At 61.7% G+C, this 57259-nt stretch carries 55 protein-coding genes and 3 tRNA genes (1 of these 58 running past the window's edge); 31 read left to right on the top strand and 27 right to left on the bottom strand.

The window, feature by feature from the left end; translation table 11 throughout:
- The 3 genes in view from BW940_RS01150 to BW940_RS01140 are tightly spaced (each overlapping or abutting the next) and all read left to right on the top strand, a layout consistent with a single transcriptional unit that may run on beyond the window.
- Positions 1-303, top strand: partial view of a cytochrome c oxidase subunit II gene (locus BW940_RS01150; RefSeq protein ID WP_076607341.1) — the end only. It extends 498 nt beyond the left edge of the window; only the last 303 of its 801 coding nucleotides appear in the window; the start codon falls outside the window, past its left edge; it ends in the stop codon at positions 301-303.
- Complete coding sequence (locus BW940_RS01145) at positions 296-2083, top strand: b(o/a)3-type cytochrome-c oxidase subunit 1 (RefSeq protein ID WP_076607340.1); 1788 nt, start codon at positions 296-298, stop codon at positions 2081-2083. Before BW940_RS01150 ends, BW940_RS01145 begins: the two co-directional genes overlap by 8 nt.
- Positions 2083-2304 carry a CbaC protein gene (locus BW940_RS01140; protein WP_076607339.1) on the top strand — a complete coding sequence of 74 codons (222 nt, stop codon included), beginning with the start codon at positions 2083-2085 and terminating at the stop codon, positions 2302-2304. The genes BW940_RS01145 and BW940_RS01140 overlap by 1 nt, the downstream gene beginning before the upstream one ends.
- Before the next feature lie 105 nt (positions 2305-2409).
- Here BW940_RS01140 and BW940_RS01135 read toward each other — a convergent pair whose 3' ends face one another.
- Entirely contained in the window at positions 2410-2856 is a 447-nt protein-coding gene (locus tag BW940_RS01135) for a DUF488 family protein, N3 subclade (RefSeq protein WP_235847758.1), read from the bottom strand.
- A 59-nt stretch (positions 2857-2915) separates the two neighbouring features.
- Between BW940_RS01135 and BW940_RS01130 the strand changes: the two genes are divergently transcribed.
- Positions 2916-3740 carry a nucleoside phosphorylase gene (locus BW940_RS01130; protein WP_076607337.1) on the top strand — a complete coding sequence of 275 codons (825 nt, stop codon included), beginning with the start codon at positions 2916-2918 and terminating at the stop codon, positions 3738-3740.
- 50 nt (positions 3741-3790) lie between these two features.
- On the opposite strand, the gene BW940_RS01125 is transcribed toward BW940_RS01130, so the two are convergent.
- From BW940_RS01125 to BW940_RS01115, 3 genes are all read right to left on the bottom strand, one after another.
- On the bottom strand, positions 3791-4555 hold the full coding sequence (locus BW940_RS01125) for a mechanosensitive ion channel domain-containing protein (RefSeq protein WP_076607336.1): 765 nt from the start codon (positions 4553-4555) through the stop codon (positions 3791-3793).
- Position 4556: 1 nt separating this feature from the next.
- Entirely contained in the window at positions 4557-5369 is an 813-nt protein-coding gene (gene dacZ, locus BW940_RS01120; protein ID WP_076607335.1) for a diadenylate cyclase DacZ, read from the bottom strand.
- A gap of 318 nt (positions 5370-5687) precedes the next feature.
- A tRNA-Leu gene (locus BW940_RS01115) sits at positions 5688-5772 on the bottom strand.
- A 478-nt stretch (positions 5773-6250) separates the two neighbouring features.
- Between BW940_RS01115 and BW940_RS01110 the strand changes: the two genes are divergently transcribed.
- Entirely contained in the window at positions 6251-6559 is a 309-nt protein-coding gene (locus tag BW940_RS01110) for a transcription initiation factor IIB family protein (protein WP_076607334.1), read from the top strand.
- 111 nt (positions 6560-6670) lie between these two features.
- On the opposite strand, the gene BW940_RS01105 is transcribed toward BW940_RS01110, so the two are convergent.
- A complete protein-coding gene (locus BW940_RS01105) occupies positions 6671-7156 on the bottom strand; it encodes a phosphopantetheine adenylyltransferase (RefSeq protein WP_076607333.1) in 486 nt (161 codons plus the stop codon).
- Between the two features lie 150 nt (positions 7157-7306).
- On the opposite strand from BW940_RS01105, the gene BW940_RS01100 reads away from it, so the two are divergent.
- Entirely contained in the window at positions 7307-9562 is a 2256-nt protein-coding gene (locus BW940_RS01100; protein ID WP_076607332.1) for an NADP-dependent malic enzyme, read from the top strand.
- Positions 9563-9567: 5 nt separating this feature from the next.
- On the opposite strand, the gene BW940_RS01095 is transcribed toward BW940_RS01100, so the two are convergent.
- Both BW940_RS01095 and BW940_RS21420 read right to left on the bottom strand, forming a co-directional pair.
- The gene (locus tag BW940_RS01095) at positions 9568-11067 is read right to left on the bottom strand and encodes a glycosyl hydrolase family 28-related protein (protein WP_076607331.1); all 1500 of its coding nucleotides are present in this window, start codon (positions 11065-11067) and stop codon (positions 9568-9570) included.
- 2 nt (positions 11068-11069) lie between these two features.
- Positions 11070-11216: a hypothetical protein gene (locus tag BW940_RS21420; protein ID WP_159440148.1), complete on the bottom strand. Its 147-nt coding sequence runs from the start codon at positions 11214-11216 to the stop codon at positions 11070-11072.
- A gap of 132 nt (positions 11217-11348) precedes the next feature.
- Here BW940_RS21420 and BW940_RS01090 point away from each other — a divergent pair, with 132 nt between their 5' ends.
- Both BW940_RS01090 and BW940_RS01085 read left to right on the top strand, forming a co-directional pair.
- Positions 11349-12770: an outer membrane protein assembly factor BamB family protein gene (locus tag BW940_RS01090; RefSeq protein WP_076607330.1), complete on the top strand. Its 1422-nt coding sequence runs from the start codon at positions 11349-11351 to the stop codon at positions 12768-12770.
- An 86-nt stretch (positions 12771-12856) separates the two neighbouring features.
- Positions 12857-13228, top strand: coding sequence for a 30S ribosomal protein S8e (locus tag BW940_RS01085; protein ID WP_076607329.1), 372 nt, complete (start codon positions 12857-12859; stop codon positions 13226-13228).
- Positions 13229-13336: 108 nt separating this feature from the next.
- On the opposite strand, the gene BW940_RS01080 is transcribed toward BW940_RS01085, so the two are convergent.
- On the bottom strand, positions 13337-14332 hold the full coding sequence (locus BW940_RS01080; RefSeq protein WP_076607328.1) for a phosphate signaling complex PhoU family protein: 996 nt from the start codon (positions 14330-14332) through the stop codon (positions 13337-13339).
- Positions 14333-14662: 330 nt separating this feature from the next.
- On the opposite strand from BW940_RS01080, the gene BW940_RS01075 reads away from it, so the two are divergent.
- The 7 genes from BW940_RS01075 (at position 14663) to phoU (ending at position 22062) form a co-directional block, all read left to right on the top strand.
- Complete coding sequence (locus tag BW940_RS01075; protein ID WP_076607327.1) at positions 14663-16390, top strand: sensor histidine kinase; 1728 nt, start codon at positions 14663-14665, stop codon at positions 16388-16390.
- 109 nt (positions 16391-16499) lie between these two features.
- Positions 16500-17363, top strand: coding sequence for a phosphate ABC transporter ATP-binding protein PstB (gene pstB / locus BW940_RS01070; RefSeq protein WP_076607326.1), 864 nt, complete (start codon positions 16500-16502; stop codon positions 17361-17363).
- Between the two features lie 242 nt (positions 17364-17605).
- Positions 17606-18580: a PstS family phosphate ABC transporter substrate-binding protein gene (locus tag BW940_RS01065; RefSeq protein WP_076607325.1), complete on the top strand. Its 975-nt coding sequence runs from the start codon at positions 17606-17608 to the stop codon at positions 18578-18580.
- Complete coding sequence (gene pstC, locus BW940_RS01060; RefSeq protein WP_076607324.1) at positions 18577-19500, top strand: phosphate ABC transporter permease subunit PstC; 924 nt, start codon at positions 18577-18579, stop codon at positions 19498-19500. The genes BW940_RS01065 and pstC overlap by 4 nt, the downstream gene beginning before the upstream one ends.
- Positions 19500-20381 (top strand): phosphate ABC transporter permease PstA, encoded by an 882-nt coding sequence (pstA, locus tag BW940_RS01055; protein ID WP_076607323.1) that lies wholly within the window; start codon positions 19500-19502, stop codon positions 20379-20381. The genes pstC and pstA overlap by 1 nt, the downstream gene beginning before the upstream one ends.
- A gap of 2 nt (positions 20382-20383) precedes the next feature.
- On the top strand, positions 20384-21262 hold the full coding sequence (gene pstB / locus BW940_RS01050) for a phosphate ABC transporter ATP-binding protein PstB (RefSeq protein ID WP_076607322.1): 879 nt from the start codon (positions 20384-20386) through the stop codon (positions 21260-21262).
- A gap of 128 nt (positions 21263-21390) precedes the next feature.
- Positions 21391-22062, top strand: a complete 672-nt coding sequence (gene phoU, locus BW940_RS01045) for a phosphate signaling complex protein PhoU (protein WP_076607321.1) — start codon at positions 21391-21393, stop codon at positions 22060-22062.
- A 75-nt stretch (positions 22063-22137) separates the two neighbouring features.
- Here phoU and BW940_RS01040 read toward each other — a convergent pair whose 3' ends face one another.
- A complete protein-coding gene (locus BW940_RS01040) occupies positions 22138-22992 on the bottom strand; it encodes a polymer-forming cytoskeletal protein (RefSeq protein ID WP_076607320.1) in 855 nt (284 codons plus the stop codon).
- Between the two features lie 125 nt (positions 22993-23117).
- Between BW940_RS01040 and BW940_RS01035 the strand changes: the two genes are divergently transcribed.
- The 4 genes from BW940_RS01035 (at position 23118) to BW940_RS01020 (ending at position 25644) form a co-directional block, all read left to right on the top strand.
- Positions 23118-23315 carry a DUF5800 family protein gene (locus BW940_RS01035; RefSeq protein WP_076607319.1) on the top strand — a complete coding sequence of 66 codons (198 nt, stop codon included), beginning with the start codon at positions 23118-23120 and terminating at the stop codon, positions 23313-23315.
- 119 nt (positions 23316-23434) lie between these two features.
- Positions 23435-23519, top strand: a tRNA-Ser gene (locus tag BW940_RS01030).
- Positions 23520-23774: 255 nt separating this feature from the next.
- Positions 23775-25379 carry a 4Fe-4S ferredoxin N-terminal domain-containing protein gene (locus tag BW940_RS01025; protein WP_076607318.1) on the top strand — a complete coding sequence of 535 codons (1605 nt, stop codon included), beginning with the start codon at positions 23775-23777 and terminating at the stop codon, positions 25377-25379.
- Positions 25380-25446: 67 nt separating this feature from the next.
- Positions 25447-25644 carry a hypothetical protein gene (locus tag BW940_RS01020; protein WP_076607317.1) on the top strand — a complete coding sequence of 66 codons (198 nt, stop codon included), beginning with the start codon at positions 25447-25449 and terminating at the stop codon, positions 25642-25644.
- A 93-nt stretch (positions 25645-25737) separates the two neighbouring features.
- On the opposite strand, the gene BW940_RS01015 is transcribed toward BW940_RS01020, so the two are convergent.
- Positions 25738-27270, bottom strand: coding sequence for a (R)-citramalate synthase (locus tag BW940_RS01015; protein ID WP_076607697.1), 1533 nt, complete (start codon positions 27268-27270; stop codon positions 25738-25740).
- Positions 27271-27518: 248 nt separating this feature from the next.
- Here BW940_RS01015 and hpt point away from each other — a divergent pair, with 248 nt between their 5' ends.
- Positions 27519-28079, top strand: a complete 561-nt coding sequence (gene hpt / locus BW940_RS01010) for a hypoxanthine/guanine phosphoribosyltransferase (RefSeq protein WP_076607316.1) — start codon at positions 27519-27521, stop codon at positions 28077-28079.
- Positions 28080-28084: 5 nt separating this feature from the next.
- On the opposite strand, the gene BW940_RS01005 is transcribed toward hpt, so the two are convergent.
- Positions 28085-28477 (bottom strand): DUF192 domain-containing protein, encoded by a 393-nt coding sequence (locus tag BW940_RS01005; protein ID WP_076607315.1) that lies wholly within the window; start codon positions 28475-28477, stop codon positions 28085-28087.
- Positions 28478-28612: 135 nt separating this feature from the next.
- Here BW940_RS01005 and BW940_RS01000 point away from each other — a divergent pair, with 135 nt between their 5' ends.
- Together BW940_RS01000 and BW940_RS00995 are read left to right on the top strand one after the other, a co-directional pair.
- Positions 28613-29410 carry a DUF7344 domain-containing protein gene (locus BW940_RS01000; RefSeq protein ID WP_143823847.1) on the top strand — a complete coding sequence of 266 codons (798 nt, stop codon included), beginning with the start codon at positions 28613-28615 and terminating at the stop codon, positions 29408-29410.
- Between the two features lie 179 nt (positions 29411-29589).
- Positions 29590-30132, top strand: a complete 543-nt coding sequence (locus BW940_RS00995; protein ID WP_076607313.1) for a DUF7097 family protein — start codon at positions 29590-29592, stop codon at positions 30130-30132.
- A 39-nt stretch (positions 30133-30171) separates the two neighbouring features.
- Here BW940_RS00995 and ppc read toward each other — a convergent pair whose 3' ends face one another.
- Together ppc and BW940_RS00985 are read right to left on the bottom strand one after the other, a co-directional pair.
- Positions 30172-32880, bottom strand: coding sequence for a phosphoenolpyruvate carboxylase (gene ppc / locus BW940_RS00990; protein WP_076607312.1), 2709 nt, complete (start codon positions 32878-32880; stop codon positions 30172-30174).
- A 371-nt stretch (positions 32881-33251) separates the two neighbouring features.
- Positions 33252-33536, bottom strand: a complete 285-nt coding sequence (locus tag BW940_RS00985; RefSeq protein ID WP_076607311.1) for a transcriptional regulator — start codon at positions 33534-33536, stop codon at positions 33252-33254.
- Between the two features lie 118 nt (positions 33537-33654).
- Between BW940_RS00985 and BW940_RS00980 the strand changes: the two genes are divergently transcribed.
- The 4 genes from BW940_RS00980 (at position 33655) to BW940_RS00965 (ending at position 39382) form a co-directional block, all read left to right on the top strand.
- Complete coding sequence (locus BW940_RS00980; protein ID WP_076607310.1) at positions 33655-34347, top strand: LiaF transmembrane domain-containing protein; 693 nt, start codon at positions 33655-33657, stop codon at positions 34345-34347.
- A gap of 450 nt (positions 34348-34797) precedes the next feature.
- Complete coding sequence (locus BW940_RS00975; RefSeq protein ID WP_076607309.1) at positions 34798-36321, top strand: amidase; 1524 nt, start codon at positions 34798-34800, stop codon at positions 36319-36321.
- A gap of 60 nt (positions 36322-36381) precedes the next feature.
- On the top strand, positions 36382-37890 hold the full coding sequence (locus tag BW940_RS00970; RefSeq protein WP_173834829.1) for an amidase: 1509 nt from the start codon (positions 36382-36384) through the stop codon (positions 37888-37890).
- Positions 37891-37975: 85 nt separating this feature from the next.
- Complete coding sequence (locus tag BW940_RS00965) at positions 37976-39382, top strand: carotenoid oxygenase family protein (RefSeq protein WP_143823846.1); 1407 nt, start codon at positions 37976-37978, stop codon at positions 39380-39382.
- A gap of 200 nt (positions 39383-39582) precedes the next feature.
- Here BW940_RS00965 and BW940_RS00960 read toward each other — a convergent pair.
- Positions 39583-39657 (bottom strand) — tRNA-Glu (locus BW940_RS00960).
- Positions 39658-39760: 103 nt separating this feature from the next.
- Positions 39761-41020 (bottom strand): helix-turn-helix transcriptional regulator, encoded by a 1260-nt coding sequence (locus BW940_RS00955; protein ID WP_076607307.1) that lies wholly within the window; start codon positions 41018-41020, stop codon positions 39761-39763.
- 155 nt (positions 41021-41175) lie between these two features.
- Here BW940_RS00955 and BW940_RS00950 point away from each other — a divergent pair, with 155 nt between their 5' ends.
- The gene (locus BW940_RS00950) at positions 41176-41754 is read left to right on the top strand and encodes an MBL fold metallo-hydrolase (protein WP_076607306.1); all 579 of its coding nucleotides are present in this window, start codon (positions 41176-41178) and stop codon (positions 41752-41754) included.
- 63 nt (positions 41755-41817) lie between these two features.
- Here BW940_RS00950 and BW940_RS00945 read toward each other — a convergent pair whose 3' ends face one another.
- The 11 genes from BW940_RS00945 to rpl7ae form a co-directional block, all read right to left on the bottom strand.
- Positions 41818-42864, bottom strand: a complete 1047-nt coding sequence (locus BW940_RS00945; RefSeq protein ID WP_076607305.1) for an ABC transporter ATP-binding protein — start codon at positions 42862-42864, stop codon at positions 41818-41820.
- Positions 42861-44756 (bottom strand): ABC transporter permease, encoded by a 1896-nt coding sequence (locus BW940_RS00940; RefSeq protein ID WP_076607304.1) that lies wholly within the window; start codon positions 44754-44756, stop codon positions 42861-42863. The genes BW940_RS00945 and BW940_RS00940 overlap by 4 nt, the downstream gene beginning before the upstream one ends.
- A gap of 15 nt (positions 44757-44771) precedes the next feature.
- A complete protein-coding gene (locus tag BW940_RS00935) occupies positions 44772-45857 on the bottom strand; it encodes a thiamine ABC transporter substrate-binding protein (RefSeq protein WP_076607303.1) in 1086 nt (361 codons plus the stop codon).
- 120 nt (positions 45858-45977) lie between these two features.
- Positions 45978-46814, bottom strand: a complete 837-nt coding sequence (locus BW940_RS00930) for an ATPase (RefSeq protein WP_076607302.1) — start codon at positions 46812-46814, stop codon at positions 45978-45980.
- On the bottom strand, positions 46811-47077 hold the full coding sequence (locus BW940_RS00925) for a DUF5827 family protein (protein ID WP_076607301.1): 267 nt from the start codon (positions 47075-47077) through the stop codon (positions 46811-46813). Before BW940_RS00925 ends, BW940_RS00930 begins: the two co-directional genes overlap by 4 nt.
- A gap of 207 nt (positions 47078-47284) precedes the next feature.
- Positions 47285-47887 carry a superoxide dismutase gene (sod, locus tag BW940_RS00920; protein ID WP_076607300.1) on the bottom strand — a complete coding sequence of 201 codons (603 nt, stop codon included), beginning with the start codon at positions 47885-47887 and terminating at the stop codon, positions 47285-47287.
- Positions 47888-48070: 183 nt separating this feature from the next.
- The gene (locus BW940_RS00915; protein ID WP_076607299.1) at positions 48071-48478 is read right to left on the bottom strand and encodes a DUF7344 domain-containing protein; all 408 of its coding nucleotides are present in this window, start codon (positions 48476-48478) and stop codon (positions 48071-48073) included.
- Positions 48479-48832: 354 nt separating this feature from the next.
- Positions 48833-49297, bottom strand: a complete 465-nt coding sequence (ndk, locus tag BW940_RS00910; protein ID WP_076607298.1) for a nucleoside-diphosphate kinase — start codon at positions 49295-49297, stop codon at positions 48833-48835.
- On the bottom strand, positions 49294-49647 hold the full coding sequence (locus BW940_RS00905; RefSeq protein WP_076607297.1) for a 50S ribosomal protein L24e: 354 nt from the start codon (positions 49645-49647) through the stop codon (positions 49294-49296). The genes ndk and BW940_RS00905 overlap by 4 nt, the downstream gene beginning before the upstream one ends.
- Positions 49647-49871: a 30S ribosomal protein S28e gene (locus tag BW940_RS00900; protein ID WP_008159535.1), complete on the bottom strand. Its 225-nt coding sequence runs from the start codon at positions 49869-49871 to the stop codon at positions 49647-49649. Before BW940_RS00900 ends, BW940_RS00905 begins: the two co-directional genes overlap by 1 nt.
- 11 nt (positions 49872-49882) lie before the next feature.
- Complete coding sequence (rpl7ae, locus tag BW940_RS00895; RefSeq protein WP_006064298.1) at positions 49883-50245, bottom strand: 50S ribosomal protein L7Ae; 363 nt, start codon at positions 50243-50245, stop codon at positions 49883-49885.
- A gap of 247 nt (positions 50246-50492) precedes the next feature.
- Here rpl7ae and tmcA point away from each other — a divergent pair, with 247 nt between their 5' ends.
- From tmcA to BW940_RS00880, 3 genes are all read left to right on the top strand, one after another.
- Positions 50493-52778, top strand: a complete 2286-nt coding sequence (gene tmcA, locus BW940_RS00890; protein WP_076607296.1) for a tRNA(Met) cytidine acetyltransferase TmcA — start codon at positions 50493-50495, stop codon at positions 52776-52778.
- A 47-nt stretch (positions 52779-52825) separates the two neighbouring features.
- A complete protein-coding gene (locus BW940_RS00885) occupies positions 52826-53311 on the top strand; it encodes a DUF456 domain-containing protein (protein ID WP_076607295.1) in 486 nt (161 codons plus the stop codon).
- 95 nt (positions 53312-53406) lie between these two features.
- Complete coding sequence (locus BW940_RS00880; RefSeq protein WP_076607294.1) at positions 53407-53592, top strand: FmdB family zinc ribbon protein; 186 nt, start codon at positions 53407-53409, stop codon at positions 53590-53592.
- Positions 53593-53634: 42 nt separating this feature from the next.
- Here BW940_RS00880 and BW940_RS00875 read toward each other — a convergent pair whose 3' ends face one another.
- A complete protein-coding gene (locus BW940_RS00875; RefSeq protein WP_076607293.1) occupies positions 53635-55365 on the bottom strand; it encodes a glutamate--tRNA ligase in 1731 nt (576 codons plus the stop codon).
- Between the two features lie 676 nt (positions 55366-56041).
- Between BW940_RS00875 and BW940_RS00870 the strand changes: the two genes are divergently transcribed.
- Positions 56042-57238, top strand: a complete 1197-nt coding sequence (locus BW940_RS00870; RefSeq protein ID WP_076607292.1) for a Cdc6/Cdc18 family protein — start codon at positions 56042-56044, stop codon at positions 57236-57238.
- The last annotated feature ends 21 nt before the right edge of the window (positions 57239-57259 follow it).

Raw genomic sequence — 57259 nt, 5'->3', positions numbered from 1 at the left:
GAGAGCGACGACGAGGTCGAACTCGGCAACGAGACGACGTTCAACGTCGCAGTCGAAAACGGCATGCTCGACGACCTCGAGACGACAGTCACGTTCGAGATCGGCAACGAGACAACCGAAGAGGAGATCACCGTCTCCGGTGAGAGCACCGAAGAGACGACGTTTACTGTCGACTCGACGGAGCTTGGGGAGGGAGACCACGACTGGACAGTCACGGTCGACGACTACGAGGAAAGCGGGACGCTGACCGTGGTCGAAGACCTCGAAGAAGAAGAAGAAAACGGAGGCAACAACGATGAGTAACGCGTATATCGACAAGTTCCCTGCGGAAGCGAAAGTAGTCAAAGCGGCGTTCTATAGTTCCTTCCTCGCGCTCGCGCTCGGGGGCGTGTTTGGGGTTATCCAGACACTTCATCGAACGGATATTTATCGGTTTATTGACTCGGCGGATTACTACACCGTCCTCACGGCCCACGGTGTGTTCATGGTGATTACGTTCACGATTTTCTTCCTCGTGGGCGTGTTCACTTGGGCAGTAACGACCAGTCTCGACAGGGGTGTCGAGGATATCCGGTTCACCTGGAGCTGGGTTGGACTAATGACGATCGGGACGGTGATGGCGGGTGTGGCTATTCTCGCCGGTTTCGTCGATTCGATCGATATCAGTGCCTCGGTGCTGTTTACGTTCTACGCACCGCTGCAGGCCCATCCGCTGTTCTATCTGGGTCTGGTCCTGTTCGTCGTCGGCACCTGGGTCGCCGGCGCCGACTGGTTCCGGTCGTGGTGGGCGTGGAAGAAAGAAAATCCTGACGCGCGGATTCCGCTCCCGACGTTTATGGTGTTGACGACGATGATCATGTGGTATATCGCCACGATGGGCGTCGCCACGTCGATCCTCGTCTTCTTGCTGCCGTGGTCGCTTGGCTGGATCGAGACCGTCAACCCGCTGCTCACCAGAACGCTGTTCTGGTTCTTCGGTCACCCAGTCGTCTACTTCTGGCTGATGCCAGCGTACCTGCTGTGGTACACGATGCTCCCGAAATTCGCCGGCGGCAAACTGTTCAGTGACCCGCTGGCCCGCGTCGGGTTCGTCCTGTTCCTGTTGCTGTCGACGCCAGTCGGGATCCACCACCAGTATCTCGACCCCGGCATCGCAGAAGGGTTCAAGTTTATTGCGATGACGAACACGATGTTCCTGTTGTTACCGAGCTTTTTGACGGCGTTTACCGTCGTCGCCAGCATAGAACACGGTGCCCGCCAGCGCGGCGGCACGGGCTACTTCAGCTGGCTTAAATCCCTTCCGTGGCGTGACCCCGTCTTCGCCGGCATGGCACTTGCAGGCCTGCTGTTTGCGGCTGCCGGCTTCTCAGGGATGGTCAACGCCGGGATGAACATCAACTACCTCGTCCACAACTCCCTGTGGGTCGTCGGTCACTTCCACCTCACCGTCGGCACTGCCGTCGCGCTGACGTTTATGGCCGTCTCCTACTGGTTCATCCCACAGGTGACGGGCAAGGAACTCTGGAACCGCTCCGTTGCGCTGATCCAGGTCGTTCTCTGGTTCATCGGGATGACGTTCATGACGAACTCGATGCACCGCGCCGGACTGATCGGCATGCCACGCCGGACGGCCGAACCACAGTACACCGGCTTCGAGTTCGAAACTGCTGTCGGCTCTGTCGGTGAACTCAACGCCCAGATCGCGCTGGGTGGGGTGTTGCTCACCCTCTCGCTGGTGTTGTTCTTCGCCAACATCATCGGCACGGCATTCGGCAGTCGCAGCGACAACCTGCCAGACAATGGGTACGCCGAGGCGCTGTCCGGCTCCGACGATGCCCCGCGCGTGCTCGACAACCTCAAACTCTGGACCGCGATCGCAGTCGTGCTCGTGATCATCGCGTACTCGCTCCCACTGATGAGCATCGTCGACCGTGGCGGACTCTTTGGCCCCGATATCACCGCGTTCCCGGCTAACCTCGAGTCGGTTCGGTTCCTTGCGTTTGCCGTCGAACACCTCGGAACTGCCGCACTCGAGTCGGCTGGAACGCTTGCATGGAACACGCTGCCGGAGGTGATCAGATAATGCGAATCTCGAAAGCGGGGCTACTGGTTGTACTGGCGTTTCTCGCCCCGGTTCTCGTCGAGTTACGGACGGTACTCGCCTGGGTAAACATCGAGTTGAGCGTCCTCGAAACAGCTATTATCGGCGGGATCATCATCGCCGTCATCCTCGTCTGGGCGTTCCTGCCCGAAAACGGCGACGAGGAGGGAGCCGAACGGGACGTCTCGAACTCGGAACTGTAGCCCACTCGAAACCACAGAACCCGTCGTCTCCGGGAGTTCTCGAGTGAATCTCCGGGTGCCGAATATGGGTTCGAACGCGCTGATAACGAGACGCCCGCTCGTTCGTTATACCGACATCGCTCGTTCGAGTCGCGCTCGCAGAATCGTTCGATGACACCGCTTTTTCTCGGTGTTTTCATCGCAGACGAGCGCGAGTGATTCGCCGCTCTCGAGGCGCTCGCGCAGGTTTGCGATTGCAGCCTGTGTGTCAGCCGAGTGCTCGAGGCACTCACGATATCGCTGTTCGAACTCGACCTGATCCCACGCGGCGTTGTGTGCGCCTTCCGCACAGAGGCCACGCATCTTCAGGTCGGCTTCGGCTGCATGCATCGCCTCGAGTAGGTCTGCAGGTGGCCCCAGTTCGGGGACGTTCTCGTCGACGGCTGCGTGAAACCACGGATCCGGGTTTCGGACGACACCGATGAGCGTCGCATCGTCGAGACCGGGAGCGAGGTCGTGTTGAATCGCCGTGACGGAGGCGTCCGTAAGCGCCCCGTCGATATCGCAATCCATACCGAGGGTACGATTGTCCCACATTTATATACGGTGCCGGCTCGAATCGCCGCTACTCGATGACGGGCGACAGCGAAAACCCGAACGCCGACGTACAGTACCACCTCGAGGTCGGCCCCGATGACGTCGCAGAGACAGTCCTCCTCCCGGGCAACCCCGACCGGCTCGAGAAGATCGTAGCACACTGGGACGACCACGAGATCGAAGCCCACCACCGCGAGTATCGCACGGCGACGGGAACGTACGAGGGAACGCCGATCTCCGTGACGTCGACCGGTATCGGCAGTCCGTCGGCGGCGATCGCTGTCGAGGAACTCGCCCGTGTGGGCTGTGAGACGTTTATCCGCGTTGGCTCCTGTGGAGCGATCCAGCCAGAGATGGCCGTCGGCGATCTAGTTATTACGACCGGGGCGGTTCGACAGGAGGGGACCAGTAAGGAGTACGTCAGAGAAGACTACCCCGCCACAGCCGATCACGAGGTCGTCAGCGCGCTCATCGCCGCGGCCGAACGACTCGGCTACGACTACCACACCGGGATCACGATGAGCGCCGATTCGTTCTACGCCGGCCAGGGCCGACCCGGCTTTGCGGGCTTCGAAGCCGCCGGCTCGGAAGACCTTATCGACCAACTCAAAGCCGCAAACGTCACAAACATCGAAATGGAGGCGAGTTCGATTTTGACGCTTGCAACCGTCTACGGGCTCCGTGCGGGTGCCGTCTGCACCGTGTATGCCAACCGGGAAACCGGTGAGTTCCGCACTGAAGGGGAGTCACACGCCGCCGAAACTGCAACGCTTGCGACACACCTCCTCGCGAAAATGGACGCCGTCAAGCGCGACGCCGGCGCGGATCGCTGGCACGCCGGCCTCTCGCTCGAGGACTAACGCTTCTTCCGAGTCCAACGGACTCGCTTGCTCGAGGCATTGATCCCTGGTTAGTCTCGAATTCGGACGATTCCGTTCTCGAACACTTTCCGGTTCGGCACAATATACTCCTCGGAGTCGTCCTCGATTTTCGTGACGAACAGATCGACCTCCTGGACGATTCCCGTCTGGTCGTCGATCCGAATCCGGTCACCGATCCCGTAGGGCTGGTTGAGCAACAGGTAGACTCCGGCCGCACTCGAGACGAGGAACTCCTTGAACGCAACAGTACCGACGACGATGATACCGAGGGCGTACACCGCCAGCAAGATCAACAGCGCCAGAACGTGAACACCGATCTGGCCCAGCGCAATAATAAATGCCACGTACAGCACGGAGTATTTGACCAGTTTCGGGAGGATCGAGACTTCGGGCAGTTTGACGCCACGGAGATACTCGCCGACGACCAGTTCCGACTTATCGGCGATAATAAAGCCGAGAATCAACACGAGGACGGCAATAAACACCTGCGGAACGAACTCCGTCACCCGCAGCCAGAACGCGTCGGTATCCAACAACTGTGCGATATGAATCGCCGTCAGGACGGCGATCCCATAAATGAACCACGAACTCAGGCGTGCGACGATTTTGACCGTGGAGGTGCCGATCGACTGGGCGGTCCGTTCGAACGGCGTTCCCTCGACGGCCTCGGGCACCCCGGACGCGGACAAGAGCTCTTCGTTGAGCCGTCCGACCAGATAGCCGACGACGAGTCCGAGTGCCAACACCGCGGCAGCGATGACGGCCGGCTCGTCGATGAGGGTCTGCCAGTCCATCTCAGTACGCCTCCGGATCGACCTCCAGGATGAGCTCGCCGGCCTTGAACGCACGGACGAGCCCATCGCTTTCGGACAACACGATCGTAATCGCGTTCGTATCCCGCGTGATCGCACCGCCGGCCATATGTCGTGCCCCCAATCCTTTCGGGATGTCGACCCCCTCCGCGGACGGCTCGAGGTAGCGATACGCCGAGACGATCTTCCCCGCATCGGAGATGATAAAGGCCCCGTCGAGTCGCGAGAACTCCTTGAGCATGACGTTCACGATCGGATCGCCGACGTGAACGTGGGACTTCTCGAAGGGGTTGTACGACAGCGGTCGGGACTTGTTCATCACCTTGCCCGCGTCACCGACAACGAACAGCGCACCGACCGGCTTCCCCTTCTGGCCTTTCTTCCCGAGTTCGACCGCCAGCTCGAGGACGGCTTTGATGACTTCCGGCTCCGCGCGGGATTTGACGAAGAGGTCGTAGATGCCCGTCCGGGTTTCGACATCTGCACGGACACGCGAAACGGTATCGATTCCGTCACTGAACACGCTCGTCGCACAGGCCAGTTCGTCGCCGTCCTCGATCAGATCCTGCTCTAAAGCCCCCTCGAGTCCGAATCGGATGCGTTCTCTAATATCGTCGAACGCAAGGGGGAGCTCGACGAACGTTTCCGCACCCACGGCGTTTTCCGTCCCGATGACAATCAGGTCGAGATCCTCGAGATCCGCACAGCGCTCGTAGTACGAGCCACTTGGGGAAAAGAGGACGACTGCATCGACACTCCGAACGAGATCCCCGAACACGTCGTCTAGCCCAGCCATTAATCATACAAGCTGTGCCCGCGCGAATAAGCGTTGTGGAGCGTCTGACACGCGTCTGCTATCCGTTGGCCGGCTGAGGACAGTGTGTCGTCAGGATCGGATTCGAACCGACCAAGACGATCACTCTCGCTTTGCTCGAGTGCTGTGACGTGCATGGTCCGACTCCTCATCGCGATGCTTCTCCTCGCGTAATTGCTTGGAGAAGCATGCGCGGGACCGGATTTGAACCGCGAGGACTTCGCTTCGCTCGTCCTCTGGGCCGCGAATCCGCTCCTGCTCCTTTACTCGTTTTCTCGCCCCGCTCAAAAACTCGTTCAGTGCGCGGGACCGGATTCGAACCGGCGGACCCCTACGGGACAGCGTCCTAAGCGCTGCGCCGTTGGCCTGGCTTGGCTACCCGCGCTCGTATCCTGATTTTCACGAACCGAGTAAGTACCTGTCGGTCCGCGTCAGCATTGTTTCACTGGCTCCTCGGGAGACCAATCCGGCGGCACAATAAACGTGACGTGCTCCGAATCGCGAAGCTGATGTAACTCCGCTGCTTGTTCAGCCAGCGACCGATCTCGATACGGCATCTCGAGGCCGCAGCCGGTACAGACGAGTTTGCAGGTGGGTTCTTTCATGGACGGACAACCGTACACCGAAACGGATGACGGGCGTCGCTTCTACCGTTGGATGGAGACTGCTTTAGTAGTCGTATCCTAGTGAAGCTGACAGTGAACAGCTGATTTGGCTAGTCGTTTGTATCGAAACGTTGCCCTGCCGTAGTACCGTGTTGGACAGTACGGTCTTCGCTATCACCACCGTCGTATATTCAAACTGATACACTTATGAGACAGTCAACCCGTGGCTTTATTCGCGCCGCGAGGATATCCTTGTGTATGCACAGCGCACGGGATCGTATCGAGTACGAACAGTGGCTCGAGGAACTCGAGGCCGTCGCCGATCGCCTCGAGTTATCGACCGACGCGCGGTCGTGTGCGATGGATCTCTTTCTCGCGGACGTGCCCGAGGACGACCGCTCGAAACGGGCCGTTCTCGCGGCGAGTATCTACGCCGGGTCGCTCGTCGCCGGCGACGGCCGAACCCAGGGGACAGTCGCCGATGCGGCCGACGTCTCGCGGCTCTCGATTCAGTCGCGCTGGAAGGACCTACTCGAGCAAGCCGGTCTCGAGCCACCACGGTGGTAGGACTGACTGTTTTAGTCGGTTTCTCAGTGAAGTGGTAACTTATCCCATAGTAATCGTATGATACGGGGCCGAAATCGAGTGTAACAGTCCGTCGCCTGTCGTCTTCGTCCGTTACGGCGCGTTGTCCGTCTCGTCGCCCTCGAGAACAGTTCCGTGTTCGTCGATCTTGCCGCGAACGATCCGCGTACTCGAGATGATATCGCCGTCCTCGGCGAGTTTGTGGGGAACGACGACGACATCGAGTGGGTCGTATCCCCGTTCGCGCCTGATCTCGTTGATCCGTTTGCCACCGTCTCGAGTCTCCGGAGAGACGACCAGATAGTCGAACTGTGGCTCGGTCGCGATTCCTGTCGGCTCCTCGAGTCGACGAATCTCGAACTCGCGGTCCTGTGCAGCGGCGAGTGGCTCGAGTTCGGTCTCGAGCCGTTGCGTTCGTTCGTCGAACGATCGAACACGTCGTTCGACGTGTCGTGTCTTCGGTGCGAGGTCGTCACTTGTCAATCCTACAGTCACGTCCCCGAGTTCGAACGCCCGTTCGAACAGCCGGCGATGGCCATCGTGGACGGGGTCGAACGTCCCACCAAGCGCGACGTCCATACCCCACCACACTGTCGCGGTGCGTATAAAACGGTCGCATTTGAGGACTCTCTCATCATCGCGATTGCACCCTCACACCATCTGGACATTCGACAATTGACGAAACTCACCTTCGCATTGTTTTTAGTAGTTCCCCGCAGTGTCCCCGGTATGGGATTAGACGAGGATTCATTGGAGTACCACCGAACCGATCCACCTGGAAAGATCGAGATTTCGACCACGAAACCGACGAATACGCAGCGCGATCTCTCGCTTGCGTACTCGCCGGGCGTCGCCGCGCCGTGTCTAGAAATAGACGAGGACGAGGCCGATGCCTACACCTACACAGCCAAGGGCAATCTCGTCGGTGTCGTCTCGAACGGTTCTGCCGTGCTCGGTCTTGGTGACATCGGTGCACAGGCGTCGAAACCCGTCATGGAAGGCAAAGGCGTCCTCTTCAAACGCTTTGCCGATATCGACGTCTTCGATATCGAACTCGACGAGGCAGACCCCGAGAAGATTGTCGAAGCCGTCACGATGATGGAGCCGACCTTCGGCGGCGTCAATCTCGAGGACATCAAAGCCCCCGAGTGTTTCACCGTCGAGGAACGCCTGCGCGAGGAACTCGACATCCCGGTGTTCCACGACGACCAACACGGCACCGCGATCATCTCCGGGGCTGCACTGCTCAACGCCGCTGACGTCGCCGGCAAAGACCTCGGGGACCTCGAGGTTACGTTCTCGGGTGCAGGGGCGAGTGCCATCGCGACGGCGCGGTTTTATGTCTCGCTTGGCATCCAGAAAGAGAATATCACGATGTGTGACTCCTCGGGGATCATCACCGAAAAGCGCGCAAACGCGGGCGACATCAACGAGTACAAACAGCAGTTCGCCCGTGATATCCCCGGAGGCAGCCTCGCGGACGCGATGGCGGGTGCAGACGTTTTCGTCGGCCTCTCGGCTGGCGGCATCGTCTCCCAGGAGATGGTCGCGTCGATGGCGGATAACCCGATCATCTTCGCGATGGCCAACCCCGATCCCGAAATCGGCTACAAGGAGGCCAAAGCGGCCCGCGATGACGACGTCATCATGGCGACCGGCCGCTCGGACTACCCGAACCAGGTCAACAACGTCCTCGGCTTCCCCTTCATCTTCCGTGGCGCACTCGACGTGCGTGCCACCGAAATCAACGAGGAGATGAAAGTCGCCTGTGCCGAGGCGCTCGCCGACCTCGCGCGCCAGGACGTCCCCGACGCCGTTGTCAAGGCCTACGGCGACGAGCCGCTGCAGTACGGTCCCAACTACATCATCCCGAAACCGGTCGACCCCCGCGTGCTCTTCCGCGTCGCCCCATCGATCGCCGAAGCCGCGATGGAGTCCGGCGCTGCACGAACGGAGATCGACCTCGAGGCCTACGAAGAGGAACTCGAGGCTCGCCTCGGGAAATCCCGCGAGATGATGCGCGTGGTGTTGAACAAGGCAAAGAGCGACCCCAAGACGGTCGCGCTCGCGGAGGGTGAAAACGAGAAGATGATCCGGGCGGCCTACCAGATCCAGGAGCAGGGAGTTGCCCTGCCGATCCTCATCGGCGACGAGAGCGAGATTCGACAGACGTCGGCGAATCTCGGCCTCGATTTCGATCCACAGGTCGCGGATCCATCCGTCGGCGACTACGAGAGCTACGCCGACCGCCTGCACGAACTGCGCGCGCGAAAGGGTGTCACGCGGACCGAAGCGGGTGAACTCATCGAACGCGATTCGAACTACTTCGGCAGCGTGATGGTCGAACAGGGCGACGCCGACGCGCTCCTGACCGGCCTTTCCCATCACTACCCCTCGGCACTGCGCCCGCCGCTGCAGGTGATTGGGACCGCCGAAGACGTCGATTACGCCGCCGGCGTCTACATGCTCACGTTCAAAAACCGTGTGTTCTTCGTGGCCGACGCGACGGTCAACCAGGACCCCGACGAGGAGGTGCTGGCGGAAGTTACCAGACAGACGGGCAAGCTCGCTCGACGGTTCAACGTCGAACCACGCGCCGCCTTGCTGTCGTACTCGAACTTCGGCAGCGTCGACAACGAGGGCACTCGCAAGCCCCGAAAAGCTGCGACCATGCTGCAAGACGACCCCGAGATCGACTTCCCCGTCGACGGCGAGATGCAAGCCGACACCGCCGTCGTCGAGGACATCCTCGAGGGTACCTACGGCTTCTCCGAACTCGAGGAGCCCGCGAACGTGCTCGTCTTCCCGAACCTCGAGTCGGGCAACATCGGCTACAAGCTGCTCCAGCGCCTCGGCGGCGCGGACGCCATCGGCCCGATGCTCGTCGGAATGGACGAGCCAGTCCACGTCCTCCAGCGGGGCGACGAAGTCAAAGATATCGTCAACCTGGCTGGTGTGGCCGTCGTCGACGCCCAAAAAGAGTAACCTGATTACGAAGACGTCCACTCCCGCAGCGCCCCGTCGACGACGACTTCGCGTCCCACGTTCGTGAACGAGACGCCGCCGTAGGCGACGCTGCAGCCGGGTCCCGAGTAGATGCCGGCATCGCCACAGTCCGCTGCGCGGGCGGTCGTCAGCGTCGCGTCGACGTTCTCCCGGAACCGGAACGCCTGACTGTCAGCGCCCGTAGCGGTGACGGTACTCAGCTTCAGGTCATCCATATCGTCGAAGAGGATCGAGTTCGTGAACTCGCCGTCGACGATGGTGTTTGCGATCTCGGTGCCGTCGAATCCGCCCACGTAGATTCCCGATCCAGCGGCCAGCCCTCTGTTGTCGGTTCTGATGGTGACGTTGTTGATCGTCAGCTCTCGCCGGCCGCCTTTGATCTGGCCGAGCGAGATACCTCTCGCGTTCTCGATACACGAAACGGAGTCGATCGTCAGATCGGCGATCTCGTCGCCGGTATCGCCCCTGATCGCCGCGGACAGGCAGCCGGTGATGTAGCCGTCGCTGATCGTGATCGACTCGTTTCCGTTCCGGTGTATGTGGACGCCGTAGTCGGGGCCGTTCCCCGGATCGATCTCGAAGTTCTCGAGGGTACAGTTTCGCGTCGGGGCCCCGTCGCTCCCGGCCAGCAGCTCGTCGGTTCCGTTCCAGACGCTGTTCGACACGATCTCCGACGTCTGGTTATCGAACTGGATCGGTGCGTCCGACCCGGCTTCGCCGCCTCGAGTCGCCCAGTAGCCGTCGATGACGACGTTTTTGGACGACACGACGTCGATGTGATGATAGTAGATCTGGTCGCCGTAGATGTTTTCGAGCCGGACGTTCTCGGCGTGGGCGGGCATGATCCCGTTCGACGCCGGCGAATCGATGCGGACGTTGCAGACTCCCCAGTTCGATGCGCCACCGTATCCGACCGTGTCGTAGCCCCTGTTGGACAGGAGTGCTCGCCCTTCCCCGCCGTCAGGGCGCGTTCCTTCGAAGACCGTCGCGCGACCCGCACCACGCACGATCGTATCGTCGCCGATCAGCGGTGTCCGCTCGAGGAGATACCGGCCGGGCGGAAAGTAGACGATCCCACCGCCGGCCGACTCGACTTTTGCGAGGAGTTCGTGGACGTCTTGGCCGACCTCGGTCTCGCCGTCGCCCTCGATCCCGTGGGCCTCGACGTTCCAGACCGGGGTCTCCGCGGTACGTGCGTGGACGAGTTGTGCCGCGTCGAAGTGACTCGTCCCCGGCACCGGCTGGTCCGAACACCCTTGCCCGCCGAAATAGACCCAGTCCTCGGTCGAGACGTCCCAGCGCCAGGTAATCCCCTGATCGGTCGCGTGGTACAGTTCGTCGTCGTACTCGCCCGACGCCGGCCGGTCGGCGATCGGTCCCCGAACGATCGCGTGCTCGTCGACGGCTTCGACCGTGTCGGTGTGGTCCCACGCTTCGCCGTCCTCGAACGTGCCCAGTCCGAGTCGCGGTGTTCGGTCGCCCACGATTACTCGCCTCCGGATCCGTATTCGCGCCCGTAGGCGGTTCCGTAGCCCGACGTCGAGGCATCGCTTTCTGTACAGCCTGCCAGCAGGAGGGAGGTGCCCGAGACCGCGACGAGAACGTCCCGTCGGCGGAGGTCTGAATCTGTCATATTATCGGACTGTCGTACCGTCGTATAAGCGTGTTGCCTCGAACGCGATAGCGGGCCTCACCGTCGTTGCATTCGTGACGACTGCGAAAACATTGGGTTTTTGCGAGTCTCACTCGAGACGTCTAGAAACCAATGCGATTTCCGAACCGAGACGCGGTATCCGAGCGCGGGTCCGACCGGTCCGCTGGCCTCTCGCGTCGCCGATTGCTCGGTGCGAGCGCCGCGGCCACGACGGCGGGACTCGGCGGCTGTGTCGAATTGCCGAGAGCGGACGTCGACAGTGTTGCCCCGGTCACCACGACCTGCACCGATGTGGACCCGGCCGACTCCGTCTCCGAGTACGCAACCCATCCCGACGACGACGTGTCGCTGTTCCGGCGTGGGCTGCGTCGGCTCGGCTACTACCCCGACGAAGTCGTCCCGGCGTCGGTGCGCGTCGACTGGTCGTTCCCGATCAACCGTGTCGGCCATACCGCGGCCAAAGCCAGTCCCGTGCCGACGCCCGATGGGGAGACGATCGTTTTCGCGGGCGACGATGGCCGAGTCTACGCGCGTGCGCCAACGGGCGAGCAACGCTGGTCGGTCCAGACCGACGCGACGGGCCTTGGATTTCACGGCTCGGCAGCGATCGTCGACGGCACCGCCTACATCGGCGGCTACGACGGCGACCTCTACGCACTCGATATCGAGACCGGCAACATGGTCTGGCGGACCCGCTCGGCCGATCTCGAGGGAACACTCGCGATCGGCTCGAGTCCAGCCTACTACGACGAGACGCTGTACGTCATCGCCGAGTACGGCTCGCCATCCTCCGGGGCGCTGTGGGCGATCGATCCCGAGACCGGCGAGCCGATCTGGAGCGACGACCGCGTGTGGGGCCAGGCCCATCCGTCGCCGACGATCGACCTCGAGGCGGGCCGAATCCTCGCCGGCTCGAACGACGGCGTTGTCTACTGCTGGACGTTTCCCTCCCTCGAGTTCGCGTGGTCGTTTCAGGCCGACGCGGACGGCGAGGAGCAAGAGGGCGGCCAGTTCCGCGCCGGTGCCGAAATCAAGGGCACTGTCGCCGCCCACGACGGCTACGGCTACGTCGGCAGCTGGGACGACAATTTCTACTGTCTCGATCTCGAGGACGGGTCGCTCGAGTGGGCGTTCGAGACCGACGGCTCGATCATGTCGAACCCGGCAGTCGACGTCGACGCGGACGTCGTCTACATGGGCAGCGACGATGGATACGTCTATGCGATCGACGCCAAACCCGGCGAGAAGCGGTGGTCGGCGGACGTCAACGGTCGGGTCATCGGTGCATTGACCGTCACCGCGGGCACGGTACTCGTCGGCTCGTACGATTCATATCTCTACGCGCTCGACAAGGAGACGGGAGACCGGTGCTGGCGAGTCGAGAATCGAGGTCGTGTCACCAGCGCGCCGGTGCCGATCGACGGCCGGATCTACTACGCGGAACGCGGCGTGTTTTCGAACTACTACGACGACGACCGGGAGACGAGACTCGAAGAACCGGGTCACGCGTACTGTCTGGTCGAACGCGAGTAGTTCGCGCCGAGAGCAGACCAACGCGCCTGCTCGTCGGAAAACCGCATAGCAGTGCATTCAAGTATACCCCAGCAATTTAGTCGAGTATGCAAAACCAGGGACGCTCTACGCGAAAGCGAACCGGTGGCCGACTGAAGAACGTACGCAAACGCCGTAAAAACGAACTCGGTCGCCTGCCGACGGAGACACAGGTCGGCGAGCCACGATTCCGTACCATCGACGTCCGCGGCAACGAAACGAAGACGCGCGCACTCGCGACGAACGTCGTCAGCGTCAACAAAGGCGACGAGACGGTCTCCGCCGATATCGAGGACGTCGTCGAAAACGACGCCAACCCGAACTACGTCCGCCGAAACATCATCACGAAAGGTGCCGTCATCGAGACCTCCGAAGGACAGGCACGCGTCACGTCCCGCCCCGGCCAGACCGGACAGGTCAACGCCGTTCTCCTCGAGTAGAACTGTCGTTCTTACCTGACCACTCCTACCGTTTTCAGTTCCGTAAGCGGACGCTGTCGTTCATTTCCGCGTTCAAGCGGGTTTCGATGACGACGGTACTCCCACAACTCACGGCCGTGGGGCGGCCTTTTGGAGCGCCGTCTCGGCGATGTTGCCACCGTAGTCAGCACTGCGAGAGAGCGAGTCGACGATCAACCCAAGCGACTGCGCCTGGACGGAGTCGAGCCCCCGGAGCATGTCGTCGATCGTCCGCGTGTGGTCGTCGATTTCGAGGACGGCCTCGCGGGCGGCATGTCCCAATCGGTTCGCCTCCTCGGTGTCGTCGGCGACCAGCGCGTCCATCGACTTCTCGAGGACGTCCGAGGCGTCCGCGTGGAGGCCGACGAGCGCATCAGCGACGTCTTCGGGGATCTCGTCGAGTTTGCGCGCGAGCTTGCTGATCTTGGCGGCGTGATCAGCGACGCGTTCGAGTTGGCGCGCACTCGAGTGATAGTCGAAACAGTCCTCTCTGGGAACGCCGAGCTCCTCGGCAGCCCGCGGCGAGCGCAGCGTCGCCCGGAAAATCCGCGAGACGACCAGCCAGAGCCGGTCGACGTCGTCGTCGCGTTCGATGACGTCCTCAGCAATGTCCTCGTCGTTCTCGATAAGCGCGGTGACGGCGTCCTCGAGCATCGACCGCGCGATCAGGCGCATCCGCGAGACGGCGTTGACGATCGAGAGTTCGGAGGAGTCGAGCAGATCCTGAATAACGACGCTGTCGGTCGTCTCCGAGAGCACTTCGACGCCGACGAGGCTCTGTGTGGCGTTTCGGATCGCGCTGCGCTGGTCAGTCGTGATACGGCTCGCCTCGAGGCGGATGATATCGAAGCCGCTGACGTACATCGTCATCACGGCTCGAGTGAGTTGTTCGCCTTTGAGATCGGTAATCTCGAGTGTCCCCTCCTGTCGGTCGGACTCCCGTTGTGGTGTCAGTAGCAGGGAGTCTTGTTCCGGATAGAATTCGACGACCGTTCCGGCGCTGACGTCGTTGTCGGTCGCCCAGGGTTTCGGGAGCGATACGGTATACGTTGAGCCACCCGTTACCTGAACCTTACGCGTCTCCATATCGCTTGGTTTTCGAGTGGACGTTTATAAAACTACCACACACTATAGAGACGAGTATAAACAGAGAGTAGTCACTATTCGAACGCCTGAGTAAGTTTTGTTGCCGTTTGTCTATCAGTTTTGTATCGATGGTATCCACAGGAAGATAGGATATGTATATTAACTCCTATATATGTAGGCCGACCCTTGACAGGGTACACGACGGCGGTCGAATCGCCGAACACGACTCTCGGTCGAATCTCTCGGCACTGCGTGTTCGTTCGATTTACTTGTCACGTGCCGTAAGAATAATACAGGCATTATTTGTACCGCCTACCAGGGCACGTTCAAATGAGGCTCGCATACCGGTTCGGGATCGTGTTTCTCGTCGTCGTTCTCGTAGCCGGTAGCGTGCTCGTCGTCACGTTCGATGCACACCGAACCGAGGTCGACGAGAGTACGGAAACGTCGGTCGCTGACCGGACAAACCTGTCGGCGTCGGTCCTCGATGAACGACTCAGAGAACAACGCCGAACCGTCGCCGTCGCGGCGATCAACCCTGATCTCGCGGAACACGAGACGGGTCGTCAGGACCGAGAACTCGAGGAGTTCGTTTCGGCGTCAGTGTTCGATGGCGCGACGGTGGTCGACGAAACGGGAACAGTGCAGTCGTTTACGACGACGAGGCCGGTACGCGAGACCGATCCCATCGTCGGCACGGACCTCAGCGAGCAGGCGTACGTCGAGGCGGCACTGGACGGTGAGCAGTACATCACCGATCCGTTCCGCGCGCAGACGGGAAACACGATTGTCGTCATCAGTGCGCCGCTCGTCGACGACGGCGAGGTAGTCGGCTCGGTCAACGGTGCGTACTATCTCGATGAAACGAGCTTGTTCAACTCGTTGGCCGGCAACGACGACCGAGACGCAATCACCGTCGAGGCCGGTAATCGGACGCTGTATACGACGGCCGATCGGTTCGACGAGACCGTCTCCCATAGCGAGACACTCGAGGTCGTCGACTGGACGGTAACGGCCCACCGTGATCAGGACGCCGTCGACGCACGGATCAACCGACTCGTACTCTTTCAGGCCGTCTCTGCGGTCGCATTGCTCGGCTCGATCGTGGTCTTCGGCGCGTGGGTGTATACGTCGGAACTGCGCCACATCGGTCGTCTCGTCGATCGTGTCCGGGCGCTTGAGCGACGCGAATACGACGACGGCCCGTCGCTCGCTGGCGCGCCGGAGTGGCAACGTATCGACGACGCCCTCGAACGTCTGTCGATCGCACTGGCACGGCGCGAACAGATGCTGCTCGTGTTGAATCGGATCCTGCGACACAACCTTCGGAACACGCTCAACGTCGTCTCCGGGCATGCCGCAGATCTCGAAGCGGCCCTCGAGGCCGACGAGCAAGCGTCGGCCCGAGAGATCCGGCTGGCGACGGCGGAGTTGCTCGAGTTGGCCGACAGAGCGCGGATGACCGAGGACCTGCTCGATCCAATGGGCGAACCGGTCCCACGAACAGACCTCGCAGCCGTCGTTCGCGACCGCGTCGCGGAATTTACTGCTACACGAGAGGACGACGCAACGAGTCCGGAAATAACCGTCACGGCCCCAGCACAGGCTGTCGCGGCCTGTGGGTCGGAGATCGAAGCGGCAATCGACGAACTGCTTGCGAACGCCGCCGACCACGCCGGCCCGGAGCCGACCGTCGGCATCACCGTCGAGACGACGGCCGATCGCGTTCGTGTTCGAGTCGAGGACGACGGCCCCGGGATTCCCGCCGACGAAGCCGCCATCGTCACGGGTAACCGAGCGATCTCTCAGGTGACACACACCGGTGGGATTGGGCTGTGGCTGATCGACTGGATCGTGAGCCGATACGATGGCCAACTCTCCATTCCGTCAGTCGGCTCGGGCGACGCCGATACCGTCGAGAAGAACGGTGCCGAGGGCATCGACAGTGACGGCTCCGACCGCACGGGAGCGACCGTTGTCTTCGAGTTGCCACGAGCCGACCCGGCGGCCACTGAGACGGACTCGAGTGGCGATTCCAGTCTCGACACTGACGGCTGATTGCCAACAGTCAAAACCGGACACCGAGCGGCCGTTTTGCAGTCGTGACCCTCTCGAGGCGAATTCCGCAACAGGTAATTGCGTGAGTCCCAAGGCTTAATCAGCACATATGACTGCGAATGGCGGCAGCTCTCGATCCGTATCGGCGTCCGACCCGGGTGGTTCGCGTTCGGACGCGACGATGACCGACAACGCGCCACTGGGCTCGCCACGCGTCGACAATGCCGTCATCAAATCCCGTGATCTCGACGTTTACTACGGTGACGATCAAGCACTTCACGGGGTCAACATGGACATCCCAGAGCGGAAGGTGACGGCACTCATTGGGCCCTCGGGCTGTGGAAAGTCGACGTTCCTGCGGTCGATCAACCGTATGAACGATCTCATCGACATCGCCCGCGTCGATGGCGACCTGTACTTCCACGATAAGAACGTCTACGACGACGACGTCGACCCCGTCGCCTTGCGCCGGAAGATCGGCATGGTATTCCAGAAACCCAACCCGTTCCCGAAATCGATCCGTGATAACGTCGCCTACGGCCTCCGCGTCCAGGGCAAAGACGACGGTGACGTCGACGAAAAAGTTCACACAGCGCTCGAGCGCGCGGCGCTACTCGAGGAAGTCGAAGATCAACTCGACTCGAGCGGGCTGGATCTCTCGGGTGGGCAACAGCAGCGCCTCTGTATTGCCCGCGCGATCGCGCCCGACCCAGAAGTGATCCTGATGGACGAGCCAGCCTCGGCGCTCGACCCGGTCGCAACGTCGAAGATCGAGGACCTAATCGAGGACCTCGCTGAGGAGTACACGGTCGTCATCGTCACTCACAACATGCAACAGGCCGCCCGCATCTCTGACAAGACCGCCGTCTTCCTCACCGGTGGTCACCTCGTCGAGTTCGACGACACGAACAAGATCTTCGAAAACCCCGAAAGCGACCGCGTCGAGGACTACATCACCGGTAAATTCGGGTAAAGCGTCCGAACGATCGATCGGTTTTTTGTCTATATATGCCTGGCTACGTATTGGACACACAACTATCGTAGCGATCGAATTCACTCGAGTGAGATGATCGTAGCGGCAACCATTGTCATACATACGGTTTAGCGGCGTAATTTCGCCGTCGTCTCTCTAGCTGCCGGGCACTCTGTAGAATATATATTGCTATATAGCAATCATAGTAGTCTACTTACCTATAGTGCGGCTTCGATTCGATGATGTCGAGAGATTCCACGGCGTCGCTGCCGACCGCGGTCGGTCGGCGTGATTTTCTCGCCGCGGCGGGCGTTGCCCTCTCCGGCAGCCTCGCTGGTTGTAGCAGCATTCTCGCTACGGAGGGTGACCAAGTAAATATCGCGGGGAGCAGTACGGTGTTTCCCGTGACCGAGGCGATCGGTTCCGCCTTCTCCGAAGAATACCCGACTATCAACGTCTCGATCAGTCAGACTGGGACTGGTGGTGGGTTCGGGAACTTCTTCTGTGCAGGACGAACCGATATTAATAACGCGAGTCGAGAGATTGCCGACGCCGAAATCGAACAGTGTGGGAAAAATAGTATTACACCGATAGAACTCACCGTCGCGACCGACGCACTGACGGTCGTCGTCAATCCGGACGCCGATTGGGTCGACTGTCTCACCGTCGAACAGCTCCGAGAGATCTGGAGCGCTGACGGTGCCGAGCGCTGGAGCGATATTAACGACGACTGGCCCGACGAAGAGTTCGAACTGTACGGCGCTGCCACGACGTCGGGGACGTTCGATTATTTCAACGAGGCGGTCCTCGGCGAGGATGTCAACCACCGAAGCGATTACTACGCGACCGAACGCGACCGAACGATCGTCCAGGGCGTTCGCGGATCGGAGGTCGCGATGGGATACTTCGGCTTTTCGTTCTACAGCGAAAATCCGAACTCGATCAAGGCGGTCTCGATCGACGACGGAAACGGATGCGTCGAGCCGTCGATCGAGACGGCAATGTCCGGCGAGTACACGCCCCTCTCGCGGCCGCTGTTCATCTACGTCGCCAAGGAGTCGCTCGCGGAACCGGCAGTCCGTGACTTTACTCGCTTCTACATAGAACGGGCCGCGACGGACCTCGTTTCCGAGGTCGGCTACGTCCCGATCACCGAAGAGAAACGCGACGAGGACCTCGAGCGACTCGAGGAGGCAATTGAGGAGGTGACAGCATGAGCCAACCGGACTTCTCCCACGACGGAATCCGGACGGCACGCGGGAAGGCGTTTCGCTACCTCTTCATGCTGTGTGCGCTGCTGTCGATCCTGACGACCGTCGCGATCATCCTAACGCTGCTCGTCGACGCGGTCGATTTCTTCGCGGAGATTTCGCTCGTCGAGTTCCTCACCGGCACGCGGTGGAGCCCGACGAACGAACCCGTCGCCTTTGGCGTCTTGCCGTTGATTTCGGGGACGCTGGTCATCACGGTCGGGTCGGCGCTCGTTGCGCTCCCGATCGGCCTGCTGACGGCGATCTACTTGAGCGAGTACGCCTCCGAGCGCCGCCGAGCCTACCTCAAGCCGGCGCTCGAGGTGCTTGCGGGCGTGCCGACGGTCGTCTACGGCTACTTCGCGCTTGTCTACGTCACACCGGCGCTGGATACGTTCCTGCCGTTATCGACGTTCAACGCACTGTCGGCGTCGATCATGGTCGGCATTATGATCATCCCGATGGTCTCGTCGATCAGTGAAGACGCGATGAGCGCCGTTCCGGATTCCCTGCGGCAGGCCAGTTACGGCCTCGGCGCGACGAAGTTTACCGTCTCGACATCCGTCGTCGTTCCGGCGGCGGTGTCGGGCATCTTCTCATCGTTCATCCTCGCACTCTCGCGAGCGATCGGTGAGACGATGATCGTCGCCATCGCAGCGGGACAGACCCCGCGGCTGGTCGACGTGACTGATCCTGCAGGACTGTTCCTGAACTCGATTCAGACGATGACCGCCGCGATGGTCCAGATCGGGACCGGTGACATTGTCGGCCAGGGAGAAGCATACAAGAGTCTCTTCGCGGTCGGACTCACCCTGTTCGTTATCACTTTCGCTATGAACCTCGTCAGTGAACTCGTTGCATCGCGCTACCGGGAGGAGTATCGATAATGGCTACTGACACACCCACTGATACCGACTTCGGACAGGTTAGCCGGACGAAAGACGTCGCCTTCCGCCTGCTGGCGCTTGCGGCGACACTCGTTGGAATCGTCTCGCTTGCAGCCCTGCTGGCCAACGTCGCCGTCGATGCAGTCGGCTGGCTCAACTGGGGATTTATCACGAGTCCGCCGCATCCGGACCCCTACGAAGCGGGGTTCTTGCCGGCACTCGTCGGCTCCATCGCGATCATGCTGTTGATCGCGTTGATCACGTTCCCGGTCGGTGTCGGCGCCGCGGTCTACCTCGAGGAGTACGCCAACGACGGACTCCTGACGCGATTTATCCAGCTCAACATCGCCAACCTCGCGGGCGTCCCCTCGGTCGTCTACGGGTTGTTGGGTCTGGGGCTGTTCGTGGGTCTTCTCGGATTCGGATACGGGACGGTACTCGCCGCGGCATTTACCGTCGCCTTGCTCATCCTGCCGATCGTCATCATCTCCGCCCAGGAGGCGATCCGCGCGGTCCCCGACTCACAACGGCAGGCCTCCTACGGTATGGGTGCGACAAAGTGGCAGACGATCCGGAACGTCGTCCTGCCACGGGCGATGCCCGGTATCATGACCGGAACGATCCTGGCGCTGGGACGGGCGATCGGCGAAACCGCACCGCTGATCATGATCGCCGCGCCGACAACCGTATTCGGCATTCCGAATAGCTTTGAAAGCAAGGTCAGCGCGATGCCCCTACAGATCTACACCTGGGCATCGTACCCTGAAACGGAGTTCCAGTACGGTGTCGTCGCCGCCGGCGTCGTCACGCTGCTGATCGTCTTGCTCACGATCAACTCGATCGCGATCGTCATCCGGAACCGCTATCAACAGCGAACATGACAATGAGTGATGAACAATTGCTGTCCTCGGATACGGAATCGAGCGACGACCAGCCAGCCCCGACGCCGGGAACCGACGGTCTCACCGACAGCACCGATATAGACACTGGTGAGCGGTCAGCAACAGAGCGGACGCTCCTTGAGGCACGTGATCTGAGCGTCTACTACGGCAAGGAGCAGGCACTCGACAGCGTCGACATCGAGATTCCCGAAAAGCAAGTGACGGCGGTCATCGGGCCGTCTGGCTGTGGGAAGTCGACGTTCCTGCGCTCGATCAACCGGATGAACGACCTCGTTGACGCCGCCCATGTCGACGGCGAACTCGTGTTCGACGGCAAGAACGTCTACGACGACGACGTCGACCCCGTCGCCTTGCGCCGGAAGATCGGCATGGTGTTCCAGAAACCCAACCCGTTCCCGAAATCGATCCGGGATAACGTCGCCTACGGCCTCCGCGTCCAGGGCAAAGACGACGGTGACGTCGACGAAAAAGTTCACACAGCGCTCGAGCGCGCGGCGCTACTCGACGAGGTCGAAGCTCAACTCGACTCGAGCGGGCTGGACCTCTCAGGCGGGCAACAACAGCGACTCTGTATCGCTCGTGCGATCGCGCCCGACCCCGACGTGATCCTGATGGACGAACCAGCCTCGGCGCTTGACCCCGTCGCAACGTCGAAGATCGAAGACCTGATCGAGGAACTCGCCGAAGAGTATACGGTCGTTATCGTCACCCACAACATGCAACAGGCCGCCCGTATCTCCGATAAGACTGCCGTCTTCCTGACCGGCGGCGAACTCGTCGAGTTCGACGACACAGACAAGATCTTCGAAAACCCCGAACACGACCGCGTCGAAGACTACATCACCGGCAAGTTCGGCTGAGACTCGCGTTCATCGATATACCCGCAACCGGACACCCGTGTGCGAACCGCGCGGCGTGAGCCGTCACCGTTTCTGCACAGTTTCGTTTGAGCACAAGTCTAATGACCATCGGGCAAGCTTTCTGCAGTATGGCTCGGAAATCATATCAAGAGAAACTCACGGAACTCCGTGAGGACATCCTCTACATGAGTGAAGTCGTCATGGAGCGGCTTCGGATGGGGCTCGACGCCCTAGAGCAGAAGGACAACGAAATGGCCCACGAGGTGATCAAGGGCGACGGTGAGATCAACCGGATGTATCTCGATCTGGAGCAGGACTGTATCGACCTGTTGGCGCTTCAACAGCCGGTGGCAAGCGACCTTCGGTTTATCGCTGCCTCGTTCAAGATCATCACCGACCTCGAACGGATCGCCGACCTCGCAGTCAATCTGGGGGAGTATACCCTCGACGCCAAAGAGGACCTCTTTCCCGATGTCGACGTCCAGGAGATGGGCGAACTGACGCTGGCGATGATCGAGGACGCGATGATCGCCTACGATACCGAAAACATTGACGCCTGCAGAGAGCTTGCCGCCCGCGACGACGACCTCGATCAGTTCGCCGAGCGGGCGAGCGAGATCGTCGTTCGGGACCTGATCGAGCGCGAACTCGACACTCCCGAGGAGGTCGAAGCGCTGCTTCAGGACGTCTCTCGACTGCTGTTGACGATCCGGGACTTAGAGCGCGTCGGCGATCACGCGGTCAACATCGCGGCTCGAACGTTGTACATGGTCGAAAACGACGACGAACTGATCTACTGAGACGGACTCCTGTCGATCAGTGCCGTCGGTTCGAAGAACGGAAGGCGTTCGGTTGCAGTGTTGACTGCCGGTCGCTTACTCGCGTTCGGGTTCGGTCGTTCCCATCGTGATTTCGCCAGCGGCGCGGATCGTTCCATCGATCTCGGCATCCGGGCCGACCTTGAGGTCGGCACACGAGACATCGCCGAGAATCCGGGCATCGCCCTCGATGACGACGTTCCCGTCGCGGGTGGTCACATCACCGTGAATTCGACTCCCATCTCCGACGGTGACGTCGCCGCGAGCCCGGAGACTGCCGAAGATCGTGGTCCCCGTCCCGACGTCGATCGTCTCGGCGCGGACGTTTCCGTGGAGCCGGCAGTCGTCGCCGATCGTCGCGGGCGTCGATACTCGCCAGGCGTCGTCGCTGACCGTTGCGTTTTTGGGGATAACGAGCGGTTCGGTGTCGGATTCCGCCTCTTCGTCGACGAGTTCGGAGACGAGTTGCTGGGCGGTTTCGTCTTCACCGATGAGCAGGAGGTGTTTGAGATAGACGAAGAGGAAGACGATCGTCGGCATCGGGTTTCGGATCACGATCCAGCCGTTGGCTTCGAACCCTTCCTCGATTTCGACGTCATCGCCGATGTCCAGATCGCCCGCGACTTTCATTTCACCGCCGACGTGGACGCGTTCGCCGATGTAGGCGTCCTGTCCGACCAGGACATTCTCGGCGACGTCACACCACATATCGAGCCGGCAGTCACCCTCGGCTTCGATGGCACCGCCGAACGTGACGCTCTCGCCGGCGAGTACGTTCCGGCCACGCACCCCGAACTCGACGGTTGACCGACCGCCAACGAAAATATCACCGTCGGTCTCGAGGGCGACTTCCTTGGCTTGCGTACCGTCGGGAACGATCAGTTCGTCGAGCGGGTCCCTACTGAAGGCCACATTTCGGCCTAAAGGAGGTATCAACTAATAAACCTCGCGCGTCGTCTGCCGTCCGTCTGACGAACGGCAGACGAGATCCGTTTCAGGTCGCCTCCCTTTTAGTTGCCCATCGCGTACACCACTCCATGACAACCCTCGCGTTCGACGACGACGGCGTCGATGTCGTCTACGACGGCACCGAATTCCGCCTCGAGAAAGCACTTATTGAGGAAGCCACGGAGAAGTCGTACTACGACGTCACCGACCACGAAGTCCTGCAAATCGTCGCCGACCAGCCAACCCTTCAGGGCGAACCGCGACGAGTCGGCGATATCCTCGGGTAAACCGCCGGGCGACCACCAGACCATCGTCTCAACACTCGAGATCGACAGCGCGTGACGGAGTCACACTCGCGGCGAAGAATCGAAACGGGTAAAAACGTCACCCGGGTAGAAATAGGTGAGCCGAGATAGCCTAGCCCGGCCAAGGCGGCAGATTCGAAATCTGCTGTCCTCACGGACTCGGGAGTTCAAATCTCCCTCTCGGCGCTTTTCACGACACAATACGGCGAAAAGCGGCGCGTAATACTTGTACCACGACAGACGTCGACCTCTCCGCGTCAAAACTGTCGTCCGCATCACTCTCGAGGCGAGCGGACAGACCCACGGATAGTACGTGGTGTCCGCCCGGTTGTCGCTAGTGTGTCATTCGCAAGCACGTTTTTTATGAATGCCGCTCTGGTAGCCACACTGCTTGACAATGAAGACGGATCGTGAGCAGTATGCCGAATCCGGAGGTGAGCGATGGTGAGTTCAGACGAAGACGATGGGACTGTAGATCGGGAGACATTCCATCCACTCGGGGAACAGTGGCAAGATAGCCTCGAGGAAGCGATAGCAGAGACCGAGTACGATGCCGATTTGGGCCTCGAGATGGCCAAAGACGCTATGCGTGTCACGGAGGGGGAGCTTACAGAAGAGGCGTTCTACGACCGGTATCACGAGGATATCGTCGCGGAGTTCGGCGAGGACGATCGACCGATGGCCGACGAGATCGAGGCCGAACGGGAGGCGGGGCGACTCGAGCAAACGCTCTCACGGTTCGGCGTCGACGGGGAGTCACGCCGCGACGTGATGAAGAAAATGGGTGGTGCCAGCGCAGTGGGCCTCGGTGCCTGGGGGACGGCCATGGGCGGTGGCGATGGAGACAGCCCGGAGGCTGCCGCCGTACAGGAGGCGGATGACTCGGAGGAGACGGACGAGGGCGTCCAGTGGGGAATGGCACTCGACCTCGAGTACTGTGACGGCTGTCTCGCCTGTGTCGTCGCCTGTGCTGACGAACACAACTGGGATCAGGGCGCAAACTGGATGTACATCCTCGACTACGAGGACGATACGACGAGCGACGAGTTCACCAATCGCCTCATTCGGCCGTGCCAGCACTGTACGGATGCCCCCTGTGAGAAGGTCTGTCCGACAACGGCCCGTCACACCCGCGACTCGGATGGCCTCGTCCTGACCGATTACGGCGTCTGTATCGGCTGTCGCTACTGTCAGGTCGCCTGTCCGTACGGCGTCAACTACTTCCAGTGGGAGGAGCCGAACGTCCCAGAGGAGGAAATCGACGACGAACATATTTACGACGAGCGCGACCGGCCGGTCAACAGCCGCGGTCCACGGGGTGTGATGGAAAAGTGTACGTTCTGTGCGACCCGCCAGGATGGAACACAGGGTCCAGAACTCGTCGGAAGAACCGCCTGTGAGGACGCCTGTCCACCTGAAGTGATCCAGTTCGGGGATATGAACGATCCGAACAGTGACCCACAGCGGTATATTGACAACGCCGCAAAGAGTCGAGCGATCGTCCGACTCGAGGCACAGCTCCCGGCGACGGAAGACGTCGAAAGTGCGCTCGGCGGCGGAGACAACGACCTGGACGCCGTCGTCGACGCTGTCGAGGATTTAGACGAGGAGACGATCGCGCTCGTGAAAGCTGTCGAAATCCTCGCCGAGGAGGACCAGCCCGAAAACGAGCAGAACAACACCTTGGTCGAGCAGGAAACAGCGATCATCGATCTGGTTGGCGTCCTCCAAGAACAGGGGCTCGACCTCGAGAGCGAAGACGTGCTCGTCGAACTCAACCTTGCCCAAGAGTCCGACGAGGACGAGGAGTTCGACGGCCCCAGTGAGAACCTCGCCCAGGACCGACTCGAGGCGTTCGCCGGCACCCCACATTCACGATTTAAGCTCCTCGAGGACGTCGGCACCAACCCGAACGTCGTCTATCTCGGCAACCAGCCCGGACCGAACGCAGAACAGGTCGAGGGACCAGTCGCCTACGATCAGGTCGGCCAGACGGACAACCGCAAGGACGTCCTCGACGATGGGACTGTTGGCCCCGACTTCTGATCGATGTCGATGACGAGCCGTCGAATCGACTCGTCGGCTTGATAACGACCGAGGAACACTCCCACGTATGGACACTCGTCAACGGCTGATCGTCGGCAGCCTCTGGATCGGGGTCGCAGCGTTGATGGCGATCACCCTCGAGCCCGGCGTTCCCGACTCGGCCAACGCGTTCGCTCGGCTGTTCGTCGTCATCGTTGCACTGTTTCTGGCCGTCGTCTATCTGTTCGATCCGCGGGGAATCCTCAGTCGACAGCCGTTTCACTGACGCGAGCTCGAAGTCCTCGAGAACTCGTATCCCGGTGTTTCGGGATCATAGAGCCCGAACGTGTTTGCGTTGACAACCCTGCCAACGGGCGTGTCAGTCGTCTGCCGGCGTCAGCGGCTGTGGATCGGACGCGAGCAGTCGATCGAGCGCGTCGACCATCGCCTCGACGCTCGCGCGTGTGATGTCGGCCTCACTGCGCGCGACGGTGACCGAGCGATCGTTTCGAACCATCGTCACCTCGACGGTGACGACGGCGTCGGTGCCGCCCGTGACGGCGTCGACGTGGTAGGACTCGAGTTCGGCATCGGCCATCGAGCCGAGCGCCTCGCGGACCGCGGAGACGGCGGCGTCAACGGGACCCGAACCGGTTCCGCTGGCGACGCGTTCTTCGCCGCCGACGGCGAGACGGATGCTCGCGGTCGGGACGGCTCCGCCGCTCGTGGCGGTGAGATCGAGAAGTTCGACGACGCGCTCGCGGTCATCACCGGTGACGTCTTCGGCGATCGCGAGCAGGTCGGCGTCCGTGACCCGACGGCCGCGGTCGCCGAGTTCCGTGACGCGGTTTGCGATCGTTGCGATTTCGTCGCCGTCGGCATCGACGCCGTGTTCCTCGAGGGTCGCTTTGACGCCCGCCCGGCCCGTGTGCTTGCCGAGAGCGAGTCGGCGCTCGCGGCCGACCGTCTCGGGGGCGTAGGGCTCGTACATCTTGTCGTCCTTGAGCGTCCCGTCGGTGTGGATGCCGCTCTCGTGGGTGAAGGCGTTCTCGCCGATGACGGCCTTGTTCGGCGGCAGCTGGATGCCAGTCGCCCGGGAGACGGTCTGGGCGAGACTGTACAGTTCCGTGAGCTCGAGCGTGTCGACGCCGTAGACGTGCGACAGCGCGATCGCAACTTCCTCGAGGGCGACGTTGCCGGCCCGTTCACCGAGGCCGTTGACGGTACAGTGAACGAGGTCGGCCCCGGCAGAAATGGCCGACAGCGCGTTGGCGACACCCAGTCCGAGATCGTCGTGGGTGTGGGCACTGACCGGGCCGAGGTCGGCGAGTCGGGAGACGGCCTCAGCGGTCCGTTCGGGGCCGGTGTGGCCGACAGTGTCGGCGAAACAGACCCGGTCGGCCCCGGCGTCGAGTGAGGTCCCCATGAGTTGCTCGAGGTAGTCGAGATCGGCTCGAGAGCCGTCCTCACCGATGACCTCGACCCAGAGATCGTGGTCGACGGCGTACTCGACGAGTTCGGCGGTTTTCTCGAGGTTGTCCTCGCGGGAGGTGCCGACCTTGTCCTGTACGTGGCGGTCGCTCGAGGGAACGACGAGATGGATCCCGTCGACGTCACACTCGAGTGCGAGATCGATGTCGGTCCGGATCCCGCGACAGAAGCTGGTGACGCGGGCATCGAGATCGAGGTCGGTGACCCGCGAGATCGCCTGCCGTTCACCCGCCCCGGTGCAGGCGCTGCCCGCCTCGATGACGGAGACGCCCGCTCGTTCGAGGGCGTTGGCGATCTCGACTTTTTCGTCGGGTGAAAGCGAGACTCCCGGTGCTTGTTCGCCGTCGCGAAGCGTCGTGTCGAGAAGGCGGACTGTACGATCGGATGGAATCGTCTGTTCGGCGGAGTGAGTTACAGGCAAGAGTGATACACTGCGATTAGTTTCGTCGTGGAATTTCACGCCCAGCCGGGTTGCCCCGACTTCCTCTATCCTCGGACTCCGGCGTTGAGAACGAATCTCGTGCCATGGTATCAGCCACTAATGAATTATGATGACTTAAATCCGCCGGTCCCGATGCACGGTCCCGTCCTCACGACCGTATCAACAGTGAGCGCGACCGGTTCCCACCGGAACGACCTTTCATCTCCCCCGCGTAGCACGACTCGAGTATGGACCAAACCCTGGAGCCGCTCGCGCGATCGCTTCGACAGGCCCCCGTCGTCGACCGGGACGGCTACGAGTACTTCGTTCACGGTGTCACCGATGGGATTCCGCCGGTCGAGCCGGCAGTGTTGCGTGCGATCGCCGATGGCATCAGCGAGCGCGTCGACCTCGAGGCCGTCGACAAGATCGTCGCGCCGGAAGCGATGGGCATTCACCACGGGACAGCGCTATCGATCGCGACCGACGTGCCACTGGTCGTCGTCCGCAAGCGATCCTATGATTTTCCAGAGGAGGTCGCAGTCCATAAGGAGACTAGCTACGGCGAGAGCGAACTCTACCTCAATGGTGTCGACGCAGGCGATCGCGTCCTGCTGGTCGACGACGTCCTCTCCTCGGGCGGCACGATCGAGGCCGTCTGTGACGCCCTCGAGACCGTCGAAGCCGAACTCGTCGACATCGTGGTCGTGCTCCGGCGTGTCGACGCCGATCACGCGGACATCTCCCGAGATGTGACCAGTCTGCTCGACGTCCGCGTTCGAGACGGCCGACTCGAGGTCCTCGAATAACGCTTTTAGGGCGACTCGAGGACGAGCCGATCCCCGGGCTCGATCGCGGCTCCAGCGCCGGCAGGGAGTTCCACGAGCAGGTCACACCGCTCGCGTTCGAAGCTCCGCCACGGCCAGAGCCGCTCGACGCGCTGGACGACGTCGTCGACGACCCAGACCGCGTCGATGGGGACGAAGACGAACAGCATGTGGACGTCACGGGTTTTGGTGGTGTCGAACCGGAACGCGAGCGCGTAGTCGTCGGGGATCGACCGACGGAACATCAGCCCGCGGGCCTGACTCAGGATCGACGCCGCGAGGTCGACGTCCGTCGCCACGACGTCGCGCTGGACAGTGCCGTTGCCCTCCGTTTGCGGACCCATCTCGCTGTCGGGTGTCGAATACTGAACCAGCCGCACGTCCTCGAGTCGGGAGGCGGGTGGCAAAAGTCTTCTCGACGGGCTCGAGGCACCGCTGTTGAAATTAGAGACAACTCTCTCTCATAGATTCAAGAAAAGTTCATAGGTTCTGAGACTAGAGCACCCGTTGAACCCATGAGGCTCACACTCACACTAAAGCATGCAATTACGCAGTATGACGCCCCGTCGTGGCTTGTCACTGCTATTGGTGTCCTACTGGGGGCCACCGGAATCGGATACGTGTTCGCCCATCCTGAGCCGGTACCTGTCTGGATGTTCGAAGTTGCGCTCGTTAGTATTCCAGCTGCTTCCATCGTGTATGGCGGGTACTGGGTGGCAACACAACAGTTGAGCCGTTCGGATAGCTGGCGTATCGCTACGTGGTGTCTCGTCGGTGGTGGCGTTGCCGGAGCACTTCTCATCGGCTACATCATCGCCGAACGAGTTGGTGGTGGAACATTCATCGAACCCGGGGAGTTAGTGATTCTCGGAGTGCTCGGTGGAACCGTCGTTTCATTATACACAGCAATTTTGAACGAGCGGCATCACTCCGCTACGGCAATCGGAACTGTTGATGAACGACAGATCATTGACATGGGAAACGAACCACTCTCGCAGGATGCGCAGCTACTGGCAGAACTCGTGGTGGATACACGCTCGTGGACCGTGCTTCGGCTCCTTTCGATGGCAGAAGAGCCACTCGGACTTGAAACGCTTGTCGAGCGGATCGCGGCGGTAGAAAACACGGATCAAACCGAGGTATATGTTGATCTCGCACACGTCCGACTTCCCAAACTGGAAACAGAGGGGCTCGTTCGTTATGAGTCCGACATCGAAGTCGTCCACCTCTCTGATCGGTTCACGCGAGTCGCGAATGCGAACGAAGAACTCGCGAGGAAAGGACGGCAACTCTCAACTGAACCACAGCAGTAACAACTGACCCGATGGAGGCACCCATCGCAGGGCTGTCGTGCAATGGAATGTGAACTGACGGAGTGCTACGGTAGCGCAGGCTCATCGACTCATCGTCCGAGCAACGCCGTGACGGCCAACCGTCCGGATGACGCCCATGGGATTCAATTACTGGCCTCCCCAATGGAAGGCAACCGCACATGGAAAAAACGCCACAGGGAACCTCGGTCGGTGTCGACGACCCCTACGAGTTCGCGGGCCTCTGTGACCATCTCACCGGCGAGGGTCAGTGTCGGTACGCCCTCGAGCACTACAGCCACGACCCCGAGTTCGCCCGCGAGCGCGCCGACGAGGAGTATGCCTGTCCCGTCGTCAACCCGGAAACCGACGACACGTGGGCGGGCTGTCCCCATTTTCGCTCGCGCAACCGGGAGCGTGAGTGCGTCCGCTGTGGCCTCGAGGAAAAGCGGCTGGCCCACGACGACGAGCGCTCGCTGCTCGAGGAACACCACCTCTCCTATGCCCGCGACGGGGCACAACTGAGCCACGAGATTACGGTCTATCTCTGCCGGTGGTGTCACGCGAAGGTCCACACCTCGTGGGCGCGGATCACCGACGACGCGGCTCGCGATCCGGAGGCGATCGCCGCCCTCGAACAGCGCCGGGGACGCGAACATGCGGAACTGGGGTTCGAGTCGGCCGCGGAACGATACGACACCGACGGCGACGAACAGAGTCGCTAACCGTTCCCATCGGCGTGCGACTCGGGCGATGACCGCCGATTATCCCGTGTTCTTCATGCCAGCGGCGACTCCCTTGACCGTCAGCCGAAGCGTTCGTTCTTCGATGTCCGTTCGATGGGTTTGATCGAGCAGGTAGACCTGCAACAGGTTCAACGGGTCGACGTAGGGGTTGCGCCGCTCGAGGTTCTCGCCGAGCCAATCACGCGTGTGCAGTTGGTCTCGCTGCCCGATCTCGGTGATCAGCTCCGTCGCCCGTTCGTACTCCTCGCTTACCCGTGGGAAGAACGTGGCTCGAAGATCGTCATCCGCCAACGCCGCGTACCGTTCGGCGATCTCGAGTTCAGTCCGGGACAGCGAGAGGGCAGCGTTGTCCAGCGTCGTCCGGAAGAACGACCACTCGTCGTACATTTCTCGCAGGGTCTCCATCGAGCCGCCGTCGTCTCCCGGCTCATCGCCCTCGAGATAGGCGTTGATCCCCGTCGCGAGGGCATACCAGCCGGGCAGGATACACCGCGACTGGGTCCACGAGAACACCCATGGGATCGCCCGCAGGTCCTCGACGGTTCGCTCGCCGCTTCTCGAGGCGGGCCGTGAGCCGAGGTCGAGGTCCTCGATGACCGTAATCGGCGTCGCCTGCTCGAAGTACTGGACGAAGCCATCACTCTCTAAGAGGTCACGGTACTCCTGGCGTGCGGCGTCGGCCATGGTCTCCATGGCGTCGATCCACTCCTCGCGGATTTCCTCTTCTGGCTGGTCTTTCGCGTGCAGGCGCGCCCGAAGCTGAGCGTTCAACATCTGCTCGATGTTCCGTTCGGCGATCCGCGGGTTGGCGTACTTCTCGGCGATCGCTTCGCCCTGTTCGGTGAACTTGACCTGTCCCGTCACCGTGCTGTTGGGCAGCGCCAGCAGCGCTTCGTTCATCGGCCCACCACCGCGAGAGATCGACCCGCCACGGCCGTGGAACAGCCGCATCGTCACGTCGTAATCGGAACAGATCTCACCCAGTCGGCGCTGGTTCTTGTACAGCGACCAGTTCGCCGCGAGGAAGCCGTTTTCCTTGTTCGAGTCCGAGTAGCCGAGCATGATCTCCTGGGTCCGCCCGCGGGCCTCGAGGGCCTGTTTGTAGGCCTCGTTCTCGAACAGCGTGCCCATGATCCGTCGCGCTCCAGAGAGAGCGTACTCGGTCTCGAGCAGCGGGACGATGTCGAGCCCGCAGTGTTCGGGCAGGGAGACGACACCGGCCTGATCGGCGAGAAAGAGCACTTCGAGGACGTGACTCGGCTCGTCAGTCATCGAGATACAGTACGTGTCGATGGCTTCGACGCCGTACTCGGCTTGCCAGTCACCGAGGTTGTCGAACAGTTCGAGGACTCGAGCGGACTCCGCAGAGAGGTCCTCGGTGTCGGCACAGTCGATGAGACGGCCGTCCTGCAGGATTGCGTCGGTGAGTAACTCGGTCCGTTCGTCCTCCGAAAGGGCGTGATAGTCGATTCCCTCGCGTTCGAGGGCGGCGGCGATGGCGTCGGTGTGGTTTTGCTGGTGTTCGCGTAAGTCCAGACTCGCAAGCGAGAAGCCGAACGTGGCGACCTGTCGCCGAATCGGGTCGACGTGGGCTTCGACGACGGTTTCCGCCCCGTTGGTCCGCAGACTCTCGGCAATCGCCTCGAGGTCGGCAAGCAGTTCGTCGACGTCCTCGTAGCCGCCGGGCCGGATATCACCGACACGCTCGAGGCGCTCTCGCATCAGCTTGAGCTTCTGGCGGTAGGGCTCACCGGGATAGCGCTCTTCGGCGATCCGAGCGCTGCCGGGCAGCCGCTCTCGGTCTTCCTCGAGTGAGACTTCGAACGCCCCGCCGGCGTTGATCCGACTCCCATCCTGGCTCAGGACGCCCGACAGGCGCTTGAGCTGGTCTCGGTACTTTTCAAGGATGACCGCACGTTGTTGCTCAAGCGTATTCGCCGTTACCTCGGGTGTCACGTAGGGGTTGCCGTCCCGGTCGCTCCCCGCCCACGAGCGGAACTCGAAGAGCTTCGGAATCTCGAGGTCGTCTTCGATCTCCGCATCGATCGCATCGGCGAGTTCGTCGTAGACCTCACCAACGACGTCGAACAGCGTGTTCTCGAGGTACCACTGGACGTTTCGGGCCTCGTCTTCGGGTTCGGGCTGGCGATTGCGAACCTGTGGTGTCTGCCAGAGACTCGTCACCTCGGCGTCGACGTCCCGCCAGACCTGGCCTTCCTCTTTGTCCGTCAGCAGTCGTTCGTCTAACGTCTCGAGTTGTGTCGAGATGGTTCGCAGCTTCGATTTGACCGTCTTACGCCGGGCTTCCGTGGGATGGGCGGTGAACGTCGGCTCGATCAGGACATCGTCGAGTACCTGCCTGACGGTGTCGACGTCGCTATCGCCCAGTTCCGCGGCTGCCGTCTCGAGGCTGTCCTCGAGGGTGCCGTCCTGTGAGCCAGTTCGGATCGTGCGGACCCGTTCGCGCTCCTCGGCGAGATTGATCAGTTCGAAGTAGGTCGTAAACGCACGGGCGACGATCCGCTGTTGGTTCGGCGACAGCCCCTGCAGATCGGAGATCAGCGGTTGGCGAGAGTCGAGTTCGCCCGACCGGTAGTCGATCGCGTCCCGTCGACACGACTCGACCGTCCTGAATGCTCGTCGAGAAGTCTGTTCCTCGAGGACATCTCCGAGCAATGCACCCAGCTCACGGACGTCCTGTCGAACGTCCCTGTTATGCAGTGTCATTTCCCAGCCGTACGTGTTCGAGAACAAAAATCCCCATGTCGATCGGTCACACGGTACTGCATTTTCGTTCGTGATAGTTACTGGTGGTAGAGTAAAAATGAAGATAGCGTTCGATAACCGCTATTCAAGCGTTGCGGCGCAGTTCGGGGATAGCGCATTTCGTGCCCGTCTTCGGTAGGAAATCGACAGGAGCGAACGGTTGCCACGATCAGTGCCTGTGTTTCAGGAGACCGTGTTTTGATAGCGGCAGTTACTTTCAGTATTATTAATCAGTGTTTTTGTTATCGATCAGTGTCGATATCACCCACTGAGTGGCCCAGCAGCGTCGCAAAACCGCTCGCGCGCACTGCCCGCTCTACGGATGCTTGCTTTCAGTTCGACTCGGCAGGTTCTACCGCGACGACCTCGCCGATCATCGACCACCCATCTTCATCGAGGCCCTGTCGGCCGACGAGAATCGCATCGTTATCCGCACTCGAGACGAACCGGTACGTCGCTTCGTCGTCGTCTCGAGTGCCCTCGGCCTGAAACTCCTGCTGGAAGAACTCCGCGCCGGAGATGTGAAAGACTGCCTCGGTGCCGTCCTCAAGCGTCAGCCGAACGGGATCGGGTGAGATGTGGTGAATTCGCTTGCCGATCGGGTTGAGTTCTGCCATACCCGACCGAACGCGTGCCCGGCAGGAAAACGATTCGACCGACGGCCGCAGTCGGCCCCGTCTGTCGTGTGCCGCTGGAGACAGCATAGCTATATGAATCGTTGTCGTAGCTGTCAGTATGGCGACAACAACATCTTCACGCCGACTGCCTACCAGCCAACTCCTCTTCGGTGCGCTCGTGATTCTGGTCGGCGTGTTGCTCTTGCTCGAGACGACCGGCGTTCTCTCGACGCAGGACGCTTTGCTGTACGTCCCGTCGCTGTTCGTGCTCGTCGGCGTCTGGGCGCTTGTCCAGAGTCGCTTTCGAAACATCGTCGGCCCGGTCGTGCTGATCGGTGTCGCCGGCGCAGGCCAACTGATCGCGCTCGACTACGCGACCGTCGACCAAGTCGTCGTCTTCTGGCCGGTGCTCGTGATTGCCTTTGGACTCTCGATCATCCTCGGTCAGTTCCGTTCCCGTGTTCGCGCCACCGACGACGCACTCACGTCCGCGTTCGCTGCGTTCGGTGGTGTCGAGAAGCGCAACACGTCGACAGCCTTCAGCGGGGCCGATCTGACCGCCATCTTCGGCGGCACCGAACTCGACCTCCGTGACACCTCACTCGAGGAGCGGCCGGCACAGGTCAACGCCGCCGCGCTGTTCGGCGGTGTGGACATCATCGTTCCTCGCGAGTGGAACGTCCAACTGGACGTCTTGCCCGTCCTCGGTGGGGCATCAGACGATCGGCCACGTCGGGAACAGGACCACGACGGCGTCGACCTCGTCGTCACCGGTTTCGCCGCCTTCGGTGGCGTCTCCGTGACGGACTGACTCGCCGTCATCGAGATGACGGTTTTGGCGTTCAAAATGATTGCTAGAAGTGAAGTTCCCGTTGAACGTCATTGTCGGCTCCACCGTGTGCAAATCGGACCGACAAATCCAGCGGAGACGGGACGAAGCGATCATCACCTTCGTCAGCGTTTTGGTCGTTCGTTCTGAACGACGACAGAAACACGTCCCAGAGACTTCGGCCCATACCTGTCAGTACACCCTCACTATTGATAAGCGTTCACACTGACTCCGATACTGGCCGTGGGTTCTACGCTCAAAACACAGGACCTGTACTCATGGAGAGACAACTGGAGGAGGTTACACACCGAGCGCACCGCTGTCGTTCGACTGGGTGTGCACTGACGTTCAGTGGCGACGATAGTATTCAACAGCAGCCCCTCGGAACTATTGGCGAACGCTTTTGTCTATTGTTAGCAACCACCAGAACTGATGCCAGGATCACCACCGAACGTGCAACCGCCCACACCGGAGGAAATCCGGGAGTACGCGGCCCACCACCACATCGATCTGACCGAATCGGAAGTCGAAGACTTCGAAGCCATCATCGCCGAAACGCTCGCCGGCTACGAACGGTTGGACGAACTCCCGGACTATCGGCCTCGAGTCGAGTACACCGACCGCGATCCCGGCTACAAACCGGGACCGGACGAAGACCCCCTCAACGCGTTCGTCACCAAATGCGAGGTACGGGGCGCAGACGACGGCCCACTCGAAGACTGCGATGTCGGCCTCAAAGACACCGTCAATGTGGCTGGCGTCGAGTTGACCCTCGGCTCGAAGCTCTTCGAGGGCTACGTGCCGTCGACTGATGCAACCATCGTGACGCGCCTCCTCGAGGCCGGCGCGACGATCACCGGCAAGTTGAATATGGAGGATATGGCCTTCTCCGGCAGCGGTGAACTCTCTTCGACGGGGCCGGTGTTGAACCCCGTCGACTCGGAGTACATCGCCGGCGGTTCCTCGTCGGGATCGGCTGCGGCTGTCGGGAACGGCGACGTCGACGTCGCTATCGGCGGCGATCAGGGCGGCTCGATCCGCATTCCGGCCTCCTGGAGTGGCGTCGTTGGCCACAAACCAACCCACGGGCTGGTGCCGTACACCGGGATCGCCGGCCTTGGCCGCTCGTTCGATCACGCCGGGCCGATCTGTGAAACTGTCGAAGACTGTGCACGGGTTTTGGACGTTATCGCCGGCGAGGACGGTCTCGATCCGCGGCAGGGGGCCGTTCCCACTACCGATTATCCTGAAGCGCTTTCAGCCGATCCATCGAACGTGACCGTCGGCGTCGTCACGGAGGGGTTCGATCAGGAGACCAGCGAGGCAGGCGTCGACGAAACCGTTCGCGACGCGCTCGCGACGTTCGAAGACGCCGGCGCGACGGTACGGGAGGTTTCGGTCCCGATGCATCTCGACGGGCTCACGATCTGGAACGCCATCGCTCTCGAGGAGACAGCCGCAACGGTCAACGGCGAGTGTGTCGGCCACTACGGCAAGGGGTTCTACGACACCCAGCTGGCCGACGCGTTCGGGCGGGCGCGGCGTGCGCAGGCCGACGACTACCTGACGACGCTGAAATTCACCCTCGTGCTTGGCCAGTACATGGCCGACGAGTACCGGGGGCACTACTACGCGAAAGCACAGAACCTCAGCCGGAAACTGGCCGAAAGGTACGACGACGCACTCACAGACGTCGACGTGCTCGCGATGCCGACGACGCCCCAGACCGCACACGAAGTCGACGCGTCGATCTCGCGGCTCGAGGCGATCGAGCGTGCGCTCAACATGCTCCACAACACGGCTCCGTTCGACATCACCGGCCACCCAGCGATCTCGGTGCCTGCTGGCCGGTCGGACGGGCTCCCAGTCGGGCTGATGCTGATCGGCGAGCGCTTCGACGACGCGACGGTGCTCTCGAGTGCACACGCGTTCGAACAGCACGTCGAATCGTCGTAGCCCGCAGGGTAGCGAGCACGGGGAACGATTGATACCCGTTCCTCACGAATACGAAAGGGTATGACAAGCATAGATTTCAGACTCGAGGAGGCGACGATCGGACAGATCCATCGCGCATTCGAGGCCGGTACGCTCACGAGCGAGACACTCGTCGACCAGTATCTCGAGCGTATCGACGCCTACGACCGCAACGGTCCCGAACTCAACTCGATCATCACGGTCAACGACGGGGCGACGGAGCGGGCGGCCGAACTCGATCGGACATTCAGCGAATCGGGAACGTTCGTCGGCCCGCTTCACGGCATTCCAGTGCTCGTCAAAGACCATCTCGAGACGACCGACATGGAAACGACGTATGGCTCGGAAGCGTTCGATGGATACGTCCCCGAGACCGAGTCGGCAGTCACGCAACGATTGCGTGATGCCGGCGCAATCGTGCTCGCGAAGACGAATATGCCGGACTGGGCCACCTCGTGGTTCGGGTTCTCCTCGGTTGCCGGCCGGACGAAGAACCCCTACGAACTGAGTCGTGATCCGGGTGGCTCGAGCAGCGGAACGGGCGCGGCCGTCACGGCGAATCTGGGAGCCGTCGGCATCGGAACGGACTGTGGGGGCTCGATTCGCGTCCCCGCGTCGTTTAGCAATCTCGTCGGGTTTCGCGTCACGCCCGGTTTGATCAGTCGCACCGGCGTCAGCCCGCTGGTCTCACAGCAGGACACTGCCGGCCCGATGACCCGGACCGTCCGCGACACGGCGAAACTGCTCGACGTCCTCGTCGGGTACGACGCCCGCGACGACCTCTCCAGCAAGACCGAGCTGATTGCCGATCACGGCTCGTACACCAACCACCTCCTCGCCGACGGACTCGATGGGGCTCGAGTCGGTGTGCTCCGCGACGGTTTCGGTGACGACGAGAACCCCGACGCTGCACCGGTCAATCAGGTTATCGAACGAGCGCTGACGACGATGGGGAACCTCGGCGCGACGCTCGTCGACCCCGTGGAGATTCCCGATCTGGAGTCGTCGCTCGAGGAGACGATGCTGTATATCCTCCAGTCGAAACGCGACCTCAACGCGTTCCTCGAGGACCGCGAGACGCCAGTCGACTCCGTCGCCGAACTGTACGAGAACGGCCAGTACCACGACATTCTGGATCTATTTATCGGGTTCGCCGAAGACGGCCCCGAGGACCTGACGGATAATCTGGCCTACTGGAAATGCCGAGCCGCCCAGCACGCGTTCCAGGAGGCGATTCTGGGCGTGTTCGCGAACCACGACCTCGATGCGATCGTCTATCCCGACGTGCAGGTTGTGCCGCCAACGGAAGCCGAGATCCGAGACGGTGAGTACGAAACGATGACGTTCGCGACGAACACGATCATCGCCTCGCAGTCGCTGTGTAGCGCCGTCTCGATTCCAGCGGGATTCACTGACGATGGCCTCCCAGTCGGCCTCGAGATGCTGGGCCGACCGTTCGACGAGCCATCGCTTCTCGAACTCGGCTACGCGTTCGAACAGGCGACGAATCACCGCCAGCCGCCGGACACGACACCGCCGCTGTCGGACTGACGAGTCGTCCAGTCCCGTCTCGTTGCTCGCCTTCACATCCTCACGCGTGTTAGATTGATGCCCGTCCCGCTCCTTAGATATACTCGTGACAACAGCGTACGGTCCCGGCTTTCGCTCGCTGACGGCAGAAGTCCACGATCACCGCCCGGTGGTCGACGGGACTATTCCCGAGTGGCTCTCGGGGACGCTCGTCCGTAACGGCCCCGGCCGCTTCGAGGCCGGCGACCGCCGAGTGACCCACTGGTTCGACGGCCTGGCGATGCTCCGGCGGTACGCCTTCGACGACGGCCAGTTGCGCTACTCCAATCGCTTCCTCCGGACGGACGCCTACGCGGACGCGGTGGACGGGCGATTAACCGGCCAGTTTGGCACCGATATGCGAGGGTGGCGACGCATCGTCGACACACTGCGCTCGTTCGGTCTCCCCAAGCCCACCGACAACGCGAGCGTCCACGTCGCCCGGATCGACGGGGAGTACGTCGCGCTCACCGAAGCACCGCGTCGAATCAGCTTCGACCTCGAGACACTGGAAACCCGCGGCGAGTTCACGTTCGCCGACGACCTGACCGAGCACATCACCGCCGCACACCTCGTCGACGACCCCCACCGCGAGGAACTGATCGGCTTTGCAACCCAGTTCGGTCGTCCACCACAGTATCACCTGTATCGGATTCCTGATGGGAGTCGCCACCGGGACGTTATTGCCTCGCTCGAGGCCCGTGGCCCGGCGTACATCCACGACTGCAGCGTCACCACCGACCACGTGATACTCGTCGAGTCACCGCTCGTACTGTCGATGCTGCGAGCACTCAACCCGCTCTCAGAGGGGGTGATCGAGATGCTCGACTGGCAACCCGAGCGAGGGACCCGCGTTCTCGTGGTGGACCGCGACACCGGCAAACTACTCGCAGACCCAACACTCGAGGCCACGTTTACGTTCCACCACGTCAACGCCTTCGCCGACGACGGGACGGTCGTCCTGGACCTCGTGGAGTACCCGGACGCCGACATCGTCGGCGCGATGGCGCTGTCGGAACTCGACGACGAAGATGGGTTCCCGAACGTCCCCGACGGCCACCTCGTCCGCTACCACATTCACGTCGATGAAAACGCCGTCGAACGATCGCGACTGTACGACGGCGGCATCGAACTCCCCCGCGTCGCTCGCTCGAGCGTCGGCCGACGACACCGCTACGCGTATGGCCAGGCGACCGACCGAGAGGGTGCAAACGGGCTGGTGAAAATCGACTGCGAGACTGGGACGGCTCGCGAATGGTGGGAACGCTCGGTCTACGTCGAGGAACCAGTCCCCCTCCACCACCCCGACGCCACGGCAGCAGACGATGGCGTCGTGCTGGCGACAGCGCTCGATCTCGAGCGCGAGCAGACGATGCTGCTGGTCTTCGACGCTGCCACGCTCGCCGTTCAGGCTCGAGCGTTCCTTCCCCACGCGGAGCCTTTCGGCTTTCACGGACGCTTTTTCGTGGACTGAAAGCTCACGCCAGCGCCGTCAACGTCTTCACTCTGACCTGACTCGATCGCGGGTCCTTGAGTACCGCGAGTTTGGAATCACGCGCCCGCCACGGTCGACGGAGAACGGACGATTGTCGCCAAATCGACGTGTAATTGGTCACGGTTGGAACTATCAGAATTTGATCAACGAACGCGAACTGAAACTACTGTGAAAACGCATGCTCCGACAGGGATTCGAACCCTGGTCATTGCCGTGAGAGGGCAATATGATTGGCCGGACTACACTATCGGAGCGGGCTTCGTCTACACTCAATCGTTGTGCGTTTCGCTGTTTAAGCGTTCCGTTTCAACCCGACAGTGTCGTCGTATATCATGGGTGTTGGGACCAGCAGGTGCGTCATTCGTCGAACGGCGACTTCGTCGCCTCCGGTTCGAATCCCTCGAGACTAATAATGTTTTCGCGGCCAACGCGGAGTTTGCTGATGGTGTCCTCGGCTTCCATCTCCGAGAGGAGCATGCTGACTTTGGATTTCGACCAGCCGGTTTCCTCGACGATGTTAACCTGTTTCATTCGGCCGCCATTCTCACGGATGAGTCTGATGACCCGATCTTCGTCGGTAAGCAGTTCCTCGTCGGGGAGCGGGGCGGACTCCGACGACGGCTCGGTCCGTTGCTCGTCTTCAGTTGGCGCTGCTGTCGCAGCCGTCGCGTCGGAACTAGCAGACTGGCCAGTACTCGGCCCAGCATCGGTTTCGCCACCGGCTGACTGCCGTCGATACCAGAGACCGCCGCCGGCGATTCCGAGCCCGACAATGGCCGCAATGGCGAGATACCACGCCATATTGTCACTGTTGACCGAGGCACTGTCACCGGCGGCACGCTCTTGGACGAGAACGGCCCACGGCTGGCCATCGAGGAACTGCTGTTCACCGCTCCAGCGGACCGAATCCGCATCCTCGAGTGAACTCCGAGAGTACTGGGCACTGTCTTCGGGTTGGACGCGGTCGAACATGAGGCCGTCACCAGCCTGAATATCGAGCGCCTGATCGGGGCCGAGATAGAGATTCTGGAAGACGTCACCGACCTCGACGGTGCCGTCCTCGACGTGGGCGAACCCGTTCCAGGTAAACGACAGTTCGACAATTCCGCGCGTTCCACCCAGATCTTCGACCGTTGCGGATCGCTCAAAGTCCGCGGCATCCATCTCTCGGTCGGTCACCTCCGCACCAGTGTCGGTCATAGCGCGTGCCTGCTCGGTAAATCGGTTGTAGAGTTCGGTCTCTTCCGATTCGAAGGTTGCAGCGAACTCCTCGAAGGCCTCCCGGTCCGCCGTCGTCGTCTCGTTGCCGGTCCCAAAGCGCTGTTCGTGTCGGAACGTCCACGTTGCACTCCCGTCTTCGTGGACGGTAATCTCGAACGTCGTCTGGTCGAAGTCCGGGGCGTCCTCGGCGACTGACGTGACCTGCTGTGAGTCTTGAACTGGCTGGAGCTGGGAATGAGTGCTCGCGTGGGTATCCGTCGCCGATGTCGTTTGGTGGACCGTATATGAGGCGCGGTCACCGTCTCCGATGCCGGCAGACGCCATCGGTGCGCCAATACTGGCGATAGAAACGACGACGATGAGAACGACGACACCGACGGAGACCGACCGGTTCATTCGTCTACTACTACGTGCCGGAGCTAAAAATGCTTGTGAATCTGGGGATTACAACGGACCCTCACAGGAGATACGTTTTCGAGGCAGGTCGACAGCGAGTATCCGCGTGACGTCGTGTCGATACGCACAAACCGATCGACGGCATATTGTGGCCCATGATCGCCAATCTCGCACAGGGAGTACAGGCTTTCACCAGCAACGTCTATCTCGTTACCGGCGAACGGACCGTCCTCATCGACACGGGAGCGAACTTCAACGTCGTCGACGCCGTCCGGGAGCGAGTCGACGACATCGACGCCGTTGTCCTCACACACACCCACCGTGATCACGTCGGGAACCTCGAGGCAGTCGAAACCGCCTTCGACGTCGACGCGTGGGGGTATGACCCGTCGGTCGATGGTGTCGATCACGCGATTGATGACGAGGAGACGGTACAACTCGGCGACCACGAGTACGTCGCCCTTCACACGCCGGGACACAAGAACGACCATCTCTGCTTTTATTCGGCCGACGCCGGCGTGCTCTTTGCGGGCGATCTGGTCTTCCAGAACGGGAGTTTCGGTCGAACCGATCTCGAGGAAGGCGATCGACAGGCACTCATCGAGAGCATCGACCGCGTCCTCGACGTGATCGACGAGGAGCTTGCGGAGATGCATACGGGCCACGGCCCGAGCGTCTCGAGTCAGCCGTACGGTCACGTCGAACTCTCGGCACAGATGGCTCGCCAGGCCTGAGACGGGTTGTGTCCCTGTGTCCCAGCGCGGCCACCTCGAAACAATCGCAGTGAGGTGGCACACTCACACGGAGTCGAGCACGTGGGCGTCGTCCGGATCGAACCCGACGGTCACATCGCCCTCGGGAACGGCTGTCAGCTGGAGGATGATCGGCATCCCGTTCCACTGCCCGTACGTACGGACGGTTTCGCCGCGGAATTCACTGGTTTCGATGGCGACCGAAAACCGGTTCGTGTCGGCGGTCCGTGAGAGGGTAGCTGGCCGCACGCAGAAGCTCACCCGATCCGTGCTGTCGGGAACGCCTGTGAGCTCGAGTGTTGTTTCACCAACGGTGACCTGGGCCCGGTCGCCGTCTCGAGCGAGTACAGTCCCGTCGAAGACGTTGTTCTCTCCGATGAACTCGGCGACGAACCGAGTTTTCGGCTCGCGGTAGATCTCCTGCGGCGTCGCGACCTGTTCGACCTGTCCGTCGGACATGACGGCGAGACGGTCCGAAATCGCCAACGCCTCCTGTTGGTCGTGCGTGATGTAGACCGTCGTGACCCCGAGTGTCGACTGGATCCGTGTGAGCTGTCGGCGCAGCGACTCCCGGAGGCGGGCGTCGAGGGCGCTCATCGGCTCGTCGAGCAAGAGCAGATCTGGTTCGGGTGCGAGTGCTCGAGCGAGTGCGACCCGCTGTTGTTGGCCGCCCGAAAGCTGGTCGGGATTGCGCTCGCCCATGCCCTCGAGGTCGACCAACTCGAGGAGGTCGGCAACTCGCTCGTCGACCGTTAGACCGGTGGGCGGGTCGCGAAACTGGAGGCCGTAGCCGACGTTCTCGGCGACGCTCATGTGTGGAAAGAGCCCGTAGCTCTGGAAGACGACGCCGACGTCGCGCTCTTCTGGCGGAACCTCGGCCATCGGCTGGCCGTCGAAGGAGACGGTGCCAGTAGTTGGCTCCTCGAAGCCAGCGATCGTCCGGAGCGTCGTCGTCTTCCCACAGCCCGACGGGCCGACGAGGGTGAAAAACTCGCCATCACGGACAGTCAGGTCGACATCCCGTAACGCGGTCGTCCCGCCCGTGTCCGTGCCGTAGCGTTTCGAGACGCCCTCGAGTCGAAGGTCGGTCACAGTTCGCTCCTCCCGCCGACGCGGTCGATGACGACGAAACTCGCTGCGGTGACGATCAACAGCAGGGTCCCCATGGCGATTGCGGGACCGGATCGACGACCCAGATAGCGCTCGACGGCGACGGGCATGGTGTAGCTTTCGCTACCGCTGGCCAAAATTACCGTCGAAGAGAACTCGCCGATCGAGATGGCGAAGGCGAAGGCCGCGCCGGCGACGATGCCGTTTGCGACCAGCGGCAGTTCGATGTCGAGCAGCGCTCGAAGCCGCGAGGCCCCGAGTGCGCGGGCGGATTCGACCATGGCAGGGTCGAGGTTCGCGAGCAGCGGGGAGACGTTTCGGGTCACGAACGGGTAGGCCGCGACCGCGTGGGCGATAACGATCGCGATGGCACCCGTCACCTGGAGCCGCCAGCCGCCCGGCAGCGAGATCCCGAAGACCAGCCCTTGCAGGAGCCCGATTCCGAAGACGACGCCGCTGACGGCGAGTGGCAACATCCCAAGAGTGTCGATGACAGTCCCGCTCCGGCCGGCGCGGACCGTCAGTACCGAGAGCACGACCCCCATCGGCACCGCAATCACGAGCGTCGCGGCCCCGAACAGCAGCGAGTTCCGGATCGCGGGCAGCGGCAGCGTCTGGAAGCTTGCCCCCTCGAGTTGGCGCTCGAGCAAGAACGCGTAGTTCCGTAGCGTGAGCCCGGAGCCATCGGTGACACTCCCGATGACGAGACTCACCATCGGCCCGACGAAGACGACGAGGGCGATGATCCCGTAGGCGAAGATTGCAAGGCGTCGTGGCGAAAGCGCCGTCCGGAAATCGGGGTAGAGTGGCTCCCTGGCGGGTCGTGAGGCCGCCTGTGAGAAGCCGGCCTGTGCCGACTCATAGCGGAGGTAGGCGTAGGTCAGGCCAAGCGAGAGGATCGTCTCGAGGATCGCGAGCGTGGCGGCTTCGGCGTACTCGAGTCGCTGGATGCGGTCGTAGATCCAGACCTCGACGGTCGCAAGCTGGAGGCCGCCGAGTGCGAGCACGATGGGGAACGTCATGAACGTGAAAATAAACGTCAACAAGGCACCCGTCAGCACGGCCGGGGCAAGCTGTGGCACGACGACGTCGCGGAAGGCACGGCGTTTGCTGGCACCGAGGCTGCGGGCGGTTTCGACGGTTCGAACGTCGACGGACTCCCAGGCAGCGACGGTCAGCCGAGCGACCAGCGGCGCATTATAAAAGGCGTGAGCCAGAATCACGATCGCCAATGGGTACGTTTCGATAAACGCGAACGGACCGAACCCGACCACGCCGAGAATGGAGTTGAGCGTGCCACCTCGCCCGAACATGGCGTAGAAGCCGACGGCGACCATGATCCCCGGCAGGACGAACGGAAGGATCGTCAGCGACCGAAGCGTTCGGCGGCCGTAGAACTCGTAGTTCGCGAGGACGTACGCGGCGGGCAGACCAAGCGCGACGCTTGCAACCGTCGAGAGCGCGGCCTGGTAAGCCGTAAAACCGAACAGCCCCGTCCGCACGCCCGGCGTCTCGACGGCGAGCCACGGCACCGGCAGACCGATCCCGGGAAGCGGATACTCGAGCGAGAGCGTGATCGAGACGGCCCCGAGCCAGGCGGCAAGGGAGCCGAGATGCGTGCCGATGGCGAGGGGATCCGCGAAGACGTCCGCGACGGCCCCGAAGTAGAACGGATCCGTGAGGACGTCGGCAAAGTGGCCGAGCGTTAGACCACCCTCTTCGAGGACGGCGTTGACGAAGACGACGCCGACGGGAACGTACAACATCACGACGAGGATCGCCGCCGTGACGAGTGCCGTTAGCTGGAGGGCATGGCGCTCGAGCCAGGCACTCAAACGGCTTCGATCGACGGTGACGCGGTCAGAGAGAGACACGGAACCAGTCGTCCCTTACTGGCTGGCGAACTCGCGTGCCCAGTCGTCGACCCAGCGGTCGAGATTACCCTGCAGCTGATCGTAGCCCAGCGACACGGTCTCTGGTGGCACGTGTGCGTACTCGTCGAACTCCTCGTCTAAGTCGACGTACTCGTCCTCGACGGCGGGGAACTGGACGTTTCGCTGTGCAATCTCAGCCTGGGCGGCGTTCGAGAGGACGAAATCGAAGAAGTCGTAGGCGAGATCGGCGTTGGTCGCGTCGTCGAAGATCCCCATTCCCTCGGGGTTCGCATAGCCCTGGTCGGACAGGAACGCGACCTGATGGCGTGCGAAGTCGTAGCCGAACTCGTTGGCAAACACCTGGTCGGTCGAGTACGAGACGACCATAGGCCGCTCTTCTTCCATATACGCGCCGGAGTAGGATTCGGTCCAGTCATCGAGGATCCGAATCCCGTTGTCGTCGAGGTCCTGCCAGTAATCGAGATAGCCGTCCTCACCGAAGGCGTCGATCGTCCACAGCAAGAACGCCTGGCCGGGATCGGAGCGCTGGGCGTTCTGGGCCAGCAGCGCGTTTTCGTACTCGGGATCGATCAAGTCGTCGAACGTCTCCGGTTCGTCGACCTCGGTTTCGTCGTAGACGAGACTGATGTATCCCGTATCGTACGGCAACACGCGATCGTGTGGATCGCCCATATCGAGATCGCTGCGGACGCGATCCGCTCGATCGAGTCGGTCGCCGTCGAGAGCCTGGAACAGGCCGCCGTCAGCGAGGTTGTCGTCGATGCTGACGAGATCGTCGACGTTTAGTCCGAGGTAGACGTCGGCGTCGATCGCCATGTCCTGATCGGCCCGCTCGATGTAGTAGTTGATTCCCTGATCGGGCAGCAACTCCCACTCGAGTTCGACGTCGGGGTGTTCGTCCTCGAAGGCGTCTTTGAGCCACGGCCCCGCAGCACTCTCCTCGTCGATCATTGACTCGTAGGTGACGACGGTGAGCGTTCCGTCGTCGGCGTCGTCGCTATCGCCGTCCTGTGTCAGACAGCCAGCCCCGCCGAGTACTGCCCCACCACCGATCGCACCAACGAACGTTCGCCGATTCATTACCTGGTTGTTACACTCGGTAGTCTTAACGACTGTGGTCGACAAACACCAGTTTCGATCGTGCCAGCACTGACCGACAGAACTCCGTCTCAGACCATCCGAAACGATTCGGGCCCGGCCTCACAGCGTGCCGGCTGCGTTCAACAACGCGTCGTAGGCGGCGTCATACGCACGAGCGATCCGTGCCGAGTCCGCGCGTTCGGCGCTGCCAAGCGCCGGCAGGTGAACGCGCTCGAGCGGTTCGAGATAGTCGAGGACGTCGGGCACGCGTTTCTCGAGGGTCCCGTCTTTCGGACTCGAGCTAGCGATTTCGGCGGCCCGACAGTAGCGATCGCCCGGATAGATGCTCGCACGGCCGGGTTCGACGGCCGCGACGGCGCTGATCGCTGCCGGGTCGAGTGACTGTAGCGGCTGAGCGATGTCACTGTAGGATTCGACGACGGCGACCGTCGACGACTCGATCTCGGTGGCCAGTTCCTCGAAGGCAGGAACGTATCGCTGTTCGGCGAGTTCGTTGCATTCGTCGACGGTTTCGACGGGGATCGCGTCCTCGAGCGGGAGTGCGTCCGCGACGGCGTCTGGAATGTCGGCGGTCGCGTTGCGGACGTACGTCGGTGCGGTGTCGTCGTCCAGGCGTCCAATTCGATCGACCAGAAACTCCCGATCTGACTTGCCAAGCAGCCCAGTTCCGTCGTCAGGGGTGGGCCGCCACAGTCGGTGAACAGGGTTGAGTTCTTCGGGGCGTCGACCGCAGTCTTCCGCCGTCGCGAGTCGGGTGGCATCCTTGCCGTAGAGGCGGCCGTCAGACAGCGCCCGCTGACAGTCGTCGTGGTCAAACCAGAAGTCGTTGCCAGCACGGGGTTTGTAGCCGGCCGCGCCGGTTCGCTCGAGCAGGCCGACCGAGAACGTGGTCTTGCCGGCGTCGACGCGATCGGCACCGACCACGAGGAGGATCATTCTTTCAGGCCGTAGTAGCCGGGTTCGTCGTCACTGCGTGGCTCGGCGACCACGAGGTCGTCGGCGTTGGTCATCACCCAGGGTATCGCCCAGTCGAGCAGGATGTCCTCGGTGTCGCGGTCGATATCCGCGTCCGGCTCGAGGCCCTGCAGCAGGCGAGCAATCTCGTAGACGGTGTACAGCTGGTCATCCTCGAACAGTTCGTCGGGTGTATAGAAGTCACAGGGTGGCAGCCTGTCGAACTCGGATTTGGGAACGGGCATACATCGTTGCTAGCGCCCTCCGTCGCCTAAATCGTTCGTTTCCATACGGGCGACCGATCGCCGTCACAGCGGGGCCAAGACCGCTTCGCTCGAGGAATGGGTGACTCCTCGTACGGACCGTCGCTACTGACTGGAGACATCGCTATGGGAAGTACGATCGCAAAAAAACGTCGGGATTGACTGAATCGTCGCGTTACTGCGTTTGGCTTACTCGAAGTGGTCGAGGCACTTTTGGTACTCCTCTGCGGCCGAGTCCCAGTTGACGACGTCGAAGAAGGCGTCGATGAAGCTGCCACGGTCTGGACCGTAGTCGTAGTAGTAGGAGTGTTCCCAGACGTCCAGTGCGAGGATGGGGTGGGAGCCCCAGAGTGCGCCCTGGTCGTGCTTGTCGACCGCGACGTTTCGCAGCTGTTTGGCGACCGGGTCGTACACCAGCAGTGCCCAGCCACTGGCAGCGCCGGCAGCGGCTTCGAACTCGCCTTTCCAACCCTCGTAGGAACCGAAGTCCTCCTCGATGCGGTCGGCGAGGTCGCCCTCGGGCTCGCCGCCACCGTTCGGGGCCATGTTCTCCCAGAACAGGGTGTGGAGATAGTGTCCACAGCCGTTGTGAGTGACATTACCCAGCGCACCCGGCGTCGAGCCGAAGTCGCCCGACTCGCGGTTCTCCGCGAGCGTTTCCTCGGCGGCGTTGAGGCCGTTTACGTAGCCCTGATGGTGCGTGTCATGATGCCAGGTCACGACCTGTTCGGAGATCGACGGCTCCAGTGCATCATACTCGTACGGCAGTGGTGGAAGTTCGTGGTCAGTCATTGGATTTCACCTATCTGTTAGCTCGGTAGCTGTCGAGTTAAGTTTTGAGGAGAGAAATGCTATCATTCACCACAACTAACCAGTGTCTCTGCAGGTAGTTCGTCGCCTCGAGTCGACACACGACATGGGACGGTCGACTCGAGCAGCGTCTTCACGTTGTCTGACAACAGCTCCGAAATGCCCTTACTGCCGTTCTTTGTGCTGTGCGTGTTCGAGCCACTCCTCGAGTGACGGCTGGCTCCAGTATCGAACGGTCTCACTGCGTTGATCGTGCTCGAGGATGCCCGCGTCCTCGAGTTTCGGCAGGTGGGTATGCTGCAGTTCCAGGTGAAGCTGTTGTCGTCGCTGCTCGCGGTCGATTTCGGTATCGGTGTCGGTTTCGGCGTCGGCGTTGGCGTCCTCCGACAGGCGTCGCTGGCGGGTCATGACCGCATCCAGAACCTCCTCGAGTGTTGCGACACCGTCTGGTTGTTCGTGTAAATAATAGAGCGTGTATCGACGACGACGGTTCGAGAGGAGTTCAAAAATCAGGTCTAGCGACGGCGTTACCTGCGCCGTGGCTGCTGTCGACTCTCTCTCGGGGTCACGCATCCACGAACCACCTACCGTCTGTTACCATTCGAAACCACCACTCGGATCTATTACTGCCGTCACATTAGATGTTACGTCTGTTTAGAAACGAACATGTGTATTGTCAAATAGTCTCCCGCTGGATGAGTATATTCCCACAGCATGAGTGCACGGGTATTGCAGCCACCGCTTGTCACTGTCTATACCCCATCGAACGACGGCGCTGTGTCGGTCTGACCCTCGTATTAGAGAGACTACGATCAGTACCGTATAGAAGACGGTTCGAGAACGAACCGAAGAAATCGACCGCCGAGAATCCGCTCGCTGATCGGTACTCGAATCGAGAACCGTGAGTTCGTCACTGCGACGATCGCGTTACTCGTAGAGCCACGCGGCGTCGTGCTGATCGTAGTCGATCAGTTCGTCGTCGTCGAAGTGAATCGAAATCTCACGCTCGTTTGCGCCCTCGTCCTCGTGGTCGGCGGCGTGAACGACGTTCCGACCGAGATCGAGTGCGTAATCACCACGGATCGTACCGGGGTCGGCCTCGAGTGGGTCCGTCTCGCCGATCATCTGTCGGACCTGTCGCGTCGCGTCCTGTCCTTCCCAGACCATCGGGACGACTGGACCGGACGTGATGAAGTCGATCAGATCGTCGAAAAACGGCTTGTCGGTGTGTTCTGCGTAGTGTTCTTGGGCGCGCTCTTCGGGCATGTTGATGACCTTGATGCCCACGAGTTTGAGCCCGCGGTCCTCGAGTCGGGAGACGACCTCGCCGACGAGCCCACGCGCGAAGGCGTCGGGCTTGACCATCACGAACGTTCGCTCGTGCTCGCTCATTCCTCGTCCTCCTCGGACTCGTCGTCGGCCGTTGCCTCGTCGGCCTCGGTCTCGACGTCCGTGTCCTCGTCGTCGGACGCATCCTCAGCCCCCTCGGCTTCCTCAGCCTCGTCGGTTTCGTCTGCCTCGTCGGTTTCGTCTGCCTCGTCGGCTGCTGGCTCTGCAGGACCTTTGTCACGACGGCCGTCTTCGGTCCACTCCAGATCGCGTGGTTCGCGACCGAGCTTGTAGTTTTTCTCCGCCTTTGAGTCGACAAAGTGGAGGACACTCCCGTCGTTCTGGACATACATGATGCCCGTTCCGGGTTCGATATCCTCGCCCGTGTAATCACAGGTTCGTTTCTCGACCATTATTGACCTCCGATAGAGTCTGCCTCACGGGCAGTCTCGCGAAGCTGGAGGATGTCCCCCTCGCGAACCGGCCCGAGGCAGTTTCGGGTGATGATTCGTCCCTGGTTCTCGCCCTCCTTGATCCGGCATTTGACCTGCATGGCTTCACCGTGCATGCCGGTCTTGCCGACGATCTCGATGACCTCGGCGGGCGTAGAGCCGCTTTCTTCCTCTTCAGCACTCATCTCTGATCACCTCAGTCGAGGTCCTCGACCTTGCCGGCGATGTCTTCGACGTCGTCTCCGGCTTCGCCGGTGTCGACGATCGCGGCGGCAGCCGAACCGACCTCGAGGCCGGCGGCATGGCCGACGTCGTCCTGTGTTTCGATGAAGATGACAGGAATGCCCTTCTCCTCGGCGAGGTCAGGGATGTGCATGACGATCTCCTCGGGGGAGACGTCTTCGGCGACGTAAACGAGATCGGCGTTGCCGCGCTCGATTGCCTTCGTCGTTTCGTTGGTTCCTTTCTTTACTCGTCCGGTGTCTCGTGCGACCTCGAGGGCCTCAAGGGCGTCCTCTGCGAGGTCTGCTGGGATGTCGGTGGTTACGTAAACTGACATTGGTTGTTCACCTCTCCTACACGTGGGCTCGCGCTCCCCTGCCGTCCGGGGAACTGGGTACCCCGTGCCGAAACTGATTCCGGCGGAAGTCCTGTAAGGCTAGGAGCATCATCAACCCCGCGTAGGGTGTACTACGCTGTAGCGCTGCCCTCCTTAAAAGCGTGTTCAAACGGCCGAGACTATGCGATAGGTGCGCACAGGGGCGGCCGTCCGTTGCCTATTACTCTCGAGCCCCCAAGACGTGGCTATGGACGAAGACGTCGTCGGCATCGCCGAGTCGCTGTTCGAGGAGGCGATGCAAACGAACGAGCGACGGCTGCTGGTACTGGCAGGCGACCGCGAGCGAGGATACGACGCCCTCGAGTCGATCCTCGAGACGCTGCCGGTGCCGATTACGGCTACCACGCTCGTCGGCCCCGACGATCGACTTCGATGTGAACAGCTCTCACAGACGAACGCGAGCGAACTTCTCGGAACGACGCGCGACGTGGTCATCCTCGATGCCCACGCCGGACTGCAGCCAAACGCCCTCGGGAAAGTCGTCGGGACGGTCGACGGCGGTGGGCTACTGATCATGCTAACGCCGCCGCTCGAGGCGTGGCCCGATCGTCACGGCGCGTTCGACGAATCGCTCGCTGTCTCCCCGTTCTCGCCATCGGACGTCACCGGCCGGTTCAGGCGGCGACTCGTCGAGACACTTCGAGCACACCGCGGCATCGGCATCGTCGACCTCGAGCGGGACCGAATCGACGCTGACGGGCTGATGAACCCGGCCCCGCGGCTGTGTGACGAGCAGGCGGCACCGTCGCTCGAGGCTCCGACGAACGCCCAGTTTCCGGCCGACGTCTACGACGCCTGTCTCACGGCCGATCAGATCGACGCCGTTGCCGCGTTCGAGTCGCTGCTCACGGCCACCGACGACGGGACTGGCGACGACGGGCCTCGAGCCGTCGTCCTCGAGGCCGACCGGGGCCGAGGGAAATCCAGCGCCGCGGGGCTGGCTGCGGGCGCGTTCGCCGCCGACGGCATAGACGTCCTCGTGACGGCACCACGGTCGCGAAACGCCGCGGAGCTGTTCGACCGCGCTGTGGAACTCTGTGACCGACTCGACTGTGATGCTACCGTCGATACCTCCCGTCTCGAGACCGATTCCGAGGGATCGATCTACTTTTTCGAGCCGGCCGTCGCCGTCGACCGACTCGAGGCTGCAGACGTCGTCATCGTCGACGAAGCTGCGGCACTGCCCGTCTCGGTCCTCGAGTCGCTGCTTTCGGCCGACTGCGTCGCCTTTGCGACGACGATCCACGGCTACGAGGGAGCCGGTCGTGGCTTTTCGGTTCGATTTCGCGAGCGACTCGCCGAGAGCGACCACACGGTGACCGACCGGACGCTCGTCGAGCCGGTCCGGTATGCAGCTGGCGACCCCGTCGAAGTGTGGGCGTTCCGCGCCCTGTTGCTCGATGCGCGGCCGCCCGTCGACTCGCTGGTCGAAGACGCCACGCCCGACTCGGTGCAGTATCGGCGACTCGAGCCAGCGCGCCTGCTCGAGGACGAGCCCCTGCTCCGAGAGGCGTTCGGGCTGCTCGTACTCGCCCACTATCGGACCGAACCCAACGACCTCGCACGGCTGCTCGACGCGCCGAACCTCGAAGCGCGGGCGCTCGTCTACGACGGGCACGTCGTCAGCGTCGCCCTGCTGGCTCGCGAGGGGGATCTCCCGCCGGAGACGCGAGCCATGATGTACGAGGGCGGCCGCGTGCGCGGGAACATGCTCCCGGACGTCCTCACGAGCCAGCTTCGTGACGAAACCGCCGGCGAACCGGCCGGTCTCCGCGTCGTCCGCATCGCGACCCACCACGCGGCGCGCTCCCGGGGGCTCGGCTCGTGCTTGCTCGAGTGTGTCCGCGAGGAGTTTGACTCCTCGGTCGACTGGCTCGGCACCGGCTTCGGCGCGACTCCCGGCCTCCTCGCGTTCTGGCGCGAGAACGGCTACCGAACCGTCCACGTCTCGACGACGCGCAACGACGCCAGCGGCGAGTACTCCGCGCTCATGCTCGCGCCGACGAGCGACGCAGGCCAGGACCTGCACGACCGCCACGCCGACTGGTTCGCCCGCCGCTTTAGCGCGCTCTGTACGGACGCCCTCGACGACCTCGAGCCCGACGTGGCCCGTGCGGTGCTCCGGAGCGTCGACACCGACGTCGACGATCGGGAGTTGACGGCCCACGAGTGGCGGCTCGTCGCGGGCGCTGCCTACGGTCCTGGCCTGTTCGACGTCGATCCGGGACCGTTTCGCCGGCTCGTCGTTCGCTACTTCCTCGAGGACCCGGCCGAGATCGAGTTGACGGCCCGTAAGGAGCGGCTGCTCGTCATGCGTGCTCTGCAGGCCCGCGAGTGGGAACAGGTGGCGGATCGCCTCGCGTACCACTCGACGACTCAGTGTATGCGCGCGCTCGGAGAAGCCGTCATCCCGCTCGTCGACTACTACGGGTCGGCGGCCGCGCTCGAAGTTCGAGAGCGCTTCACCGAGTAGGCGAGCAAAGGCCACACGTCTTTGCCCCAGCACTCTTCAGGAGCAGTATGGTCGATGCCGTGTTCCTCCTCGCGGTCGCCTTGCTCGTCGGCGGCGTCGTCGGGACGCTCGTGCCGCTTGTCCCCGGCGGGCTGCTCTCGCTGTCGGGGGTGTACCTCTACTGGTGGCACACCGGGTTTGTCGACCCCGGCACCATTACACTCGCCGCACTCACCCTGCTGGGCGTAATGACGATCGTTGCAGAGTTCTTCGCTGGCTCGATTGCCGCTCGAGCCGGCGGCGCATCGTGGCTGACAACCACCGTCGCCACCGTCGTTGCGATCGTCCTCATGCTCGTGACCGGCCCGCTGGGACTGCTTGTCGGCCTGTTCGGGACCGTCTTTATCGTCGAGTTTTTCCGCGGCGGCGACGCCACGCACAGCACTCGCTCAGCGATGTATGCGACCGTTGGACTGTTCGCCTCGACGGCGATTCAGGCGTTGTTGACGATCACGATCTTGCTCGGTTTCCTCGTTGCCGTGATTGTGTTCTGACTGGTATCGAAAGGCGTGGAGACGACCTGCTCAAGGGCGCATGACGAGTTGTTCGTGGGCTAGCACGTATCCGCTTGGAGAACGACATCGGAGGTATGAGCATGTTCGAACGGCTCGGTGAGACAGTTGAGCGGTTGAAACAGGAAGCGACAGCCGGACGGGACGGCAGCATCGAGTATCGGTGTCGCGACTGCGGTGAGGGGTTCTACCACGAGCACGAGACGTGTCCCAAGTGTGAAAGCACCGCAGTCGAACGACTCGAGAACGACAGGAATCACTGAACCGCACGGCACACCCCATTCGATGCTAACGCCGGTGCCCGATCAGGGGTGGGTGTAGTAGGCGACAGTCGTTTTCGTCCCGTCGTCGTTCTCGTGGCGGTCGATCCTCGCGAAACCGACCCGTTCGAACTGGACCAGTTCGTCGGCCTCGAGGGCACCGACGCCGGGTTCGGCTCGGCCGGTCACGTCGCCATCGATCGTGCGTAGCCGGACGGGAACGCTCTCTATGGCGGGCACCCAGTGGATGACGTCGACGTCACCCTCTCGGACCACGTCGATGTCGTCGCCGGTGTATGCAAGCGAGTCGCCGGTGTACTCGAAGCAGCCGAGACCCTTGAGCCAGATACGGTCCTCGGCTGCCGGAATGTCGCCGGGCTCGAGCAAGACGGCGTCGCCGGATGGGATCTCCCGGACGCCGCGCTCTTCGTGGTTGGGGTGCAGCTGCGGGTTGGCTTCCGCCGGTGGGCTACCGCTGAGGGGGAGTTCAGTGCCCTCGCGGACGAAGAATCGACGGTCAGTCTCGTCGTCGATCAACTCGCGGTTGTTCGAGTAGATCGCACTCAGCGCGAGATCGACGTCGCTGGTCGACGTCCCCAGTTCGACCATCGAGTCAACGATGGCCTCGCCGCGGATGCCACGTCGGCGAAGACTCTTGAGTGTCGGCGCGCGTGGGTCGTCCCAGCCGTCGAGGTCGCCTTGGTTGATCAGTTCCGAGATGGTCGAGGTGCTCATCTTCACGTCGTAGTCGTCGAGTTGGACGTGGCCCCAGTGGACGACTTCCGGGTACTCCCAGCCGAAGTAGTCGTAGACGAACTGCTGGCGTTTCGCGGAGTCCTGCAAGTCGATCCCGCGGATGATATGGGTCATCCCGAGCAGGTGGTCGTCGACACCCGACTGGAAGTCGAGCATCGGCCAGCAGCGGTACTCGCTGGCCTCCTCTCGGGGATGAGGCGTGTCGATCATCCGGAACGCGACCCAGTCGCGTAGCGCGGGGTTCTTGTGCTCGATGTCGGTCTTCACGCGGAGAACCATCTTGCCACTGCTGTATGCGCCGTCGATCATGTCCTCGAACTCCTCGAGGACGGTCTCGACGTCTTTGTCGCGGTGTGGACACGGCTCGCCGGCGTTTTTCAGCTCACTAAACTCCTCGCCGCTACAGGAGCAGGTGTAAGCCCCGCCCATCTCGATCAGCTCGCGGGCGTGGTCGTAGTAGGTCTCGAGTCGGTCGCTGGCCCGATAGACCTCGTCGGGTTCGAAACCGAGATAGTCCAGATCCTCGAGGATCGCGTCGTAGGCCTCGAGATCCGGTCGTTTCGTTTCAGGGTCGGTGTCGTCGAAGCGGACGCAGAACCAGCCGTCGTAGCGCTCGCGATAGGTGCCGATGACGGCGGGCATCCGTGCGTGGCCGACGTGCCACGGCCCGTTCGGGTTCGGTGCACACCGCATGCGGATGTCATCGTACTCGTCGGCGTTCGGCAGCTCCGGCAGGTCGTGTTCGTCTGCCTCGTCTTCGGCTTCGATTTCGGCGAGCTCCTCGGGGGCGAGGTCCTCGAGTCGCGCCCGTTTTTCCTCGTAGTCGAGGTCGTTGACCCGACCGATGACGCCGCCGGCGATCCCTGGGATCTCGTCGCCGTGCTCGCGGAACTCGGGATTGTCGCCCATCAGCGGCCCCATGATCGCGCCGACGTCGGCATCGCTCTCGTGTTTGACGGCGTTCAACAGCGCGTGCTTCTCTGCCTCGCGCTCGACGCGCTCTCGTAACTCGTCGTTCATTACCGAGACGTATTCGGCCCCGAACCAAAACCTCCGCGATGTTTGCTTGAGCAAGCGGTGCTCGAGAGCCGAATTGCTGACAGCTACAGCGGTGTTCTACTCGAGAACGTTCGAAAATGGATCACTGCATATTCGAGAGCGGTTCACTGCATATCCAAGTGGGGCAGACACACCCCAGTCCAAATGGGGCAGACACACCCCGGAGTGCCGATGTAAATCGTCCGAGAGTGAGCCCAACAGCGATTCTAACGGTCAAATAGTGATCTCGCTCGACGGACATTATACAGCGATACCAAAGCATATAAATAATGGACCTTCGATATCGGTCATACGAGAGTCACAGCCGTTGAGTTGTGACGTTGGTCACAACGTGTCCAGCCGAAACGCGTGTGACTCGTCTTCCGGCTTTCCGTTCGGTTCCACGTTGCTACATCCGTCTCCCCAGCGTTTCTCGTGGACACGTTCGGAACAGTTACATCGGCACTCCGGGGTGGGTGTGTTCCGTCCTACCGCGTTACACTGGCACTCCGGTCCAGTTACACTGGCACTGGGGAGTAGACAAAACCCACCCATAATGACTGAGACCGTTGTTTTACAAATTTACATCGGCACTGCGGTGTGTTTACATCGGCACTGAGGAGTTAGCGTTAAGTAGCCACTCGGATATTGCCGACGTATGTCCGGTTCAGAGTCGTTTTTCGACAATCAAAACTACATCTTCGCGAACAAGGATCTGCTTCGCATCTCACATCTCGTCGAAGGTGATCGGATCATCGGCCGACAGGACGAACTCAACAGTCTCGCACAGGCACTCAAAGACGCCGTTCAGGGACAGACGCCGAATCACGTTCTGATCTACGGCAAAACGGGAACGGGGAAATCGCTCTGCTCGAAGTATATTACGAAGGACCTCCGCTCGAGCGCCGCGAAAAACGACGTCTCGATCGGCGTCGCCTATATCGACTGTCTCCAGCACGCGACGGAGACACAGGCAGTGCGGACGATCGCCCGCGAACTCAACGACGAAGCGGAGACAGGGATCACGATTCCTGCCTCCGGGCTGAGCACGGGCGAGTACTATCGCCGGCTCTGGAACGTCCTCGACGGTCGGTTCGACGTCGGAATCATCATCTTAGACGAGGTCGACAAGATCGGCGACGACAACATCCTGATGCAACTCTCTCGAGCCGTCGAATCCGGGAAACTCGAGGAGAGCACGCTCGGGATTATCGGGATCAGTAACAAGATCCGGTACAAAGAAGAACTCAACGAGCGCGTCAAATCTAGCCTGAGCGAACGGGATTACGTCTTCCCACCATACGACGCGAACCAGCTCAGGGCGATTCTCGAGTCGCGCAAAGACGCGTTCCAGGATGGCGTCCTCGAGGACTCGGTTATCCCACGCGTGGCAGCGCTGGCCGCGAAAGAACACGGCGACGCGCGCAAGGCGATCGACATTCTCCGCTACGCCGGCGAGATCGCCGACGAGAACGGGGCAGAAACCGTTACCGAAGAACACGTCAATCAAGCGCATACTCGAGAAGAGCAAAACCGGCTGGCCGAACTCATCTCGAAACAACCACCCCATTCGAAACTCCTCTTGCAGGCGCTTGCGTTCCGGACCCAACAGGCACCCGACGACGACCCGGCGATTCCGACGGCGGACATCTACTCGACGTACGAAGTGCTCTGCGAACAGGAGGGCTCTGACCCGCTTCGAATCCGACGCGTCCGTGAGTTGCTCAGCGAACTGGCGTTCCTCTCGATTATCGAACAGACCCGGAAAGGACGCGGCCATGGAAAAGGTGCACACACGATTCACGAACTCGTCGACAATCCGGAACTCGTGCTCAAAGCCTGCAAGTCGATCTAGCGGCTCTCGAATTCAGTTCCG

Source organism: Natronorubrum thiooxidans (genome assembly GCF_900156475.1).
In the GTDB taxonomy this organism is placed as follows: Archaea; Halobacteriota; Halobacteria; order Halobacteriales; family Natrialbaceae; genus Natronorubrum; species Natronorubrum thiooxidans.
The sequence above is the reverse complement of the archived record's forward strand: the minus strand, read 5'-3'. Positions and strand labels throughout refer to the sequence as shown.

Bases quoted from the DNA above. Each gene is read 5' to 3' on its own strand.
- BW940_RS01125 (WP_076607336.1), bottom strand. From the start codon at position 4,555: ATGGACTGGCAGACCCTCATCGACGAGCCGGCCGTCATCGCTGCCGCG.
- BW940_RS00930 (WP_076607302.1), bottom strand. From the start codon at position 46,814: ATGATCCTCCTCGTGGTCGGTGCCGATCGCGTCGACGCCGGCAAGACC.
- BW940_RS00915 (WP_076607299.1), bottom strand. From the start codon at position 48,478: ATGCGTGACCCCGAGAGAGAGTCGACAGCAGCCACGGCGCAGGTAACG.
- BW940_RS00925 (WP_076607301.1), bottom strand. From the start codon at position 47,077: ATGCCCGTTCCCAAATCCGAGTTCGACAGGCTGCCACCCTGTGACTTC.
- pstB (WP_076607322.1), top strand. From the start codon at position 20,384: ATGAGTGATGAACAATTGCTGTCCTCGGATACGGAATCGAGCGACGAC.
- BW940_RS01080 (WP_076607328.1), bottom strand. From the start codon at position 14,332: ATGGAGACGCGTAAGGTTCAGGTAACGGGTGGCTCAACGTATACCGTA.
- BW940_RS00975 (WP_076607309.1), top strand. From the start codon at position 34,798: ATGCCAGGATCACCACCGAACGTGCAACCGCCCACACCGGAGGAAATC.
- BW940_RS00970 (WP_173834829.1), top strand. From the start codon at position 36,382: ATGACAAGCATAGATTTCAGACTCGAGGAGGCGACGATCGGACAGATC.
- BW940_RS01075 (WP_076607327.1), top strand. From the start codon at position 14,663: ATGAGGCTCGCATACCGGTTCGGGATCGTGTTTCTCGTCGTCGTTCTC.
- BW940_RS00875 (WP_076607293.1), bottom strand. From the start codon at position 55,365: ATGAACGACGAGTTACGAGAGCGCGTCGAGCGCGAGGCAGAGAAGCAC.
- BW940_RS21420 (WP_159440148.1), bottom strand. From the start codon at position 11,216: ATGACAGATTCAGACCTCCGCCGACGGGACGTTCTCGTCGCGGTCTCG.
- BW940_RS00985 (WP_076607311.1), bottom strand. From the start codon at position 33,536: ATGGCAGAACTCAACCCGATCGGCAAGCGAATTCACCACATCTCACCC.
- BW940_RS01140 (WP_076607339.1), top strand. From the start codon at position 2,083: ATGCGAATCTCGAAAGCGGGGCTACTGGTTGTACTGGCGTTTCTCGCC.
- BW940_RS00905 (WP_076607297.1), bottom strand. From the start codon at position 49,647: ATGGTCGAGAAACGAACCTGTGATTACACGGGCGAGGATATCGAACCC.
- BW940_RS01085 (WP_076607329.1), top strand. From the start codon at position 12,857: ATGCAAAACCAGGGACGCTCTACGCGAAAGCGAACCGGTGGCCGACTG.
- BW940_RS01130 (WP_076607337.1), top strand. From the start codon at position 2,916: ATGACGGGCGACAGCGAAAACCCGAACGCCGACGTACAGTACCACCTC.
- BW940_RS00870 (WP_076607292.1), top strand. From the start codon at position 56,042: ATGTCCGGTTCAGAGTCGTTTTTCGACAATCAAAACTACATCTTCGCG.
- BW940_RS01090 (WP_076607330.1), top strand. From the start codon at position 11,349: ATGCGATTTCCGAACCGAGACGCGGTATCCGAGCGCGGGTCCGACCGG.
- BW940_RS01105 (WP_076607333.1), bottom strand. From the start codon at position 7,156: ATGGACGTCGCGCTTGGTGGGACGTTCGACCCCGTCCACGATGGCCAT.
- BW940_RS01135 (WP_235847758.1), bottom strand. From the start codon at position 2,856: ATGGATTGCGATATCGACGGGGCGCTTACGGACGCCTCCGTCACGGCG.
- BW940_RS00995 (WP_076607313.1), top strand. From the start codon at position 29,590: ATGGAAAAAACGCCACAGGGAACCTCGGTCGGTGTCGACGACCCCTAC.
- BW940_RS01020 (WP_076607317.1), top strand. From the start codon at position 25,447: ATGGACACTCGTCAACGGCTGATCGTCGGCAGCCTCTGGATCGGGGTC.
- BW940_RS01035 (WP_076607319.1), top strand. From the start codon at position 23,118: ATGACAACCCTCGCGTTCGACGACGACGGCGTCGATGTCGTCTACGAC.
- BW940_RS01025 (WP_076607318.1), top strand. From the start codon at position 23,775: ATGGTGAGTTCAGACGAAGACGATGGGACTGTAGATCGGGAGACATTC.
- BW940_RS00885 (WP_076607295.1), top strand. From the start codon at position 52,826: ATGGTCGATGCCGTGTTCCTCCTCGCGGTCGCCTTGCTCGTCGGCGGC.
- BW940_RS00880 (WP_076607294.1), top strand. From the start codon at position 53,407: ATGAGCATGTTCGAACGGCTCGGTGAGACAGTTGAGCGGTTGAAACAG.
- hpt (WP_076607316.1), top strand. From the start codon at position 27,519: ATGGACCAAACCCTGGAGCCGCTCGCGCGATCGCTTCGACAGGCCCCC.
- rpl7ae (WP_006064298.1), bottom strand. From the start codon at position 50,245: ATGTCAGTTTACGTAACCACCGACATCCCAGCAGACCTCGCAGAGGAC.
- tmcA (WP_076607296.1), top strand. From the start codon at position 50,493: ATGGACGAAGACGTCGTCGGCATCGCCGAGTCGCTGTTCGAGGAGGCG.
- BW940_RS00980 (WP_076607310.1), top strand. From the start codon at position 33,655: ATGGCGACAACAACATCTTCACGCCGACTGCCTACCAGCCAACTCCTC.
- BW940_RS01065 (WP_076607325.1), top strand. From the start codon at position 17,606: ATGTCGAGAGATTCCACGGCGTCGCTGCCGACCGCGGTCGGTCGGCGT.
- dacZ (WP_076607335.1), bottom strand. From the start codon at position 5,369: ATGGCTGGGCTAGACGACGTGTTCGGGGATCTCGTTCGGAGTGTCGAT.
- pstB (WP_076607326.1), top strand. From the start codon at position 16,500: ATGACTGCGAATGGCGGCAGCTCTCGATCCGTATCGGCGTCCGACCCG.
- BW940_RS01145 (WP_076607340.1), top strand. From the start codon at position 296: ATGAGTAACGCGTATATCGACAAGTTCCCTGCGGAAGCGAAAGTAGTC.
- sod (WP_076607300.1), bottom strand. From the start codon at position 47,887: ATGACTGACCACGAACTTCCACCACTGCCGTACGAGTATGATGCACTG.
- ndk (WP_076607298.1), bottom strand. From the start codon at position 49,297: ATGAGCGAGCACGAGCGAACGTTCGTGATGGTCAAGCCCGACGCCTTC.
- BW940_RS00950 (WP_076607306.1), top strand. From the start codon at position 41,176: ATGATCGCCAATCTCGCACAGGGAGTACAGGCTTTCACCAGCAACGTC.
- BW940_RS00900 (WP_008159535.1), bottom strand. From the start codon at position 49,871: ATGAGTGCTGAAGAGGAAGAAAGCGGCTCTACGCCCGCCGAGGTCATC.
- BW940_RS00955 (WP_076607307.1), bottom strand. From the start codon at position 41,020: ATGAACCGGTCGGTCTCCGTCGGTGTCGTCGTTCTCATCGTCGTCGTT.
- pstA (WP_076607323.1), top strand. From the start codon at position 19,500: ATGGCTACTGACACACCCACTGATACCGACTTCGGACAGGTTAGCCGG.
- BW940_RS01100 (WP_076607332.1), top strand. From the start codon at position 7,307: ATGGGATTAGACGAGGATTCATTGGAGTACCACCGAACCGATCCACCT.
- phoU (WP_076607321.1), top strand. From the start codon at position 21,391: ATGGCTCGGAAATCATATCAAGAGAAACTCACGGAACTCCGTGAGGAC.
- ppc (WP_076607312.1), bottom strand. From the start codon at position 32,880: ATGACACTGCATAACAGGGACGTTCGACAGGACGTCCGTGAGCTGGGT.
- BW940_RS01110 (WP_076607334.1), top strand. From the start codon at position 6,251: ATGCACAGCGCACGGGATCGTATCGAGTACGAACAGTGGCTCGAGGAA.
- BW940_RS01000 (WP_143823847.1), top strand. From the start codon at position 28,613: ATGAGGCTCACACTCACACTAAAGCATGCAATTACGCAGTATGACGCC.
- pstC (WP_076607324.1), top strand. From the start codon at position 18,577: ATGAGCCAACCGGACTTCTCCCACGACGGAATCCGGACGGCACGCGGG.
- BW940_RS00935 (WP_076607303.1), bottom strand. From the start codon at position 45,857: ATGAATCGGCGAACGTTCGTTGGTGCGATCGGTGGTGGGGCAGTACTC.